The organism is Sphingobium sp. AntQ-1, assembly GCF_028538045.1.
GTDB lineage: Bacteria > Pseudomonadota > Alphaproteobacteria > Sphingomonadales > Sphingomonadaceae > Sphingobium > Sphingobium cupriresistens.
Map to the genome: position 1 here is coordinate 2435419 of NZ_CP117158.1, position 56741 is coordinate 2492159.

53 protein-coding genes, 1 tRNA gene and 1 pseudogene (2 of these 55 only partly in view) are annotated in these 56741 nt (G+C 64.2%); 30 read left to right on the forward strand and 25 right to left on the reverse strand.

Going from position 1 to position 56741, the window contains the following annotated elements:
* A protein-coding gene (locus sphantq_RS12205; protein WP_272798614.1) for a MarR family winged helix-turn-helix transcriptional regulator crosses the window boundary here: on the reverse strand, nucleotides 1-388 show its 5' portion. 26 nt of this gene lie to the left of the window's left edge; 388 of the gene's 414 nt are visible here — the first part of the coding sequence; it begins with the start codon at nucleotides 386-388; its stop codon lies off the left edge, out of view.
* Between the two features lie 134 nt (nucleotides 389-522).
* Between sphantq_RS12205 and sphantq_RS12210 the strand changes: the two genes are divergently transcribed.
* Genes sphantq_RS12210 through sphantq_RS12220 form a run of 3 tightly spaced genes read left to right on the forward strand, consistent with a single transcriptional unit; the run spans nucleotide 523 to nucleotide 5193 of the window.
* Nucleotides 523-3009, forward strand: a complete 2487-nt coding sequence (locus sphantq_RS12210; protein WP_272798615.1) for a TonB-dependent receptor — start codon at nucleotides 523-525, stop codon at nucleotides 3007-3009.
* Nucleotides 3009-4187, forward strand: coding sequence for a YdcF family protein (locus sphantq_RS12215; RefSeq protein WP_272800225.1), 1179 nt, complete (start codon nucleotides 3009-3011; stop codon nucleotides 4185-4187). The genes sphantq_RS12210 and sphantq_RS12215 overlap by 1 nt, the downstream gene beginning before the upstream one ends.
* A 16-nt stretch (nucleotides 4188-4203) precedes the next feature.
* Complete coding sequence (locus tag sphantq_RS12220; RefSeq protein ID WP_244884326.1) at nucleotides 4204-5193, forward strand: nuclease; 990 nt, start codon at nucleotides 4204-4206, stop codon at nucleotides 5191-5193.
* Nucleotides 5194-5330: 137 nt separating this feature from the next.
* Here the strand turns inward: sphantq_RS12220 and sphantq_RS12225 are convergent.
* The 4 genes and pseudogenes from sphantq_RS12225 to sphantq_RS12240 form a co-directional block, all read right to left on the reverse strand.
* Nucleotides 5331-6584, reverse strand: a pseudogene (locus sphantq_RS12225) (MFS transporter); the annotation flags it as partial.
* Between the two features lie 229 nt (nucleotides 6585-6813).
* Nucleotides 6814-10059: an efflux RND transporter permease subunit gene (locus sphantq_RS12230; protein ID WP_272798616.1), complete on the reverse strand. Its 3246-nt coding sequence runs from the start codon at nucleotides 10057-10059 to the stop codon at nucleotides 6814-6816.
* Nucleotides 10060-10062: 3 nt separating this feature from the next.
* Nucleotides 10063-11235: an efflux RND transporter periplasmic adaptor subunit gene (locus sphantq_RS12235; protein WP_272798617.1), complete on the reverse strand. Its 1173-nt coding sequence runs from the start codon at nucleotides 11233-11235 to the stop codon at nucleotides 10063-10065.
* 3 nt (nucleotides 11236-11238) lie between these two features.
* Complete coding sequence (locus sphantq_RS12240; RefSeq protein WP_272798618.1) at nucleotides 11239-12504, reverse strand: TolC family protein; 1266 nt, start codon at nucleotides 12502-12504, stop codon at nucleotides 11239-11241.
* On the opposite strand from sphantq_RS12240, the gene sphantq_RS12245 reads away from it, so the two are divergent.
* The 3 genes from sphantq_RS12245 to sphantq_RS12255 all read left to right on the forward strand — a co-directional run bounded on the left by sphantq_RS12245 (nucleotide 12491) and on the right by sphantq_RS12255 (nucleotide 14467).
* A complete protein-coding gene (locus sphantq_RS12245) occupies nucleotides 12491-12715 on the forward strand; it encodes a hypothetical protein (protein ID WP_148648304.1) in 225 nt (74 codons plus the stop codon). The genes sphantq_RS12240 and sphantq_RS12245 overlap by 14 nt on opposite strands.
* Nucleotides 12716-12799: 84 nt before the next feature.
* On the forward strand, nucleotides 12800-13057 hold the full coding sequence (locus sphantq_RS12250) for a hypothetical protein (protein ID WP_272798619.1): 258 nt from the start codon (nucleotides 12800-12802) through the stop codon (nucleotides 13055-13057).
* Between the two features lie 519 nt (nucleotides 13058-13576).
* Nucleotides 13577-14467, forward strand: coding sequence for a helix-turn-helix domain-containing protein (locus sphantq_RS12255; protein WP_272798620.1), 891 nt, complete (start codon nucleotides 13577-13579; stop codon nucleotides 14465-14467).
* Nucleotides 14468-14470: 3 nt separating this feature from the next.
* Here sphantq_RS12255 and sphantq_RS12260 read toward each other — a convergent pair whose 3' ends face one another.
* Nucleotides 14471-14833: a nuclear transport factor 2 family protein gene (locus tag sphantq_RS12260; protein ID WP_066599883.1), complete on the reverse strand. Its 363-nt coding sequence runs from the start codon at nucleotides 14831-14833 to the stop codon at nucleotides 14471-14473.
* Between the two features lie 270 nt (nucleotides 14834-15103).
* On the opposite strand from sphantq_RS12260, the gene sphantq_RS12265 reads away from it, so the two are divergent.
* The 3 genes from sphantq_RS12265 (at nucleotide 15104) to sphantq_RS12275 (ending at nucleotide 18615) form a co-directional block, all read left to right on the forward strand.
* Nucleotides 15104-15538, forward strand: a complete 435-nt coding sequence (locus tag sphantq_RS12265; protein WP_066599886.1) for a limonene-1,2-epoxide hydrolase family protein — start codon at nucleotides 15104-15106, stop codon at nucleotides 15536-15538.
* A gap of 85 nt (nucleotides 15539-15623) precedes the next feature.
* Nucleotides 15624-16043, forward strand: coding sequence for a limonene-1,2-epoxide hydrolase family protein (locus sphantq_RS12270; RefSeq protein ID WP_272798621.1), 420 nt, complete (start codon nucleotides 15624-15626; stop codon nucleotides 16041-16043).
* 160 nt (nucleotides 16044-16203) lie between these two features.
* A complete protein-coding gene (locus sphantq_RS12275) occupies nucleotides 16204-18615 on the forward strand; it encodes a TonB-dependent receptor (RefSeq protein WP_272798622.1) in 2412 nt (803 codons plus the stop codon).
* A 70-nt stretch (nucleotides 18616-18685) separates the two neighbouring features.
* On the opposite strand, the gene sphantq_RS12280 is transcribed toward sphantq_RS12275, so the two are convergent.
* Nucleotides 18686-19072: a nuclear transport factor 2 family protein gene (locus tag sphantq_RS12280; protein ID WP_066599889.1), complete on the reverse strand. Its 387-nt coding sequence runs from the start codon at nucleotides 19070-19072 to the stop codon at nucleotides 18686-18688.
* Nucleotides 19073-19131: 59 nt separating this feature from the next.
* Here sphantq_RS12280 and sphantq_RS12285 point away from each other — a divergent pair, with 59 nt between their 5' ends.
* Nucleotides 19132-21339, forward strand: coding sequence for a molybdopterin-dependent oxidoreductase (locus tag sphantq_RS12285; RefSeq protein ID WP_272798623.1), 2208 nt, complete (start codon nucleotides 19132-19134; stop codon nucleotides 21337-21339).
* A 20-nt stretch (nucleotides 21340-21359) separates the two neighbouring features.
* On the opposite strand, the gene sphantq_RS12290 is transcribed toward sphantq_RS12285, so the two are convergent.
* Complete coding sequence (locus sphantq_RS12290; RefSeq protein WP_272798624.1) at nucleotides 21360-22757, reverse strand: phosphotransferase; 1398 nt, start codon at nucleotides 22755-22757, stop codon at nucleotides 21360-21362.
* Between the two features lie 273 nt (nucleotides 22758-23030).
* Here sphantq_RS12290 and sphantq_RS12295 point away from each other — a divergent pair, with 273 nt between their 5' ends.
* Nucleotides 23031-24278, forward strand: coding sequence for an MFS transporter (locus sphantq_RS12295; protein WP_272798625.1), 1248 nt, complete (start codon nucleotides 23031-23033; stop codon nucleotides 24276-24278).
* Between the two features lie 610 nt (nucleotides 24279-24888).
* On the opposite strand, the gene sphantq_RS12300 is transcribed toward sphantq_RS12295, so the two are convergent.
* Nucleotides 24889-24979: transfer RNA gene (locus sphantq_RS12300), tRNA-Ser, on the reverse strand.
* A 105-nt stretch (nucleotides 24980-25084) separates the two neighbouring features.
* On the opposite strand from sphantq_RS12300, the gene sphantq_RS12305 reads away from it, so the two are divergent.
* From sphantq_RS12305 to sphantq_RS12335, 7 genes are all read left to right on the forward strand, one after another.
* A complete protein-coding gene (locus sphantq_RS12305; RefSeq protein ID WP_272798626.1) occupies nucleotides 25085-25987 on the forward strand; it encodes a peptidylprolyl isomerase in 903 nt (300 codons plus the stop codon).
* 88 nt (nucleotides 25988-26075) lie between these two features.
* Complete coding sequence (ald, locus tag sphantq_RS12310) at nucleotides 26076-27191, forward strand: alanine dehydrogenase (protein WP_129926705.1); 1116 nt, start codon at nucleotides 26076-26078, stop codon at nucleotides 27189-27191.
* 244 nt (nucleotides 27192-27435) lie between these two features.
* Nucleotides 27436-28266 carry a sulfite exporter TauE/SafE family protein gene (locus tag sphantq_RS12315; protein WP_066599901.1) on the forward strand — a complete coding sequence of 277 codons (831 nt, stop codon included), beginning with the start codon at nucleotides 27436-27438 and terminating at the stop codon, nucleotides 28264-28266.
* A 98-nt stretch (nucleotides 28267-28364) separates the two neighbouring features.
* Nucleotides 28365-29084, forward strand: a complete 720-nt coding sequence (locus tag sphantq_RS12320; RefSeq protein WP_066604864.1) for a response regulator transcription factor — start codon at nucleotides 28365-28367, stop codon at nucleotides 29082-29084.
* Nucleotides 29077-30429, forward strand: a complete 1353-nt coding sequence (locus tag sphantq_RS12325) for a sensor histidine kinase (protein ID WP_129926706.1) — start codon at nucleotides 29077-29079, stop codon at nucleotides 30427-30429. The genes sphantq_RS12320 and sphantq_RS12325 overlap by 8 nt, the downstream gene beginning before the upstream one ends.
* Complete coding sequence (locus tag sphantq_RS12330) at nucleotides 30422-30982, forward strand: hypothetical protein (RefSeq protein WP_066599906.1); 561 nt, start codon at nucleotides 30422-30424, stop codon at nucleotides 30980-30982. The genes sphantq_RS12325 and sphantq_RS12330 overlap by 8 nt, the downstream gene beginning before the upstream one ends.
* A 170-nt stretch (nucleotides 30983-31152) precedes the next feature.
* Nucleotides 31153-31518, forward strand: a complete 366-nt coding sequence (locus sphantq_RS12335; protein WP_066599909.1) for a hypothetical protein — start codon at nucleotides 31153-31155, stop codon at nucleotides 31516-31518.
* A 32-nt stretch (nucleotides 31519-31550) separates the two neighbouring features.
* Here the strand turns inward: sphantq_RS12335 and sphantq_RS12340 are convergent, their stop codons facing one another.
* Entirely contained in the window at nucleotides 31551-32753 is a 1203-nt protein-coding gene (locus tag sphantq_RS12340; RefSeq protein WP_443021478.1) for a phospholipase D-like domain-containing protein, read from the reverse strand.
* A 126-nt stretch (nucleotides 32754-32879) separates the two neighbouring features.
* On the opposite strand from sphantq_RS12340, the gene rpoZ reads away from it, so the two are divergent.
* A complete protein-coding gene (gene rpoZ / locus sphantq_RS12345) occupies nucleotides 32880-33224 on the forward strand; it encodes a DNA-directed RNA polymerase subunit omega (protein WP_007708529.1) in 345 nt (114 codons plus the stop codon).
* Nucleotides 33225-33341: 117 nt separating this feature from the next.
* Here the strand turns inward: rpoZ and sphantq_RS12350 are convergent, their stop codons facing one another.
* On the reverse strand, nucleotides 33342-33692 hold the full coding sequence (locus tag sphantq_RS12350; RefSeq protein WP_066599913.1) for a glycine zipper 2TM domain-containing protein: 351 nt from the start codon (nucleotides 33690-33692) through the stop codon (nucleotides 33342-33344).
* Nucleotides 33693-33805: 113 nt separating this feature from the next.
* Entirely contained in the window at nucleotides 33806-34519 is a 714-nt protein-coding gene (gene ung / locus sphantq_RS12355) for a uracil-DNA glycosylase (protein WP_066599916.1), read from the reverse strand.
* 96 nt (nucleotides 34520-34615) lie between these two features.
* Here ung and bla point away from each other — a divergent pair, with 96 nt between their 5' ends.
* From bla to sphantq_RS12370, 3 genes are read left to right on the forward strand one after another with little or no spacing between them, the layout of a single operon-like run.
* Entirely contained in the window at nucleotides 34616-35671 is a 1056-nt protein-coding gene (gene bla / locus sphantq_RS12360; RefSeq protein WP_272798628.1) for a class A beta-lactamase, read from the forward strand.
* A 52-nt stretch (nucleotides 35672-35723) separates the two neighbouring features.
* Entirely contained in the window at nucleotides 35724-36095 is a 372-nt protein-coding gene (locus tag sphantq_RS12365) for a DUF962 domain-containing protein (protein WP_066599919.1), read from the forward strand.
* Nucleotides 36096-36139: 44 nt separating this feature from the next.
* Complete coding sequence (locus sphantq_RS12370) at nucleotides 36140-37207, forward strand: GNAT family N-acetyltransferase (protein WP_272798629.1); 1068 nt, start codon at nucleotides 36140-36142, stop codon at nucleotides 37205-37207.
* Here the strand turns inward: sphantq_RS12370 and sphantq_RS12375 are convergent.
* Nucleotides 37185-38054, reverse strand: coding sequence for a cupin-like domain-containing protein (locus tag sphantq_RS12375; protein WP_272798630.1), 870 nt, complete (start codon nucleotides 38052-38054; stop codon nucleotides 37185-37187). The genes sphantq_RS12370 and sphantq_RS12375 overlap by 23 nt on opposite strands.
* Nucleotides 38051-39187: a GNAT family N-acetyltransferase gene (locus sphantq_RS12380; RefSeq protein WP_272798631.1), complete on the reverse strand. Its 1137-nt coding sequence runs from the start codon at nucleotides 39185-39187 to the stop codon at nucleotides 38051-38053. Before sphantq_RS12380 ends, sphantq_RS12375 begins: the two co-directional genes overlap by 4 nt.
* A 161-nt stretch (nucleotides 39188-39348) precedes the next feature.
* On the opposite strand from sphantq_RS12380, the gene sphantq_RS12385 reads away from it, so the two are divergent.
* The 4 genes from sphantq_RS12385 to sphantq_RS12400 all read left to right on the forward strand — a co-directional run bounded on the left by sphantq_RS12385 (nucleotide 39349) and on the right by sphantq_RS12400 (nucleotide 43068).
* Entirely contained in the window at nucleotides 39349-40350 is a 1002-nt protein-coding gene (locus sphantq_RS12385; RefSeq protein ID WP_066599929.1) for an NAD-dependent epimerase/dehydratase family protein, read from the forward strand.
* A gap of 349 nt (nucleotides 40351-40699) precedes the next feature.
* Nucleotides 40700-41659: a KpsF/GutQ family sugar-phosphate isomerase gene (locus sphantq_RS12390; protein WP_066599935.1), complete on the forward strand. Its 960-nt coding sequence runs from the start codon at nucleotides 40700-40702 to the stop codon at nucleotides 41657-41659.
* Nucleotides 41656-42465 (forward strand): 3-deoxy-manno-octulosonate cytidylyltransferase, encoded by an 810-nt coding sequence (locus sphantq_RS12395; protein WP_082678950.1) that lies wholly within the window; start codon nucleotides 41656-41658, stop codon nucleotides 42463-42465. The genes sphantq_RS12390 and sphantq_RS12395 overlap by 4 nt, the downstream gene beginning before the upstream one ends.
* Before the next feature lie 12 nt (nucleotides 42466-42477).
* Nucleotides 42478-43068 (forward strand): histidine phosphatase family protein, encoded by a 591-nt coding sequence (locus sphantq_RS12400; protein WP_272798632.1) that lies wholly within the window; start codon nucleotides 42478-42480, stop codon nucleotides 43066-43068.
* 2 nt (nucleotides 43069-43070) lie between these two features.
* Here the strand turns inward: sphantq_RS12400 and dmeF are convergent, their stop codons facing one another.
* Nucleotides 43071-44060 (reverse strand): CDF family Co(II)/Ni(II) efflux transporter DmeF, encoded by a 990-nt coding sequence (gene dmeF, locus sphantq_RS12405; protein WP_272798633.1) that lies wholly within the window; start codon nucleotides 44058-44060, stop codon nucleotides 43071-43073.
* Complete coding sequence (locus sphantq_RS12410) at nucleotides 44057-44329, reverse strand: metal/formaldehyde-sensitive transcriptional repressor (RefSeq protein ID WP_272798634.1); 273 nt, start codon at nucleotides 44327-44329, stop codon at nucleotides 44057-44059. The genes dmeF and sphantq_RS12410 overlap by 4 nt, the downstream gene beginning before the upstream one ends.
* 76 nt (nucleotides 44330-44405) lie before the next feature.
* On the opposite strand from sphantq_RS12410, the gene crtY reads away from it, so the two are divergent.
* From crtY to sphantq_RS12430, 4 genes are all read left to right on the forward strand, one after another.
* The gene (gene crtY, locus sphantq_RS12415; protein WP_272800226.1) at nucleotides 44406-45554 is read left to right on the forward strand and encodes a lycopene beta-cyclase CrtY; all 1149 of its coding nucleotides are present in this window, start codon (nucleotides 44406-44408) and stop codon (nucleotides 45552-45554) included.
* Entirely contained in the window at nucleotides 45554-47038 is a 1485-nt protein-coding gene (locus sphantq_RS12420; RefSeq protein WP_066604867.1) for a phytoene desaturase, read from the forward strand. Before crtY ends, sphantq_RS12420 begins: the two co-directional genes overlap by 1 nt.
* A 25-nt stretch (nucleotides 47039-47063) precedes the next feature.
* Nucleotides 47064-47645 carry a TIGR00730 family Rossman fold protein gene (locus sphantq_RS12425; protein ID WP_066604873.1) on the forward strand — a complete coding sequence of 194 codons (582 nt, stop codon included), beginning with the start codon at nucleotides 47064-47066 and terminating at the stop codon, nucleotides 47643-47645.
* A 132-nt stretch (nucleotides 47646-47777) separates the two neighbouring features.
* Nucleotides 47778-48728, forward strand: a complete 951-nt coding sequence (locus sphantq_RS12430) for a phytoene/squalene synthase family protein (RefSeq protein ID WP_066599949.1) — start codon at nucleotides 47778-47780, stop codon at nucleotides 48726-48728.
* A 137-nt stretch (nucleotides 48729-48865) separates the two neighbouring features.
* On the opposite strand, the gene sphantq_RS12435 is transcribed toward sphantq_RS12430, so the two are convergent.
* The 9 genes from sphantq_RS12435 to sphantq_RS12475 form a co-directional block, all read right to left on the reverse strand.
* A complete protein-coding gene (locus tag sphantq_RS12435; protein WP_066599953.1) occupies nucleotides 48866-50212 on the reverse strand; it encodes an ammonium transporter in 1347 nt (448 codons plus the stop codon).
* A 13-nt stretch (nucleotides 50213-50225) separates the two neighbouring features.
* Nucleotides 50226-50564, reverse strand: a complete 339-nt coding sequence (locus sphantq_RS12440; RefSeq protein WP_004209785.1) for a P-II family nitrogen regulator — start codon at nucleotides 50562-50564, stop codon at nucleotides 50226-50228.
* Nucleotides 50565-50719: 155 nt separating this feature from the next.
* Nucleotides 50720-51295, reverse strand: a complete 576-nt coding sequence (locus sphantq_RS12445) for a DUF924 family protein (RefSeq protein WP_272798635.1) — start codon at nucleotides 51293-51295, stop codon at nucleotides 50720-50722.
* A 91-nt stretch (nucleotides 51296-51386) separates the two neighbouring features.
* Nucleotides 51387-52829, reverse strand: a complete 1443-nt coding sequence (gene tldD, locus sphantq_RS12450) for a metalloprotease TldD (RefSeq protein ID WP_272798636.1) — start codon at nucleotides 52827-52829, stop codon at nucleotides 51387-51389.
* Nucleotides 52830-52873: 44 nt separating this feature from the next.
* Entirely contained in the window at nucleotides 52874-53101 is a 228-nt protein-coding gene (locus tag sphantq_RS12455; protein ID WP_066599960.1) for a zinc-finger domain-containing protein, read from the reverse strand.
* A 46-nt stretch (nucleotides 53102-53147) separates the two neighbouring features.
* Nucleotides 53148-53411, reverse strand: coding sequence for a hypothetical protein (locus sphantq_RS12460; protein WP_272798637.1), 264 nt, complete (start codon nucleotides 53409-53411; stop codon nucleotides 53148-53150).
* 279 nt (nucleotides 53412-53690) lie between these two features.
* Nucleotides 53691-54011 (reverse strand): helix-turn-helix transcriptional regulator, encoded by a 321-nt coding sequence (locus tag sphantq_RS12465; RefSeq protein ID WP_336314426.1) that lies wholly within the window; start codon nucleotides 54009-54011, stop codon nucleotides 53691-53693.
* A 328-nt stretch (nucleotides 54012-54339) separates the two neighbouring features.
* Nucleotides 54340-56268: a hypothetical protein gene (locus sphantq_RS12470; RefSeq protein WP_272798638.1), complete on the reverse strand. Its 1929-nt coding sequence runs from the start codon at nucleotides 56266-56268 to the stop codon at nucleotides 54340-54342.
* Nucleotides 56258-56741 carry the end of an ATP-binding protein gene (locus sphantq_RS12475; protein WP_272798639.1) on the reverse strand. Its footprint extends 635 nt past the window's final position, so only the last 484 of its 1119 coding nucleotides appear in the window; the start codon falls outside the window, past its right edge; its stop codon occupies nucleotides 56258-56260. The genes sphantq_RS12470 and sphantq_RS12475 overlap by 11 nt, the downstream gene beginning before the upstream one ends.

Genomic DNA, 56741 nt, shown 5'->3' on the forward strand with positions numbered 1-56741 from the left:
CGGGGGTCGTCCACCCCAACACGCGGCGCACTTTCTGGGCGAAGGCGACGGGTTCGATCGGTTCGATCGCCTCATGATGGGTCGTGATCGTCCGCCCGGCGAAGTCCACCAGCGCAATGTCGAGAATGCCCTTATGTGCGGTCGCGCCGACCGCATATCCCCCCTTTGGCGAGAGGCGCAGCGGCACGGCCGGTCGCCCCCTGCCATGCGTTTCGCCGTCGGGCATTTCCTCGACCAGGCCCAATGCCAGCAGGTCGCGCGACAGGCGCGTCAGCGCCGTGCCGCTGATTTCCAATGTTCCCGCCAGCGCCGAACGGGACAGAGGACCAGACTTGCGCAGCCATTGGATGATGCGCCGCTGATCCTTGTCGAGTGTCGGGAAATGCATCGGATTGGCCCTTTGGCATGGGTCCGAAACGGGAATGCGGTCGCGCTAACGGCTTTTATTTATTTTCACAACAATAATTAAAAACGTCACACTGATCGATCAGGGGGCGCTCGACCAACTCAGAGGGGCTTTCCATGATCAAGACCATATTCGCGACCGGCGCCGCCGTTGCGGCGCTTTGTTCCGCCGGCGCCACCCCCGTCATCGCCCAGGATGCAGCGCCCGTCGCGCCGGTGCCCGCAGCGGGCGAGGGGGCCAGCGACATCATCGTCACTGGTTCCACCCGCGCCCAGCGCCGCTTCGACGTGTCCTATGCGATCAACACCATCTCGAACGAGGATATCGAGAAGATCGCGCCGGTGAACTTCGCCGACCTTATCGGCCAACTGCCCGGTTTCCAGACCGAGATCACCGGCGGCGAAGTGCAGAATATCTATCGCATCCGCGGCCTGCCCAATGACGGCGGCTTTGTGAGCTTCCAGCAGGACGGCCTGCCGTTGTTCCACGAAAATGATGGCGTCTTCTTCCGTGGCGATGCGATCCTGAAGCAGGATCTGATGACGGACCATGTCGAAGTCGTGCGCGGCGGCCCGGCGCCGGTCTATGCCAGCTATTCGGGCGCGATCATCAACGCTATCACCGTGACCGGTAACGACGTGGCCCGCGGCAAGGCGCAACTCACTTTGGGCGACACCGGCCTCTACCGCCTGGATGCCTATCAGGCCGGACCGTTGGGCAAAAATACCTATTATGCGATCGGCGGCTTCATCCGCCAGCATGACGGTTATCGCGACAATGGCTTCCCCAACGACAAGGGCGGCCAGATCCGGGCGAACATCAAACATGACCTGGACAATGGCTCGATCAAGCTGAGCCTGAACTATGTCAACGATCACAATGTCTTCTATCTGCCGATCCCGACCGCGGACCCGCGCGATCCCAGCGTTTCGCTGAACCGCTATATCGACTTTTTCGACGGCACGATGAACTCGCCTGCGCTGCGCAACGTGAACCTCAAATATCGTGATGGCGCGGGGGTGATCCAGAGCGGCACCAGCGACCTGTCCGACGGCCGCCATATGCAGATGATCAACATCGGCGCGCAATATGACGCGGATTTCGACGGCTGGCTGGTATCCGCCAAGGCCGGCTACACTCAGGGCAAACTTGACTTCACCGCCTTTTATTCGACCACCAACCCGGCCGATGCCGACACATTCGCCAGCGGCTACCTCGCCCGCGCCACCACGGCTTTCGGCGCGGTCGATCATTTCGGCTATGTGCTGGCCGGCGCCACCACCGCCTATGACCCCGACGCCGCGTCTGGGCTGGTCATGCAGGGCCAGTATCGCGACATCCATTCGAAATATTATTCGGGTCAGGCCAATTTCTCGGTCGCGAAGAAATTCGACACCGGCATCGGCAGCCACGACATCAAGCTTGGCCTCTATGCCAGCCTCTATGGCGAGAGCAGCCGCACGACCTATCAGAATTATCTGATCGAAGTGGCCGGTCAGCCCCGCACGCTGGACCTGGTCGCCTATAGCGCGGCCGGCGCCGAACTGGGCCGCGTCACCGACAATGGCGTGCTCAACTATGCCGCTACGCTAAGCCAGGGCGACAGCGATGCGAAGATGGTCGCTATCTACGCCAACGATACCTGGGAAATCGTGTCGGGCCTGCGGATCGACGCCGGCATCCGCCACGAACGCTACAGCTACAAGGGCTGGGCCGCGCTGACCGAAGCCGCTAATCTGGGCGACGCCACGACCCTGGCGGACGACACGACCCGCGCCTTTACCGGCGCGATCGTCAGCGCCAAGCGCAAGCCCACCGTCACCAACTGGACGATCGGCGCGAATTACGATTTCAGCCGCCATGTCGGCGTCTATGGCCGTGCCTCGCATCTGGAAACGCCGCCTAACGTGCAGACGGTGATGAGCATCAACCCGACCATCATCACCACCGTCGCCGACCAGTTCGAAGCGGGGCTGAAGCTCGCATCGGGACGCTCCTATCTCTACGTCACTGGCTTCTATACCAATTTCGATCCCTTGAATGCGTCCTTTCTGGCCTTTGACCCGACCACGGGCCGCAACGATGTGAACATACCCTTCATCGGCGAAGCGCAAGTCAAGGGCGTCGAGTTCGACGCCAGCCTGGCCGTGACGCCCTGGTTCACGCTCAACGGCGCGCTGACCATTAGCGATCCCAAATATAAGAATTTCCAGAGCGCGACCGGCGCCGACCCGGAACAGGCCGAAGGCAATCAGATCGTCCGTCAGCCCAAGGTCTATGGCAATATCCGCCCCAGCTTCGACTTCAAGTCGGGTGAGACGGACATCTCGGTCTATGGGCGCTACACCTATATGGGCAAGCGTTTCGTCGATCTGTACAATAATACGGCGCTGCCGGCCTATGGCACGGTCGGCGCGGGGATCACGGCGCGCCACGGCGGCTGGCAGATACAGGTCGTGGGCGACAATCTGTTCAACGCCCATGGCTTGACCGAGGGCAACACCCGTACCGACTCGCTGAGCGGCCAGGGCAGCGCGGAGGCTATTTACGGCCGCCCGATCTTTGGTCGCAACTTCCGCTTCGTCATCAGCAAGTCCTGGTGATGACGGGCCGCGCGGTACGCATGGCGACCCTGTTCGTCACGGCGGCGACTGTTGCGTTGACGCCCGCCCCGGCTTGCGCCGGGGCGGTGCGCGACAGCGTGACCGAAAGCCTGTCGCAACGGCTCTTCCCGCTGCTCGACGCATTGGCGCGCGATCCAGCGGCGCTCCGCGCGCTGAAGGGAAGCGTCGGCATCCCCGCCCTGCTCGAAGTCCGGCAGGCACGCCGGGCGGACTGTGGCCAGGACCCGCTCTGTCGGGCGCAAGCCTTGATCTGGACCGCCGTAGAGGCCGACCATATCGCCCGCGCCGCGGCGACGCTTCCGGGTCTTCCTGCGTTCGATGACGGTCGGTCGGCCCAGGCGCGACGCGAGTTGGAAGGTGTCAATGTCGTTGTTCGCACCTATGGGCTTGGCCAGGTGCCGCCTTATCCTCAGATCGACGGGGCGGGCATGATCGATCCGCAGGAGCGGCAGGCGCGGTTGCAGGCCGCAGACTGGCTGTCCGCCACCCCGCGCGCGCAATCGGCGCAGGCGCTCGATCCTGGCATCGACTATGCGCTGGCCCTGCTGGACGTCAGCGACCGTATCGACGCGATCGGTTTCGAACCGCTGACCGGCGGCGCCAATGCGGCCGCGATGGCGCGGGCGCGGACGATCGACTGGCGTCGCCATCGTTATTCGGCGCTGATCGTCACCGGCGTTGGCCCGGAGGTTGTGGACATGGCGCTCAGTCCGTTCGGCAAATATCATCTGCGCCTGGCCGCCAGCCGGTTTGCGCAGGGCGAGGCGCCCTTCCTCATCGTCACTGGCGGCCGCGCCCATCCGCGTGCGACGCGCTTCGCGGAGGCGGAGCGGATGCGCGACGCGCTGATCGAACGCTATGGCGTGCCGGCCGATGCGATCCTGATCGAACCCTATGCCCGCCACACGACGACCAATTTGCGCAATGCCAGCCGCCTGCTGATGGCGATGGGCGCTCCGCTGGACCAGGATGCATTGATTGTCTGCAACCCCGGTCAGAGCGCCGCGATCGAAAGCGTGCAGTTCGTCAAGCGCAACCAGGACGAATTGGGCTATCAGCCGGGCCAGATCGGTCGCCGCCTGTCCCCCACCGAATTGCTGTTCCGCCCGTCCCGCGCATCTGCGCGGATCGATCCGCGCGACCCGCTCGATCCCTGAACCCGGAGCTACGCCGATGCATATTCCAGCCTTCATCCTCGCCGCCGTCAGCGCATGGGCGCTACTTCCCGGCAGCGCCCATGCCTGGGGCGGGACCGCCCATGCGGTGATCGACCGCGCCGCGATCGAGGCGATACCCGATGACGGCCCCATCTTCCTGCGCAGGCATGTGGACTATATCGCGGCCTCCGCCTCGCTGCCGGACAGTTGGCGCGGGGATTCGGAGAATTTCTCGAAGATGGAGGAAGACCCCAACCATGGCTGGTTCCGGGAACAGTTCCGTTTCGTGAAGCCGATCCCGCGGTCGCGGTACGAATTTATTCTCGCGCTCTACAAGCAATATGAGGCGATCAAGAATAGCGATCCGCAAACTGCCGCGCGGACCAACGTCCGCTGGACCGGCACGCTGCCTTATGCGGCGATCGAAGCCTATGACCGGCTGGTCGTGTGTATGCGTTATGTCCGCAAGGCGCAGGCGGAAGGGGGGGACGCATCGACGCCCGAAGCCCATTGCGCCTTCCAGGCCATTCGCCTGGGCCATTATATCGGCGACGGTGCGCAGCCCCTGCACGATTCGGTCAATTCCGACGGCTGGCGTGGCGCCAACCCCCACGGGTACACGACCGATCGCAGCATCCATGGCCGCTTCGAAAGCCGGTTCGTCGATGGCATGGCGCTGACGGTCGCGGATATCGCCCCCCGCATCGGCGCGCCGGCGCATCGCAGCGGCGACATGTTCGACGCGGTGCTGGCCTTTCTGGACCAGTCCGGCGAGAGAATGGAGCGCATCTATCAGTTGGAGCAGCGCGACGGCTTTGCCGATTATGCCGACAAGGATGTGCGCGGGATGATCTATGAGCGGACGGCGGCGGGCGCGGCGATGCTGCGCGACATGCTGTGCCGGGCCTGGACGGAAAGCGCGATCGCCCCGTCCAAAGCGACGCCGTCGCCACTGGACTTCGCCAATCCCCGGTTCAATCCAGAAACCGGATCAGCGCCCGACTGATCCACTTGGGGCCGCCCCGCCCTTCTGTTTCTGTGCGCCAGCGCGGCGATCAGGCGGGCATGGGTGGCGTGGCCGGCGTTGAAACGGCGCATCAGCAGGATGGCGCCAAGGGAGCCGAGGATGGATATGCCTAGCCCCAGGCCCAACATTCCCGCCCGGACGGGGACCGTCTGTTCTGTGTCGGGCACATAGCCGAGCCAGCCCAAGGTCCAGCCGATCAGTGCGGTGGAGGCGGCGCCGCTCGCCTTTACGACAACGAGATAGAAGGCGAACAGACCCGTCTCGAACCGCCGGCCGTGCCGCCAGGCCACGAAGTCCACCGCATTGGCCAGCAGGCCCCAAGGAAGCATGAAAACGCTGGCGAGACCGAAGCCGATCACCATCGCACAGGCCATAAGCGCTTCGGGCCAGGGCAGGCACAAGCCAAAGAGCAACAGCCCCGTCGCGCTGACGGCATGACCCGCGGCGAGCAGGGACGTCTTGCTGAAGCGGTTCGTCATCGCGGTCCAGCCGAGCACACCCAGAAACTGGCCCATGGTCAGCGCCAGCATCAGCGTGCGGACCAGGTCGGGACGATGCACGACATAGGTGCCGATATAGAGCAGCATCCGGCCGAAAGTGGGCGCGGCGAAGCCGGTGATGACCGCCAGCACGGCCAAACCGACGATCATGGGATCGCGCAGCGGAATTACGATGCCGTCGCGATCTGGCGGCGCCGTCGTGCCGCCGCCGGACGTCGTCGCGCTCGCCGTCATGGTCAGCACGAAAAGAACAGCTGCCACCAGGCCGGTGATGGCGAGGCGATCGAAGCCATGGCTGGCGCCCGCCTGCTGGACCAGCGGCGTTAGGACGATGGCGATCGTAAGGGCGCTCGTCGTGCTGAAGAGGAGCCGGTATCCCGAAACCCGCCCGCGCGCACGGCTGTCGCTCGTCATGCGCGCCATCAACGCATTGTGCGGCACGTCGATCACGGCATAGGCGCCGCGAAACACCAGCAACGCGCCGGCAAATACCCATATTTGCCGCACGCCCATCGCTGGCAGGGCGTAAAGCAAAGCGAACGCCGCGCCGCAGGGCAGGGCGGCCGCCGCGATCATCCAGCGATAGCCTTTGCCGGAGCGGCGCAGGCGGATGACCAACTGTGCCGCCAGCAGGTCGAAGACGAGGTCCCCGGCCAGCGCGACGAGCATCAGGGAACCGGCCGTCACCGGCGACAGGTTCAGCAGGTCGGTCAGAAGAAAGAGGATGGTGAGGTCGGCGCCTGAAAACAGGAGCGCCTTGCCGAAATTGCCGGACGCATAGGCCAGCAACCGACCTTCGCCGGCGTGGTTCAACCGCTGTGCATGTCGGCGATGCGTTGTCCACTTACTGGTGCCGGGAACGGTCAGCATGTCGTGCCGGGCATTAGGGCGGCATTCTTACATTTTCGCGACGCCCGGCGATGCTCATTCACCGTCGATATCCGCTGGACCCGTTTTGCAATCTGCCCTTGCGATGCCCTCGCGATGACGTCTTCGTCGCATGGCTCGATGACATTATGTTAGACTTGGACAAGGGTAGCGGAATTTGGCGCATATCGTCTTGAAAGGGGAGGGCGCGATGGGCGTCCTCCCCTGTCGTTCAGCCTTGATGCTGTGGGCGCCCCGGTTCCGCGGTCAGTTGCCGGGGTTCGTCATCCCGATCCGCGTCGAGGGGAATGGCGCGCCGGCCCCATCGCGCATAGAGCGTCGGCAAAACGAACAGCGTCAGCAAGGTGGCCGAGATGAGGCCACCGATGACGACGGTGGCAAGGGGCTTTTGTACCTCCGCCCCCGCGCCGCTGCTCAGGGCCATCGGCACGAAGCCAAGGCTGGCGACGAGGGCGGTCATCACCACGGGTCTCAATCGCTGGACGGCGCCGACGCGCGCCGCTTCCGCCCGGTCCACGCCCTGTCGCATCAGCGCATGGATGGACGACACCATCACCAGGCCATTCAGGACCGCGATCCCGGACAGCGCGATGAAACCCACCGCTGCCGAGATCGAGAAATCCATGCCCCGCAGGAAGAGCGCAAGCACGCCGCCGACCAGCGCCAGCGGCACGCCGGTGAACACGATCGCCGCGTCCCTCGCCGATCCCAGCGCGCCGTAGAGAAGCATGAGGATGAGGATGACGCAGGCGGGGATCACCAGTCGCAGGCGTTCACGCGCAGACGCCAGATTTTCGAACTGGCCGCCCCATTCCAGATAGGCGCCCGCGGGCAGGCGCACCTCCTGCGCGATGGCGGCCCTGGCGTCTTCCACCACGCTGGCGATGTCGCGGCCACGCACATTGGCCTGCACCACGACCCGGCGCTTGCCATTTTCGCGGCTGATCTGGTTGGGACCATCCACGACCCGGATGTCCGCGACGCTGGCCAGGGGCACGAACTGCCCATCGGGCGTGGGCAACTGTAGCTGCCGCAAGGCATTGAAGTCGGCGCGCTGCGCTTCCGACAGGCGGATCACGACCGGGAAGCGGCGATCGCCCTCGAAGATCATTCCCGCTTCCCTGCCGGCCAGGGTGGCGGAGACCATGGCGTGGACATCCTGCGCCGTTACGCCGAGCCGCGCCATCGCGTCGCGATCAACCCGGATGTCGAGCATCGGCAGGCCTGTGGTCTGCTCGACCTTGACGTCTGCGGCGCCCTGCGTCCGGCGCAGGATGGCGGCGATCTTCTCGGCCGTGGCGTTCATGGTGTTGAAATCGTCGCCGAACACCTTGATCGCGACATCGCCGCGGACGCCGGCGATCAGTTCGTTGAACCGCATCTGTATCGGCTGGGTGATTTCATAGGCGTTGCCGGGAAATCTGCCGAGTTCCCGTTCCAGCCGCTCGACAAGTTGGGCCTTGGTAAGGCTCTGATCCGGCCATTCGCTGCGCGGCTTGAGGATCACGAACATGTCGGTGGCGTTGGGCGGCATCGGGTCGGACGCCAGTTCTGCGGTCCCGGTTTTGGAGAAGACGAACTTCACCTCCGGCTGCTTCGCCATCATCTTTTCTATGGGCGCCTGCATCGCCTGGCTCTGCTGCACCGAGGTTGCGGGAATGCGCAGCGCCTGGATCAGCAGGTCGCCTTCGTCGAGTTGCGGCAGGAACAGCTGGCCCAGCGACAGGAAGGCGGCGATCGCCAGCAGGAAGCCGCCCACACCCACCCCAATGGTGAGCGTCGGCCGACCCATGGCCTTGTCCAGCCCCGGCGCATAGCGCCGGCGCAGCCAGCCCATGATGCGGCCTTCCTTCTCGTCAATGCGATTGGACAGCCAGATGGCGATCGCCGCGGGCACGGCGGTCAGGGACAGGACGAACGCGAAGGCGAGCGCGATGATGACGGTCAGCGCCATCGGCACGAACGTCTTGCCTTCGACCCCGGTGAGGGTGAGCAGCGGGACATAGACCAGGATGATGATCGCCTGGCCATAGACCGAGGGACGGATCATCTCGCGCGCGGCCGCCGCCACGGTGGCAAGGCGTTCATCGACCGAAAGAAGGCGGCCTTCGCGATGCTGCCTGTCGGCCATGCGCCGCAGCGCATTTTCCACAATGATGACCGCGCCGTCCACGATCAGGCCGAAATCCAGCGCGCCCAGGCTCATCAGATTGGCCGACACGCCGAAGCGGAACATGCCAAAGCCCGTCAGCAACATGGTGACGGGGATCACCGCCGCTGCGATCAGGGCGGCGCGGAAGTTGCCGAGCAGGGCGAAGAGGACGATGATGACGAGCAGCGCGCCTTCGCCGAGATTCCTCGCGACCGTTTTGATGGTCGAATTGACCAGCGCCGTCCGATCGAGCACCGGCTGAACGATGACATCGGGCGGCAGCGACGCATTGATCTCCTGCAGCCTCTTTGCCACCGACATGGCGACGTCGCGGCTGTTTTCTCCGATCCGCATGATGGCGGTGCCGACGACGACTTCGGTGCCATTTTCGGATGCCGAACCCATGCGGATGGCCTGACCGGTCTTGACCGTCGCCACCTGATCCAGCGCGATCGGCACGCCTTCCCGCGTCGCCACGACGATGCGCGACAGTTCATCGGCATTGCGGACCAGGGCGTCGGAGCGGACCGCAAGCCCTTCGCCGTTGCGATCGACAAAGCCGCCGCCGATGCTGCTGTTGTTACGCTCCAGAGCCGTGCCCATATCTGTCAGGCTCAGGCCCAGCATGACCAGTCGCTGGACGTCGGGAACGACCTGAAACTGCTTCACATAGCCGCCGATGGAATCGATGCCGGCCAGCCCCTTGCCGTTCTTGAGCAGCGGACTGACGATCCAGTCCTGCGTCGTGCGCAGATAGGTCGCCTTGTCGACATCGTTGGTCAACCGCTCGCCTTCGGGCGTGATGTAGCTGCCGTCGGGCTGCATGCCAGGCTCGCCGGGCAAATGCGTGTCGTCCTTGCGATGTTCGAGCCGGACGGTCCACATATAGACTTCGCCTAGACCCGTGGCGATCGGCCCCATTTCCGGGTTCGCGCCTTTGGGCAGATTGTCCGCGATCCCGCTCATGCGTTCATCGACTTGCTGGCGGGCGAAATAGATGTCGGTGGATTCGTCGAAGATGGCGGTAATCTGCGCGAAGCCGTTGCGGCTGAGCGATCGGGTATTTTGCAGGCCGGGAATGCCCGCCAACGCTGTTTCGATCGGAAAGGCGACCTGCTTTTCCACCAGTTCGGGCGAGAGGGCAGGCGCGCGCACGTTGATCTGGACCTGGTTGTTGGTGATGTCCGGCACGGCGTCGATGGGGAGGCGGTGCAGGGCGACGCCGCCGATGACGGCGGCGATGGCGGTCAGCAGCAGGACGAGCCAGCGCTTGCGAACCGCCCAGTCGACGATGGGGGCGATCATGGATCAATGATCCTCATGCGTGGCTTCGCTCTTGCCGAGTTCGGCCTTGAGCGTGAAGCTGTTGGTGGTGGCGATTCGTTCGGTGCCTTTGAGGCCGCTGCGCACGATCACGCTGTTGCCGCTATTGTCGCCGAGTGTGACCGGGACAGCCTGGAAACCGCTGTCGATCCGCACGAATATGACCGACCTGTTGTCGATGGTCTGGACTGCGGTGGTCGGCACGCGGATCGCGCTATCCCCGCCGCTGTCGGTCAGGGCGACCGATGCCGTCACCGATTCCCCGACACGCCATTGACCCATGCGATTGTCCAGCGTCGCGATGACCGGCACCAATCGGGTTTGCGCATCCAGTATGGGCGAAACGAAGCTGATCTGCGCCTTAGCCTCGCGACCGGCGGCCTTGACGATCACCCGGTTGCCCGGCTTCACCCGGCCCGCATCGGCAGGCTGGAGGTGAAGTGCGATCGAGACGCTGGACAGATTGGCGATTCGATAGAGTTCGGTATCGGCCGTCACCGTCTGTCCCAGAACGGCGTTGCGCGAAATGACTTGCCCTGAAACCGGCGCGGCGATGCCGAGCCGGTTGAGGCTGCCGCCGCCGCCGCCCGCCGCGGACACCTGGCTCCGGGCTTGCCGATAGGCGATGCCCGCCTCGATCGCGGCGGTGCGGGCGGCGATGAGATCCTGTTCGGGCGACACGCGCTGGGCGAACAGGCGCTGTTCGCGGGCCAGGTTGGAATTGGCCAGCGCCAGTCTGGCGCGGGTCGCCTCCACGTCGCCCTTGAGCTGCGCGGCTTCGCGGCTCTCGACGATGGCCAGGGTCTGGCCGCGACCGACCGATTGCCCCAGATTGCGGCTCAGCGACACCACCCGTCCGCCGATTGCCGCGGAGACGACCTGCGTTCCCTGCGGGTCGCCTTCGATGGTGGCGGGCAGTTCCAGCGTGCCCGAACCACCGGTTGTCGGTCGACCCAGCAGAATGCCGGCAGACGCGATCTGATCGTCCGACAGGATGATCCTGCCTTCTTCTTCGGTGTGGGTGGTTTCGCCGCCGGCCCCATGTTCCATGGGCGCAGCGGCATTGCCTGCTTCGTTTCCGGCGCTGCCGCCGCATCCGGCGAGCAGAATGGCAAGGGTGAAGGCAAGAAGAACCGTTTTTGCATGTGTGATGGTCATGTATCAATTTCCCTGTACGGGCGCGGGAGCGATCAGGCGCTCCAACCGTGCCCTGGCGTTCTGGTAGGATGCGAGCGCGTCGATCGCGGCGAGACGGGTCTGTGAAAGGGTCCGTTCGGCATCGAGAAGATCGAGTTGGCCGAACTTTCCTTCGCGATAGCCGATGCGCGCGATACGGGCGGCCTCCTGCGCGGCGGCGAGCGCCGGACCGCGCGCGTTGCGAGCGGCTGTTGCCGCATTATCGGCTTCTGCCTGTGCATCTGTAATCGCCTGCTCGACGTCGAGCGAGGTCATGCGGCGTTGCGCTTCGGCCCGGACGCGCTGCGCGCTGGCCTGGGCGACCGCCGCCTGTCCCGCGTTGAACAACGGTATCGGGATGGAGAGGGACAGGACGGCCGCGGTGTCATTGGTCGCGGACAGGCGACGGACGGCCGGACCGACCGTGACATCGGGTATACGCTGCGACCGGGCAAGCTGCACGCCTGCATCGGCGATGGCAAGATCGGCATCGGCCGCCGCCAGAGCCAGGGTATCGGCGCTGGTCGTCCTCGTCGGTCCTAAGGATGGGGGCGGCAGATGATCGAGCGCCGATCCGTCCAGCGCGCCGGCAATCGGTTGTCCGACGCGACGCTCAAGATTGGCGCGCAGGGCTTGCGCCAGGCGCTGCGCTTTTTGCACCTCCGCATCGGCATTGCGTGTGGCGACGTCGGCCCTCTGTTCCTCAAGCGGGGAGGCGCGGCCTGCCTGAACACGTATCCGGGCGGCGTTCAGGGCATCATGGGCGATGCGAAGCTGGTCGCGCGCCGTGACCAAGCGGCGTTCCGCGGCGATGGCATCGACATAAAGTGTCGTGACCTGAAGGCGGATGTCGGCCTGTGTGATGGCCGCCACGAGCGCTGCGCGATGGAACTGGGCGTCAGCGATCGCGATCCGGGCGGAGCGCTTGCCGCCCAGTTCGATAGGGATGTTGATGCCCACCGTCGTCTCGGCCTGACGAACACCGCCATAGGGGCCTGACCCGACAACATTTTCGACCTGCGACTGTATTTCCGGGTTTGGGCGCAGGCCGGCTACGGTGCGCGCCGCTTGCGCCGCGTCGATGCCGGCCTGCGCCGCGTTGGCGGCCGGGGCGCTGCCGCCGGCGATGGTGACGGCCTGGTCGAGGGTGAGGGCTGGGCCGACGGGCTGCCCCGTCGCAATATTATCCTGCGCCTGCGCGACGGCGACGCAAGGGGTGGCGGCCAGAGCGGCCGCAATGATCCTGTGCATAAAGCAAATCCCGATTTATACGCATCAAGCTGCGCATCCGCCTGAAGCGGGGCACAGCGATTTGATCGTCAATCAGGCGATGGGCGGCCGCAGATCGGGGCCGGGCGCCCAGCGGCCGAAGGCCCTGCACGGCGCGGCGGTTTTGGGCGCAGCCTGGGTATCGAAAAAAATGGGTGCGGTTGTCCGGGGCAGCAGCGACGCCGCACTGTGACAGCCGCCATGATGGTGCGGAACCGCCTTGTCGGCCTCGCCTGGCGAAGGATCGCCATCGCCATGGACATAACCGGAGCATTCGATGGCGGAGGCGGAGCTTGTTTCATTGGCATGGACCATCGACGCCGCCGTAAGCGAGGCGACGATCGTCCACAAAAGAAGGAAAGTCCGACGAACCATGGCGCTCGCGATAACGGACTTTCCACGATCCGTCATCGTGAAATCTCCGCAAAGTCCGATCGGATGGCGCCGGCGCGCCGTCCTGAACCCTGCCGCCTCATTGCGAACCAGTTATGGCGATCCCGCCGACGCCGCGCTGGATCGTGAGCCGTGCCTGTGAAGGGCTGCCTGTCATATCCTTCAAAGCTGCCGCTGGAACCGAACGATGTCATGTCCGACTATGCGACATTTGATTGTACCGACAGCGATGGGGCATCCGGCGCGCTGATTGCAGACACGGCAGGCTGATTACAGGCTGTTTTCCGGGCTCGCTTGTCTCCTGCCGAACCCGGCCTGCCATGTCGGGCGCGACGGTTGGCTATCTACCGCATAGGCTCGCGGTGTCCGGTTATCATGTATAGCAAGCAAAGCGGCATCGCCAACATCACTTAGGTTGAACCGGCGGACAGCTGAATTTGGCGATGGGCATATTCCGGCCGAAGGCAATATTGCGCGGCGGCCTGGCCTGACTTGCTGCTCGTCAATCCGGCTTCGCTGGCGCTCTTGCATCGAAACGGATTTCACTGTTGCAGAGCGCAACCTGTCGAAAGACGGGCAGCAAGCGCGATAATTGTCGTTATGGCGTGTGCGAAGGCCGACAGCCCAACAGGGCGCGGCTGCACGAACGGGAGAGCGTGTGATGAACGGCTTGCAGAGCTATTTGCTTCAATCCTCTTCACCCTTCGCGGATCGGGTGGAAGGGCTATCCAGTACCGCGACCTTTGACGTGAAGATTCACAATACCAACTGGCTGGAACCGGGGGAAGGACTATTCCAATCGTCCCAATGTTTCGTCCAGATGTTCTGTAACGCAACGCGCCTCGTCACTGGCGCGCGCGCGCCGCGCGGGCATCAGGCCCGTTACGTCAACCTTGGCGGCATCGCCTTTTTCGCCAAGGAAGAACCCATGCTGGTGCGGTGGGAACGCGGGGCGCAGCGCAGCATATCCTGCGGCTTTGACATCGACCAGATCGCATCGCGCGCGACCGTGGAATGGAACTGGCCGGGTTTCGACTGGGCGTCGGCCCTCGTTATCCGCAACGACCATATCGCTGCAATGTTGCGGCGGGTCGCGGCGGAAACGGTCATGCCCGGTTTCGCCAGCAGCTTGCAGATTGAAACGCTGTTGCTTGGCGTCGCGTTCGAATTGCGCCGCCAGTTCAGCGGTGAATCCGCGCCCGAAGCGATCGCTGCGGGCAAACTCAGCCGCGCCCAACTCGAAACCCTGCGCGCCATCGCGGTCGACACGCCGGGCGAAGCGCCGACCATCGCCGATCTTGCCGAGGCGATCGGCATGGGCGGACGCAAGCTGGCGATCCGCTATCGCGCGACCACCGGGCAGACGTTGCGCAGTTTCCTGGCGGAAAGTCGGCTGGAACGCGCCCGGTTGCTGTTGCCCGATCAGCGTCTGCTGATAAAGCAGGTGGCCTTCGACTGCGGTTTCAAAAGTTCCGCCGCCTTCGCCGCCGCCTTTCATCGCAGCACCGGCCAGACACCGCAGGCGTTTCGCGGCGCGCTGCTGCCTAATTGAGCATCATTCGGCGAAATAGCGGGCGTGGAATGACCCGTCCTGATAAAAATGATAGGTTTCCCCGCTATAGCGGATGGCCGGTCGACCGCCCATATCGGCCTTGTTGGCCATCATCGCCATGGCTTCGGAACCATTGACGATCAGATGCAGGATTTCGATCTGCACGATGGCGGCGTAATCGTCCCACATTTTGAGCAGCGCGTCCCATCCTTCCTGCACGCCGGTGCCCACGGGGTTTTCGAAACGAAATCCGCCCGGCGCCATGTCCTTGTACAGCGCCATGAAGCCATCCTTGTCGCCTGCGTTCCAAAGCTGGATGGATTCGACGATAAAGCCGCGAATATGGTCAGGGGTAGGTAGCGTCATGGATGTGGCTCCGTTTGCGATGGTCGGCCCATCTTGTCGCGCCGGGCAGCGCTGGAGGAAAGCTGTCGCACCATCGCCCAAATGCGAACATTGTCGGTGAACCGATCATCGGGCCGACCGTCCGCCGATCGCGCGGGCAGATGCCTGCCTGTCCGTCCATCGTGCGCATCTGGGATATACACTCTGCCTTCCGGCAACGTCGCGATGCCATGACGGAGCCGTGCGCCCGATGCTAATCCTGCGTCGAAAGACAATAAGCGGAGAGATGTCATGGGGACGAGAGAAGAATCCATCGCGCTGGAATTTATCGGCTATTTCCGAGATAACTGGCCCGATGATCTGGATGCCCCGCTGCGGCTCGTGTCCGACGACTGCTATTATCAGAGCATCGTGCCTACCACCGACCCGATCCGCGGCAAAGCCGCGATCAAGGCGAAATGGGAACGGATCAGGGCCGCCTATGGCGACCAGCGCCACGATATGAAGGGCGTCGCGTCCAGCGATACGCTGGTCTTCACCGAACGGACAGACTGGTCGCACACCAACGGAAAATGGGTGTCCATCCCGCTCGTCGCCGTGTTCGAAATCGGTCCGCAGGGAAAGATCGTCGCATGGCGCGAATATCTCGACGGCGGCAATGTCGCGCGCCAGATCGGCATGGCGGTCGAAGATCTGGAACAATCCTTGCGATCCGAACCGGCCTGATCCGGCCCGGCGCACAATCTGCGGGCATGTCCCGCGACGCAGTTCAGTGAAATGGAGACAGGCGTTGACCCGACAGGAAGAAATCGTGTTGAATTTCATTGGTGGCTACCGCGACAGTTGGCCGACCGATCTTGCCGCCGCGCTCATGCCGCTGGCCGACGACGCTTATTATCAGATCGTCGTACCCACGATCGCCCCGGTGGTAGGGCGCGACAGAATATTGGCCGAACATCGGCTGATGCAGCAGAAATGCACCGAACAACGCCATGACATGAAATGCTGGGGTTCGAACGGCAACACCGTCTTTACCGAACGTGTGGACTGGTCGCGCCGCAACGGCAAATGGTCGCCTGTCCCGCTGGTCGCCGTGTTCGACCTGAACGATGCGGGGCAGATCGTCGCCTGGCGCGAATATCTCGATCTTATCCACATTTCGCAATCGCACGGCATGACCGCGGACGCGCTGGTCGCGTCGCTCGATCTGGAAAGCCAGCCGGGGGCTTAGCGCGCGGCGCCGTCGCGGGCGGGGCAAGTCAGCGACCTAATCTGCAAGTGAGCGACGCTCTCTCGCATAGGGGCGCCCCCGGCCATCCGCTAATCCAGCAAGGACAGTCAAGAGGTCGACCACAAGAGAGCGACCCAGGATCAGGCAGAGGGATGTCGATATGGTAAATTGCAAGATGTGGCACGCCGTTTCGGTGATCGCGATGACGGTGTCGTCCGCGGCCCACGCGCAAGGCACGCCGCCAGCGGCTGAACAATCCGCCATCGGCATGGACGACATGACCCGCGACATCGTCGTCACTGCGCGGCGCAAGGCGGAATCGGCCCAGACCGTGCCGGTGTCGATCACGGCGGTCGGCGGCGAGGATATACAGAAGCTGGGGCTTCAGACCACCGCCGACCTTCAACGGCTGGTTCCCGGCGTCATCCTGAACGGCGCGGGTTCGATGTCGAACACCACCTACACCATTCGTGGCCAGGGCAAGGCAGTGACCGGACCCGGCCTGCCCTCGGTCATCACCTATCTCAACGAAGTTCCGCTGCCCCCGATCGGCAGCTTCACGCCGACCTTCGATCTGGACAATGTCCAGGTGCTCAAAGGGCCGCAGGGCACATTGTTCGGGCGCAACACCACGGGCGGCGCCGTCCTCGTCTATACCCGCACCCCTTCCTATGATTTTGAAGGCTATGCCCAGATCGACGTCGGCAATTACAACAAACATTCCGTTCAGGGCGCCGTCAACATCCCGATCATCGCCGACAAGCTGGCCATCCGCATCGCCGGCGATCGTGGCCGTAACAAGGGGTTCACGCCCAATATCAGCACTGGCAAGCGGCAGGACAATCTGCACATGGACACGTTGCGGGCGTCGATCCTGTTCGAACCGACGGACACCATCAAAAATGTGCTGATCGTCGATTACACCCGGATCGAAACCAATGCGCAGGGCTATTTTCCGGTCGTGGTGCTGCGCCCGGATCTTCAACCGCTGGTGGATTCGCTGCGCGCGCTGGGTCGGCGGACCGCCGCGAGCACGGTCGACCCCTTCGACAATGAAACCTTTTGGGGCCTGTCGAACACGACCTCGGTCGACATCGGCGCAGTGACGATCAAGAATATCTTTGGCTACCGCTATACCAATGTCGACAATCTGCAAAATGCGATCGGACTGCCCGCCGCGCCCTTGCCCAATCTGGGTCCGGGTCTGGCCGCGCTGGGGCTGGTGCCGGGTCAGCCCGGAACGCTCATCACCACCCGCAACCACAGCGTATCCGAACAATATACCAACGAATTGCAAATCAGCGGCTCCTTGTTCAACGACCGGCTTTCCTGGCTTGCGGGCGGCTTCTACCTCAAGGCGCAGCCAGCCGGGGTCAATTATCTGGTGCTCGATCTTTTCCGGCCGACGCCGCCCACCCCGACGACGCAGGCCATCGTCAATGGCGCGCTGGGCGGGGTATGGCCGGTAGGGTCGCTGTCCGACACCCTCTATGGCGACCAAAGCCACGCGCTCTTTGCCAATCTATCCTACGCACTCGACGATATGGGGTTGCACGGCGTGACGCTCAACGGCGGCTTTCGCTATACTTGGGACAAACAGTCTATCTGTAGCAACAGCCGGGTTTCCGTCGCGCTGGCGACCGGGGAAACCATAGCCCAGCCCTATTCGGGCCTAGCCGCTTGCCGGGCCGATACCGGCAGCCGCTTCGGGCGCGCCAGTTTCGAAGGCTCCGCCCGATCAAAGGCGCCCACCTGGACGCTGGGTGTCGATTACAAGGCCAGCGACGACATCTTCCTCTACTTCACCAATCGGCGCGGCTATCGCGCCGGAGGATTGAATGCGCCCGTCCTTGCCCCGGTCCTCAGCGCCTTTCAGACTTTCGATCCGCAGACGGTCACAGACTATGAAGTCGGCGTCCACAGCAAGTTTCGCAGCGGTTCTTGGACCGGCCATTTCAATATCGCCGCCTTCATCAGTCATTTCGACAAGTTGCAGCTTCAAGCGACCGGCATAACCGCCGGGTCGGGTCTTCCCGGCCTGGATTCCACCAATGCGCCCGCCGGGTCCGCGCTACAGATCAATGCCGGAACGGCGACGTCGAAGGGTTTTGAGTTTGACGGACATATCTCGCCGACGCCCGGCCTGCGGCTAAGCTTTGCCGGCGCGCACCTGCGGCAGAAATTCGACCGGCTCGAAGCGCCCGCCATCCTCGCGCCCTTCTTTCACTCGCCGGGCGGTTTTACCGGGGCGCCCAAATGGAGTTACCAGTTCGCCGCCGATTATGAATTTGACCTTGGCGATTTCGGGCGGATGGCCCTGCATGGCGACTATTATCATATCGATCAATATCTACAGGGTCCGGTGCGCCTGCCGAGTTATAGTCTCATCAGCCTCAATGCGCAGGTCAGTAACCTGCAAGGCCTGCCGATTACCGTCACTGCCTATGTCGATAACCTGACAAACCGCCAATATATCCAGAATATCATCATCAGCGCGACCAGCTTCGGCATCAATTCGGGCAGCTATGCACCGCCGCGCACCTATGGCGTGCGGGTCCGCTACGACTTTTAGGGTCATGGCCGGGCCGCGGGTTCTTCATCGGCGGGCGGGACGTGACGCTACGCCCGCCGATACCGCTCGTTCAGCCGTAAAATCGGGCGGCCACCGCCGTGTCGAGATATTCCTTGCCCTGCGCGATCCTGCCCTGCGCATCGATCGCCAGGACATAGACATAGCTGTTGCAATATTCCCCCTCGGCGAAGCTGAAACGCCCTTCCGCTTCGATCGCGACCCGATCGTCCTGCGCGGTGGTGCGCAATATGGTCATCGCGCGCGCGCCCGATCGCCCGATCGTTCCTGCCAGACCCCGCATCAGCGCGCTACGGTCCAACATGCCCCATCCCTGCACCCACCAGGTCGCATCTGGGGCGAGCAGCGCATCGATTGCATCCAGATCGCCCGCAACGATCGCGTCGAGGAAATCTTGGCCGGTCCGGGCCGGATCGGGCTGTGGCGAAGCAATGGTCATGGCGCCATTGAGCCGTCGCCGGCCTGGCCTGTCAAACATATAGTGAAAGGACAGATGGCGTGACCAAGACAGAGGAAATCCGCCCCCACCAGCGCACCTGCCCGCTGTGCGAGGGCATGTGCGGCATCGATGTCAGCGTCGACGGGGACCAGGTGACGATGGTCCGCCCGAACAAGGCGAATGTCTGGAGTCGGGGCCATATCTGTCCAAAGGGGACGACGCTGGGCGACCTGCATCATGATCCCGATCGGCTGCGCACGCCGATGATCCGCGAAGGCACCCAATGGCGCGCGGCGTCGTGGGAAGAAGCGTTCGCCCATGCCGATCGGCTGGCGCGCGGCGTGCGCGAAAAATATGGGCAATCGGCCTTCGCCAGCTTTGGCGGCAATATGTCGGGCAAGGGATTCGCCAGTGGCCGCTACATGATGCTGCTCTACCGGTTGGCGCGCTTCGCCCAAAGCTATTCCTCGTCCAGCGTGGATCAGCTTCCCAAGAATGTCAGTTCCTTCCTGCTGTACGGCAATATGTGGCGCATACCGATCCCGGACATCGACCGAACCGACCTGTTCGTCATTCTGGGCGCCAATCCCGCCGAATCGAAGGGCAGCATTTTCTCGCACCGCGATGTCATGGGTGGCATTCGCGACTTGCGCGCGCGCGGGGGCAGGGTCGTGGTGCTTGACCCGGTGCGCACCCGAACCGCGGCGGCGGCGGACCAGTGGGTGCCGCTGCGCCCCGGCAGCGACGCGGCCCTGTTGCTGGGCATCGTCCATGTCCTGTTCGCCGAAAATCGCGTGCGCCTGGGCCATCTCTCGCCGCTGCTGTCAGGGGTCGAAACGCTCCGCGACGTTGCCGCCGCCTTTCCGCCCGAACGTGTCGCGGACTTTTGCGGTGTCGATGCGTCGGTCATCCGCCGCCTCGCGCTGGACATAGCAGACGCGCGGGCTGCCGCCATTTATGGGCGGATCGGCACCTGCACGCAAAGTTTCGGCACGCTGGCATCCTGGCTGGTCGACGCCATCGCCATTCTGACCGGAAATCTGGATGCGCCCGGCGGATCGATGTGGTCGACGCAGGTCGCCCCGCACCTTGACCTTGCACCGCCCTATGCCAGCACCGGCGCGGTTGCCGGCAATCCGTCCAGGGTGCGGGGCGTCCCGGCAATATTGGGTCAATATCCCGCATCCTGCCTTGCCGAAGAGATCGACACGCCCGGCGAAGGCCAGATTCATGCGCTGATGACGCTGGGCGCGAACCCCGTCCTCTCGGTGCCCGGCTCCGCCCGGCTGGACGCGGCGCTGGAACAGTTGGACTGTATGGTCAGCATCGACATCTATCTCAACGAAACCACTCGCCACGCCCATGTCATCTTCCCCAGTCCGTCCCTGCTGGAACAGCCGCACTGGGACATATGGGCCTGGCCATGGGCGCTGACCAGCGGCGGACATTATTCTCCGGCGCTGTTCGGTGAAGGGCATCGGCCCCCCGAATGGCAAGTCATGGCCCGCATCGGCGCGATCATGGGCGGGGTGGACATTCCCGACCTCAACGCCCTGGACGATGAATTTTTCGGCATGATGTGCGATCAGGCCGGGGTTGATCGCCAGGTCGCCTTTGCCGCGTTGCCGACTAACGGTCCCGAACGCATTCTGGACCTGTGCATTCGTTCGGGTCCGTTCGGCGATCGTTTCGGCGCGCATCCGACGGGCCTCTCGCTCGCCGATTTCAAGACGGCCCCCGACGGGATATTGCTTGGCCCTGCCGTGCCGCTGGGCGAACGGGCGATCACGACGCCGACTGGCAGGATCGAACTGGCGCATCCGCATTTCCTGACCGACATCCCCCGGTTGGAAGCGGCACTGGACGAACCCGTGCCCGCCCTCGTGCTGGTCAGCCGACGCCAGTTGCGATCGCTTAACAGTTGGATGCACAATCTCAACACGCTGGTAAAGGGCAAGGAACGCTGCACGCTCCAGATTCACGGCGATGATGCGCGCGCTCTTGGCCTGGCCCATGGCGACAGTTGCGAAGTGACCAGCCAGGGCGGCATCGTCACCGCGCCGGTGGAAGTGACCGACGACATCATGCCCGGCGTGGTCAGCCTGCCCCACGGTTGGGGCCATGATCGCGAAGGCGCACGCCTCGACATTGCCCGGTTGCATGTCGGCACCAACATCAATGAACTCAGCCCGGCCGAAATGATCGACGCCGCGTCGGGCAACGCCGTGTTGAACGGCATCCCCGTCGCGATCCGTCGCCTGCCCTGATTCGTCCTGCGCCTTTCCCGTCAGCGCGGCGGGATGGGTTGCAGGTCGAAGTCGATATAGCGGTAATTCTCGCCGCAATCGCGCAGCAGGAAATTCTGCCGCTTGAGCCAGCGATGGAAATGCCGCGTCAACGCCGAGTCCATTTCGGGTCCGACCTGCGCGACAAAGGCGTCGAGCGCCGCCATCGCCGCATCGTCATCGTCGAACCGCTGCCCCAACAATGCCTCGACATCGTCCATGTCCGCTGCCGCCACCTGCGCGCCATAAGTCGCCCAGCGCCGCAGATAGCGCGCCAGCGCGGCGGCGGAATCGCGCTGATAGTCCGCGGCGGCGCTCCCGCCCGGCAGCGCCTCCACCTGCGCGACCAATTTGCGCGCCGCTTCGTCGAACCCGATCTGGCGGGGAACGGGCAGGTCCGGGTCGGTCAGCGCTACGCCGTCATGCGCGGCGATCGCACTGATCGAAAAGCGGGTGGCGGACACCGCAAACTGCATATAGGCGACATAATCCTGTTCGGGCGAGGACTGGAAGGCGAGCGGCCACAGCAGAAATCCGTTGACCCCGCAAAATCCGGCCGTGTGATATTCGATCAGCCGCTTGCTGATCCTGTCCCCGGTCAGCCGCTCATAATGATCGATCAACGCCGAAATATCGCCCAATGGCTCCGCCGTGTCGCGGATGCGCAACCCCGCAAGCTCGGCCGCAGGATCGCCAAAGCTCGACACCTCGAAATCGATCAGACCCGTCACGCGATCGTCTTCGAACAGAAATTGTCCCGCGTCCGGGTTGATGAAGGCGGCCTTCGTCCGGTCGCGCGGCACGTTGCGATGCAGCCAGTCGGCGATGAAGCGCATCAGGGGGAAAGGGCGACCGATCGTCTTGTGGAAAATGTCGATGGCCGGCTGGTACAGCGCCAGCGCGATGTCCTGCGCCGACGTGGGAACCGGCAATCCCACCTTCGCAAAGGCGGCGAGCGGAACCTGGTGCAGCCGCGCGATCAACGCGATATACGCCTCGCGCACCTGTCGGCGCACATCTTCGTCGGCGATGGTCGCGCTGTTGATCCTGCCGGGAATATGCTCCAGCACCAGCGACAACGGATCGTCGATCACGCCCAACAGGCGCGGCGCGGGAATGGCGTTGGCTTCGAACGCCAGGTGGATTTCGCCCTCCTGGATCATGTCGACTGGCGACACATAGCTATCGCCACGCGGCCCGCGAATATAAAGTGGGGTGACCACGCCGTCCCGGATCACCTGCGCATCCCAGCCGGGGCGCCAGCGCGGATGCCGCACGAACCCAGTCACCACGCCCATATTCTGCGTCAGCCAGTCGAACACCTTGCGGTCGAACGGGTCCAGATTCGCCGGGTCGATCGCCGACACAGGCGGCGGGGTGTCGATGATGGCATCGGTCATATCGTTATCCTCTCTTTCCCGAAAGCTATCATCTCTGTCGCCGCTGTCGCCATCGCAGGCGCTTTGGCGACAGGATCGGCATCTGGGCGATGGCGATCGCGCTTCCGCTCCCCACCGGCCGCTGCGCACTATTGCGGCACAGACGATAAGGATCGAGAGGGCTTTTCCATTCCGCAATCCCCGCCCAGTCCGAACGGGCCGCCACTTTCGGCCCTGACCCTTGCTGCCCTGGCCGCGCCCAGCATCTCCCTGTCGGCCCTCAGTCTGCCGCTGGTGGTCTATCTGCCCAGCTATTATTCGGGCAGCCTGCATCTCGATCTGGGTGTCGTTGGCGCGGTGTTCATGATCGTGCGGATCATCGACATCGTCCTGGACCCGCTGCTTGGCGGATGGATGGACCGCACCCGCACCCGTTTCGGGCGCTATCGGCCATGGGTCGCGGCGGGCGCCCCCATGATAATGGTCGGCATGGTGATGCTGTTCACTGCATCGCCCGGTGTCGGGCCGGGCTATCTGGCGATATGGCTGCTCGTCGCCTATGCTGGCTGGTCGGTGCTGGGCCTGGCCCAACTGGCCCTGGCGGCAGGGGCTTCGCCCGATTATCAGGAACGCTCCCGCATCTACGCCTGGTGGCAGTTCGCCTTCATGCTGGGGATGGTCGCGGCCATGCTGATCCCCAAGATACTCGCCTTTGCCGGGCGGCCGGGCCAAACCGATGCGATGCACATGATGGCATGGTTCGTTGTGGGGGTGACGCCGCTGATGACGGGCTTTACCCTCGCCATCGTACCTGAACGCCACCGTGCGGCAGACTCGCATCATGGCGGCATTTCCACCTATTTTCGCCTGGCCAGGCGCGGGGATGTCAGGATCGTGCTGTTGGGCGAACTGCTGCTGGGCCTTGGCGCGGGCGCCACGACCACCTTGGCGGTCTTTTTCTTCGCCCTTGCCAAGGGCATCGCTCCGGCCGATGTCGGCCTCATCCTGATCGGCCAGTTCGCCGTGGCGCTCCTTGTCACGCCGGTCTGGACCATATTGGCGGGCCGGTTGGGCAAGCATCGCGCGCTTGCTCTGGCGGCAACGGGGTCGGGCCTTGCGCAAATCCCGCTATACTTGATGCCCGGCGGCAATCTGCTCGTGGCGATCGGCGTCTTTTCGCTCGTCGGCCTGTTTTATGGCGCCATCGCCATGCTGCCGCGCGCGATGATCGCCGATTGCGCCGATGCCAACCGGCTCGATAGCGCAGAGGATTGTACCGGCCTCCTGTTCGCCCTGTTGATCGGCGTCTGGAAGGTCGGTCAGGCGCTGTCGGTCGGCCTGCTGTTCATGATTCTGGACTGGATCGATTTCAAGCCCGCACTGGATGCCAGCAACTCGGTCCAGGCGCTCGACCGGCTTCAATGGCTCTATTGCTTCATACCGTTGCTGCTCTCCGGCCTGGCCGCGCTGCTGCTGCTACGTTATCCGCTCACCAGCGCGCGCCATGCCGAAATATTACAAAAACTACAATTAAAACAATGATATAAAAGATTTTTTAAACACTTCTACCGTAACCGCGCCGAACCGACCGATGCAAAAATCGCACAGCATCGTCTGTTTCGCTGTCCATGTCGCGCCCGTCGAGGACAATCGAATGGGAGTTCGACTATCTGCCAAAGCACTGTTCGAACAGCTTAATTGATTGCTCCTGCAGATTGTGACCGGCGCGCGTCGATCGACCGGCGCAGGCTGTCGACCAGAACCAGTGTCGAACTACCCAGCTTCGCCACCTCAACCCTCGATCTGCGATCAGCATAGACAATGTGCTGCGGCGGATGCCGATGCAACGGCAGGCGTTGGGAATGCGTAGGCTTATGGGTCCAACCTTGCTGCCTGGGGCTGCTCTACGTCCAACTTTTGAAAGGCTGTGCATTGGCCATGCGATGCGCTTTGGCGCTGGTGGTGACGAAGCAGACCCCAGGGGAGAAACAGCCAGCCCGCCACCGTCGTCGATTATCGGTGACGCGAAAGATGGGCGCTACATGACCTTTCTACGCCAATGGCCTACGATACCTAAATCTATAAATATCCCAGCAAATGCTGGGATTCAGCGTTCGCCAAAGCGTGCCTGTGACCGTTGGAATACAGTAAATGGCGGAGCGGCAGGGATTCGAACCCTGGATACGCTTTTGGCGTATACTCACTTTCCAGGCGAGCGCCTTCGACCACTCGGCCACCGCTCCGCATTGCACTGGAAGTGCGGCTCCCTATCGTGCGATGTGCGGCTAGGCAAGGGCTATGGTCAGGGGATGCTTTACTTTATCCCGCGGTCGCTGTTTGATCGCGGCATGAACCGCCTTCTCGCGCTCGCGCTGTCCGCCGCTGTCCTTCCCGCCTGCCTCGCTGCCCAGGCTCTCGCCACCGATCCGCCCGCTACGCCCGCCGACGTAGTGGCGCAAGCGCCGGCGGGCGCATGGCGGCCGATACCAGCGGACGAACTGCTGGTGATGACCATAGAGGGCGGCAAGCGCGTAGTCATCCAGCTCGCGCCCGGCTTTTCGCCACGCCATGTCGCCAATATCGCGACGCTGGCGAAGGCGCATTGGTGGGACGGCACCAGCATCAACCGGGTGCAGGACAATTATGTCGCGCAATGGGGCGACGCGACGGAGAAGAAGCCGATGCCGCCCGGCCTGTCCGCCACCAGCCCGGACGATTATGCCCTGCCGCTGGCGACGCGGCGGCTTGCGGTCACGCCCTTGCCCTATGCCGATCCCTATGCCTCCTCGACCGGCTTCGTGGGCGGCTGGCCGGTGGCGATGGACGGAACGTCGGCCTGGCTGCCCCATTGCTATGGCTATGTCGGCGTCGGCCGGAACCTATCACCGGACGCGGGAACGGGCGCGGAACTCTATGCCGTGATCGGCCAGGCGCCGCGCCAGCTCGATCGCAACATCGCAGTCGTGGGCCGCGTGATCGAAGGCATGGCGCATCTGTCCAGCCTGCCGCGCGGATCGGGCGAACTGGGCTTCTATACGCCGACCGAACATCAGGCGCCGATCCTGACCGTCCGTCTCGCCAGCGAACTGCCGGCCGCCGAGCGCCCGCGCTTCGAGGCGATGGACACGCTGTCGCCCAGCTTCGCCAATTATTTGCGCCTGCGCGCCAACCGAAAGGATGATTTCTATGATCGCCCCGCTGGCGGCGTCGACCTGTGCAATGCGCCGGTGCCGGTCAGGGCCGCGCCCTAACATCGGGGGAACCTTCGTCATCCCGCCTGCGCTATGATGGCGGCAGAGCGGCGCGACGGCAACGCGCCCCCTTTTTTGGAGAGGCACGATGATCGTCGGCACCGTCAAGGAAATTAAGAACCATGAATATCGCGTCGGCCTGACTCCCGAAAGCGTGCATGAACTGACCGCGCACGGCCATCGCGTACTGGTCGAAAGCGGCGCGGGCGAGGGTATCGGCGCGAGCGACGCGCTGTACGAGACAGCGGGGGCGGAGATCGTCGCGGCGGCCGTCGACGTCTTCGCTACCGCCGAAATGATCGTGAAGGTGAAGGAGCCGCAGCCGCAGGAGCGCGCCCTGCTGCGGCCGGGCCAGATCCTCTATACCTATCTCCACCTTGCGCCCGACCCGGAGCAGACCCACGACCTGATCGCGTCGGGCGCAACCTGCATCGCCTATGAAACCGTGACCGACGTCCATGGCGGCCTGCCGTTGCTCAAGCCGATGAGCCAGGTCGCCGGTCGCATGGCGATCCAGGCGGGGGCGACCGCGCTGGAAAAGGCGCATGGCGGGCGCGGGGTGCTGCTGGGCGGGGTGCCCGGCGTGCTGCCGGCCAAGGTCGCGGTGATCGGTGGCGGCGTGGTCGGCTTCAACGCGGCGCAGATGGCGGCGGGCCTCGGCGCCGACGTCACTATCCTGGATCGCAGTCCGGAGGTGCTGGAAAAGCTCGGCATGTATTTCGAGGCGCGAGCCAAGACCCGCTTTTCCAACCGCGCGAACCTGGCCGAATGCGTGGCCGACGCGGATCTGGTGATCGGCGCCGTGCTGATCCCCGGCGCCGCCGCGCCCAAGCTGGTCAGCGCCGCGATGCTGAAAACCATGAAGAAGGGCGCGGTGCTGGTCGATGTCGCGATCGATCAGGGCGGCTGTTTCGAAACCAGCCACGCCACCACCCATGCCGACCCCACCTATATCGTCGATGGCGTCGTCCATTATTGCGTCGCCAACATGCCCGGCGCGGTGGCGCGGACCAGCACCTATGCGCTCAACAATGTGACGCTGCCCCACGCGCTGCGCATCGCCGAACTGGGGTGGCGGGACGCATTGCGCGACGACCCCCACCTGCGCGCGGGCCTCAACATCTGGGATGGAAAGGTGACTTATCAGGCCGTCGCACAGGATCTGGGCCTGCGCTATACGCCCGCGGAGGAGGCGTTGGCCTGATGATACCATGTCCTTTTGTTTCCCCATCGTCTTGCACTTTAGGCCATGGCCTTGCGGGTTCGCGCACCTCGTTCGTCTAGCGGGACAGGGGGACATGACCACATGCCCCCCATGCAGCTTGATTTCGCCGAAGAGAGGCATGGTTTAACGTCATGGTCGATTTCCCCAATTTCGCCGCCTTGATCCGCAGAGGCGAACGCAGCAACATGCGCGCTCGTCGTAATGGGCAGGAGGGCGCGCTATAATGCAGGGCGATGTCATGACCTGGCTCATTCCGCTCGTCGCGATGCTGGCCGCCGGCCTGCTCGCGGGCTTCGCCGCGGGCATTTTCGGCATTGGCGGCGGCTTCGTCGTGGTGCCGGCCCTGCTCGTCGTCCTTCCACTGCTCGGCGGCACGCATGACGCCATCGCCCATGTCGCGATCGGCACGTCGGCGGCGACCATCATCGTCACCTCCATCCGTTCGCTGTTGGCCCATTCCAAGCGCGGCGCGGTGGAGTTCGAAGTGCTCAAGACCTGGGCGCCCTGGATTGTCCTGGGCTGCGGCGCGGGCGTGATGCTCGCCAGCCATGTCGATGGCCGCACGCTCAAGATGATCTTCGGCGGCGGCGTGATCCTGATGTCGCTGAACTTCCTGCTGCCCAAGGTCAGCGGCAAGGTCGTCAGCGACACCATGCCGTCGGGCATATTGCGCATGGGCATCGCCGGCGGGCTCGGCACATTTTCCTCGCTGCTGGGCATTGGCGGCGGCACCATCGCCATCATGGTGATGACGCTGTGCGGCCGCACCATCCACCGGGCGATTGCGACGGCGTCGGGCATCGGCACGCTGATCGCCATCCCGACAACCATCGGTTTCGCGATCATCGGTCTGAAGGAAGGCGGCCTGCCCTGGGGTTCGCTGGGTTACATCAACATCCCCGCCACGTTGGCGATCGCCTCCATGTCGATGCTGACCGCGCCGCTCGGCGTGGCCGCGGCCCACAGCCTGCCCGCCGGCCCGCTCAAAAAGATCTTCGGCGCCTATCTGCTCGTGATCGGCTGCCTCATGCTGCGCGCCGGGCTCAAAATATAAACGCCAAAGCCGGGGCTTTGCGCGAAAGGCCGCCAGTGATGGGCTAACAGCCTTTGTCACTGGCGGCCTTTCGCGTTATCTGCGAGCCGGGGGACATGATGGCGCAGGCAGACGCGATTTCGATATTGCTGGTGGAAGATGACGAGGCCGCGCGCGCCAACATCGCCACGATCCTGACCGATGCAGGCATGGTGGTGGAACAGGCGATCGACGGCGCCACCGGCCTTAACCGCGCGGGCGGCGGCAGCCACGACGTCATCATCCTCGACCGGATGCTGCCCCATTTGTCGGGCATTGACATCGTCACCCGGCTGCGGGTGGCGGGCGTTGGCGCGCCGGTGTTGATGCTGTCGGCGCTCGGCCGCAGCGAACATCGGGTCGAGGGTCTGGAAAGCGGCGTCGATGATTATCTGGCCAAGCCGTTCGAACCCGACGAACTGGTCGCCCGCGTTCGCGCGCTGTGGCGCCGGGCCAGCCGGCGCAGCCATGAGCCGGTGCTGCTGTTTGGCGACCTGGAATGCCATGTGAAGGCGCGCACGGCCTTTCGCCAGGGCAAGCATCTGCCGCTCTCGCCCAAGGAATTCGAACTGTTCCGCTATCTGATGGAACATGCCGGCGAAGTGGTGACGCGCGAAATGCTGCTGCGCCAGGTATGGAAATTGAGCTTCGATCCTCAGACCAATGTCGTGGACGTCAATGTCGGACGCCTGCGCCGCAAGCTGGAGGACGGGTTCGACGGTCCTGTGCTGGAAACGGTGTGGGGCACCGGCTATCGGCTGATCGCCGCGGCGGGGCCGACAGGGGCGGGAAGTGCCTAGACCCGGCCTGTTCCGTTCGGTTTTCGGGCGGGTCACGCTGTCGGCGCTTTTGGTCAGTCTTCTGTCAACCTTGGCGCTGTTTCTGGTGGTGCAAAAGATCGTCGACGATGACGGTCGGGCGATGCTGGCGCGAGAGGTCGACACCGACCTGGCGGGCCTCGCCGATATCTATGTCAGCAGCGACGAGGCGGAACTCAGGGCGCGGATCGCCGATCGTCTCGCCATGAACCGTGAGGATGGCGAACGTAGCTGGTATCTGCTGACCGATGGGGCCGGCCGCCGCCTGGCCGGCAATCTCGATCGCTGGCCGGCCATCGCATCGGAAGTGTCGGAGGCGCGTTATGTCGTCCTGCCCGACGGTGACCGCATGTTCGCGCGGGCGACCCAGCTCGGCGCCGGCGCTCGCCTGCTGGTAGGGCGCAGCAATTATCGCGGCCAGGCGCTGCTCGCGCGGCTCGCAATGGCGTTCGCCATCGCCGGGGCGGGCATCGCGCTGCTCAGTCTGGCCGCCGGCCATTTCGCCGCCCGTCGCCTGCGAGCGCGAGTGGAGGTGGTGAACGCCGCCTTTGCCGCCGTCCGCGCCGGGCGTATCGCCGCCCGCGCGCCGGGACCGGGCAATAATGACGAACTGGCCGAACTGGCCGCCAATACCAACGCCATGCTCGACCAGGTCGAACGGCTGGTCGAGGCGCAGCGCGCCGTGTCGGACCAGACCGCGCATGAGATTCGCACCCCGCTGATGCATCTCGACACCCGCATCCTCAAGGCGATGGAGGGGACGCAGGACGAGGCGCTACTGCGCACGCTGGATCAGTCGCGCGCCGAAATCCGCGGCGTCGTGCGCCTGCTCGATTCGCTGCTCGACATTGCCGGCACCCAGGCGATGCGCGGCGATCTGCGCGGCCTGGCCGAAGTCGACTTGAGCGACATCGCCGAAAGCCTGGCCGATCTCTACGGCGCCAGTGCTGAAGATCTGGGCATCGGTTTCCATGCGCGGATCGCGCCGGGCGTGCGGGCGCGCGCCGACCCGATGCAGATGACGCGGCTCATGTCCAACCTGCTCGACAACGCCTTCAAATATGTGCCCAGTGGCGGCTCGATCGTGTTGGAACTGGCTCCCGGTCCGCATATCGTGGTGCAGGATGACGGCCCCGGCATCCCGCCCGCCGACCGGGAACGGGTGTTTGAACGCTATGTCCGGCTTGACGGCGCGCGGGGCGGGGGGCATGGCCTTGGCCTTTCGCTCGCCAGGGCGATCGCAGAGCGGCACGAATTGTCGCTGCATGTGGAGGAGGCCGCGCCCGGTGCGCGGTTCGTGCTCCAGCCGGAGGACCGCGATGATTAGGCTGCTCTTGTCGGGATTGCTGCTTGTCGCCGGGCCGGCCGCGCCGGCGGCCGACATGCTGCCCGCCGATCCGGTGTTGCGGACGTTGATGGAAGGCGAGGTCGCGCAGGGCGATGGCGATCACGCCGCATTGCTCGACACGGCGCAAATCCTCAAGGCGCTCGGCGCGACCCCGGCCGAAGGGCAGGATGATCTCGCGGCGCTATGGACGCAGGAGGCGCAGGATCATGGCGTCACCCGCTCGGCGCTTGGTTTTCGCGGCCGCGCGCTGGGGCCGGCCTATCGGCGCGGATCGCTCGGCGCGGGGGACAGCGTGACCGTGCGGCAGCTATTCTTCGCCGGACAGCGCGCCCAGATTTCGGTCGCCCCGGCTCGCGGCGCGGCCAATCTGTCGATGCGGGTGCAGGGCGCGGATGGAAATACGCTCTGCGCCAAGCCAATTGGGGGCGTTCAGGTGGACTGCGCCTGGCTGCCGCTCTTTACCGATCGCTATGACATCGTGATCGAAAATGGCGGGTCTGTACCGGCCGCCTTCTATCTGGTGGTGCGATAATCTATTAACTATTTGTTTTCAAAGCGATAAGTCGAAATGGTCGGATGTTTGCGCAACGATCCGTCGCCCCTTTTTCTCGCTTCGTCCATTCTGCACATTCGTTCAGGCGAAAAAGACCTGGGTCGGCGCGTTGTGCAGTGCATGGTTCGATCAAAAGAGGAGAAGAACCCATGATGTATGCGAAGCTTCTCGCCGCCACCGCTCTGCTGGCTATGGCGCCCGCCGCCGTCCAGGCGCAGGAAGGCCCGGTCAGCTATGAAGAACAATTGGCCCAGGTCGAAACCCAATTGGTCTATCAGGGGCCGATTGCTGGCGTCGAAAATGATTATTGGTTCAACTATCAGACCGATTTGGCCGAAGCGCGCAAGGAACTCACCGGCGATTTGCGCGGTTCGTCCGATGCGGAGGATAATCGCGACGCCTGGGAGGAATATCGCGCCGAACTGGCCGATGCCCGCGGCGATTATGCCAAGGAAATGGCCGAAAAGGGCTATCCTGTCGGCGAGGTCCGCGTGCTGACCGACAACGGTCGCTGAAATCTGTTGCGGGGCGGGCGGCGCCTGCCCCCTTAATCTGCGTCCGGGTCGCGGAAATTCAGCCGCCGCGTCACCGTATAATCCAGCACGCCGACCAGCAGATAGCTGATCCATTGTTTGAGCAGGGTCAGGCCGCTGCGGCCGGACCGATGCGCCTCCAGGCTTATCGCCCGGCTTCGCGTCGCCTCGCGCAGGATGAACTGGCGCACCTCTTGGGCAAATCCGGCATCCTCCACCCGCAGCATCACCTCCAGGTTGATGAACAGGCTGCGCATGTCGAAATTGGCCGACCCCACATAGACGCCATCGTCGATGACGATCAGCTTCATGTGCAATTTGCACGGCTGATATTCGTAAATCTCCACCCCGCGCCGCAGCAACGGTCCATAGAGCAATCGCGCGGCGGCCACGGTCGCGCCATTGTCCGACCTGGCCGGCAGGATGATACGCGCGCCCTTGCGCCGCGCGGCGCGGGCTATGCGCTTGAGCATTCCGCGCCCCGGCGAGAAATAGGCGGCGATCATGTCGACCCGCCCCGCCTTCTCCAGATCATGTTTCACTACCTGCGCCCAAGGGCTGAGGCGCCGGGTCGGCCCGCCGATCAGCCAGCGGAACGGATCGGCGGCATGGTGATGCAGCGTGGGATGCCATTGGCGCACCATGCGCCGCAGAGTGCGAAAACGATGCCTCTTCGTCAAACTCCAACGCCATAGCTGACCGTACCAGCGCGTCATCGCCTCCACCTGATCACCGACGATCAGCAGGCCGATGTCGCGCCAGCAATCCTCGGTGGGAATCCCGAAATAACCGTCCTCGACATTGAAGCCGCCGATCATCAGACGCTCGTCGTCGGCGATCGCCATCTTCTGATGGTTGCGGATCAGATAGCGGGTCGAGCGGCTCGTCCCGAACCGCGCGAACTGCGCGCCTGCTTCGATCAGTGGCGCAAAGAATGCGTCGGGCGTGGCGGCCGATCCGAACCCGTCGATCATCAGCGTCACCGCCACCCCGCGCGCCCGCGCCGCGATCAGCGCATCGCGCACCAGCGTCCCGCTGCCATCGGCCGCAAAGATATAATAATAGAGTTTCAGGCTGTGATGCGCCCCGTCGATCAGCGCGATCAGCGCCTGGCGCAGCGCCGGGCCGTCCGCGATCAGGCGCAGATGATTGCCGTGCAGGTCCAGGCGGATGTCGTCCGTGGTGGCGCAGTCGGGGGCGGGTTTGATGGTCGCCATATGCCCTTCATGCCCATTTTGTCCGTCTCTCGCCATGGCTTTATGGCCTTTTCATTGACTCTTGCGGGGACGGCTGCTAAGCGGCCAATTCACGACTTTCCTTCCGTTATTTGCAGGAGGCCCTGTTTGGCCCGCGTTACCGTCGAAGATTGCGTCGACAAGGTTACCAACCGTTTTGACCTCGTCCTTCTCGCCGCCCAGCGCGCGCGGGAGATTTCCGGCGGCGCTGAGTTGACGCTCGACCGCGACCGGGACAAGAATCCGGTCGTCGCCCTGCGCGAGATCGCCGAGGAAACCGTCTTGCCCGCCGATCTGCACGATTCGGTCGTCGCGTCGCTGCAAAAGGTGCAGATTGACGATGACGATACGCCGGACGAAATCGGCTCGATCGCCCAGTCGGCGGAGGCTCTGCGCCTGACCGCCGCCGCGCCGCCGCGCAACCAGAATATCGGCGGCGATTACGACGGCTGACCGCTGGACAAGTTTGGAGAGGAACGAAGGCCCGGCCTGCGCAAGCAGGACCGGGCCTCGCTTTTCCTGGACATAAGAGAAAGGCGCGGGGGACATGTCCCACGCGCCTTCTTTATTTTAGCAGCTACCGTTGCGGTCGATCGCCCGGCCGGCCAGCGCGCCAGCGCCAGCGCCGATGATCGTTCCAGGCGCACGGTCGCCGCGCGTATCGACGGCCCGGCCCAACAGGGCCCCGGCTACGCCGCCCAGCAGCAGGCCGGTGGTCCCGCCCGACTTGCGGCAGCGGTAACGGTTGTCGTCACGATAGCTGCGGCGTTGCGCATAACGGTCGCCGCGATGATGATCGCTGCGATATTCGCGATGATGGCCGCGACGATCATGGTCGCGCGCATAGGATGTCGCAGGGACGATTGCGGTCAGCGACGCGGCGGCAAGGGCGGTGGCCAGAATGGCTTTACGAAAGATCATGTGCGTTCTCCTCAAACCCTGAAATCTCTAACTGTGATGGGGGTATCGCATGAGGCGCTTGTTTCGTTCCTGAACCGACCTGTTATGCATCGTTCAGCTATGGCGCTGATACGTTAAAGCGACAGCCCTTGCTGACCGACGGCCAGCGCCGGCAACGCCCAATCGATCGCGCCGCGGCCCTTGGCTTCCAGAAAGGCATTGGCCCTGGAAAAGGGCCGCGATCCCAGAAAACCGTTATGCGCGGACAAAGGGGAGGGGTGGGCGGACTTGATCACCAGATGGCGGCTCTGATCGACGAAGCCCGCCTTGCGCTGGGCATAGGCGCCCCACAGCAGGAACACGACCGGCTCCTCCTTTTGTGCGACGATCCGCACCACCGCGTCGGTGAACAGTTCCCAGCCCTTGCCCTGATGCGACGCCGCCCGGCCCATCTCGACCGTCAACACGCTGTTGAGCAGCAGCACGCCCTGCCTCGCCCAATGCTCCAGAAAGCCATGGCTGGCCCGCGCGATGCCCAGATCCGCCTGCATCTCCTTATAGATATTGACCAGCGACGGCGGTGTGCGCACGCCCGGCTGTACCGAAAAGCACAGGCCATGCGCCTGCCCCTCGCCGTGATAGGGGTCTTGCCCCAATATCACGGCCTTCACCTGGTCGAGCGGGGTCAGGTCCAGCGCGCGGAAATATTCGCTGCCCTTGGGGAAGATTCGTTTCCCGGCCGCTTTCTCCGCCCGCAGGAAATTTTTCAGCCCCTGCATATGCGGGGCTTCGAATTGATCGGCCAGCGGCGCGCGCCAGCTTTCGTGCAGCTTGATGGTGTCGCTCATGCCGCCTGATGGCGCGGGGCGCAAAGCCCTGTCAACCTGCCCGATTCGGGGCAAAGCCTCTTGCCTCCCGCGCGCCGATCCGCGACAGGCGAAACCATGTCGCTTGCTCGTCCCGTCAGCCTGTTCGCCGCCTTCGGCCTGTTTCTTGCCCCGTTGCCCGGCGCCGACGCCTTCGGCCCGCCGCCCAAGCCGCTGGTCCAGCAAAGCGCCGAAGCGAAATTACTGGGCGAGTTCGCCCGTTTCGCCGCCCTGTCGGACGGATCGGTCGGGATCGGGGTGCGCGATCTCCAGACCGGCGAGACGCAGGCGCTGAACGGCGACACGCTGTTCCCGATGGCCAGCGCCTACAAGATCGCGGTGGCCGGCCGCATCTTCGCGCTGGTCGATGCGGGGCAGGCGCGCCTGGACGAACAGCTTGCGCTCGATCCTGCCTTGGCGAGCGAGGGCGGCATCGCCTGGATGTTCTCCCGCCCCGGCGCGACCCTGTCGATCGACCGGTTGCTGGAACTGATGCTGCAAAAGAGCGACAATAATGCGACCGACGTGCTGGTCGCGCGTGCGGGCGGGCCGCAGGCGATCACCGGCTTCGTGAATAAGCTGGGCGTCACCGGGCTGCGTGTGGACAGCGACACCGCGCATCTCCTCTATCGCGCCATGGGCATTCATCCGCTGGCGGGCAGCTTCCGCCAGAATGCCGACGCGGCCCGACGCGCCGATCCGCAACTGGTCACGCGCGATATCCGCGATCTGCCTAATTTGGCCTTCGCTGCAGAATTGCAGGACACCTCCACGCCCGCGGCGATGCTCGACCTGATCGCCGCCTATGAATCGGGCCGCGCGCTGTCGGCCGCCAGCACCCAGCGGCTGTTCACCATCATGGCGAATTGCGAAACGGGCAAGAAGCGAATCGTGGGCATGTTGCCGCCGGGCACGGCGGTCGCGCACAAGACGGGATCATTGAACGGCACCGGCAACGATGTCGGTGTCGTGCGCTTGCCCGACGGGCGCCGCTTCGCGATTGCGGTCTTCGTGATGAAGGATAGCAAAGGCCATGTCGCGCGCGACCGCATCATCGCGGAAGCGGCGCGCGCGGCCTATGACTATTTCCTCTATGCTCCCGACAGGGCGCACGGTCTGGCGCATAAGACTTAACAGCCATCGGCTGTTTCGTTACGCTTGCGGTCAAAGAGAGGATGCAACACATATGGCCGTGACACGCATGAAGCGCTTCCGCGACTTTTGGCCCTATTATCTGCAGGAACATGCGCGTCGGGGCACCCGCGCGCTCCATTATGCCGGCACCAGCCTGGTCGTGGCGCTGGTCGCTGCGGCGCCCTTTGCCGGGCGCTGGTGGATGGCCGCAGCCTTGCCGCTGGTGGGCTATGGTTTCGCCTGGGCCGGTCACAGCCTGATCGAACGCAATCGCCCCGCGACCTTCCGCTATCCGCTCTGGTCGCTGCGCGCCGATTTCGTCATGTGGTATCGCTTCCTCACCGGCCATATGGGCCGTGATCTGGCGCGCGCCGGTGTACGGCCCGACGGCACAGTCGATCCGGCCAGACGCATGTCCGTCTGACCGATCCGCTTGACCCGCCCCGGCGCTCTGCCACAAGGGGCGCGATGACATTGTCCGCGACCTTCTCGCAGCCCGACCGGGCGACCCTGGCTGAGCGCTGGCAGGCGCTGGAGGCGCGATCCGACGGCAGCTTCTTCCTGGGCTGGACCTGGGTCGGGGCATGGCTCGACAGCTATGGCGTCCGGCCCGACCTGCTGGCCGTCACCGATGCAACGGGACAGGATGTGGCGCTGGCGCTGGCCGGCCATGCGATGCGGCCGCGCCTGCTGGGCGACGTCGCGACGCTCAGCCTCAACCAGTCGGGCGATCCCCAGGCCGACCGGCCCTATGTCGAATATAATGGCCTGCTGGTCGAAACGGGCCGGGAGGCGGAAGCGACCGCCGCCGCACTTGCGGCCCTCACGCGCCGCCGCGACTGGAGGGCGCTGACGCTCAGCGGGGTCGCGCCCGATTCGCCGCTGCTCGGCCTGGCCGCGCGCCGTCGCAGCCGGATCGATGTCTCGCCCGTCTATCAGGTCGATCTGGGCGCGGTGCGCGCCGCTGACGGCGACTATCTGTCGCTGCTCAGCGCCAATACGCGCAGCCAGATTCGCCGCGCGATGAAGGATCATGGCGGCCCACTCCCCGACGTTGCTATCGGCGGGCTTGATGACGTCATCCCCTGGCTGGAGGAGATGGCCGCGCTCAACGGCGGCCGCCATGCCGACAACGCCTGGGACGATGCCGGCTTCCGCAGCTTCGTCGGCACGATCTGCGCGCGCGGACTGCCGTCGGGCGCGGTGGAACTGCTGCGTTTTTCCGATGCCGGTGGCGTGGTCGGGTTGCTGGTCAATTTCGCCCATCGCGGCGTGGCGATGAACTATCAGTCCGCCTTCGCCGCGTCGCGCACCGCGAAGGACAAGCCCGGCCTGCTCTGCCATGCGGCGGCGGTCGGCCATTATGCCGCACGCGGCCTCTCACGCTATTCGCTGCTGGCGGGCAAGGATCGCTACAAGCAGAGCCTCGCCACCTGCGAGGACTCGCTTGAATGGTGGGTGCTGGAACGGTTCAGCCCGCGCCTGGAAGCCGAAGCGCTGCTGCGCCGGATACTTAAGCGCCCAGCTTCCGCATGATGCGATAGACCAGGCGGCGCACGCCCTGCGCTTCGGGCCGTGCGCTGACCGTGCCGACCGGCAGGCCGCGTTTGCGCAGCAATGCGTTGAAACTGTGCAGCTCGCCTTCGGCCACGCTGCGTTCCGATCGCCATGTCACTGACAGGCTGACCGATACGGTCGGGCCATTCTCCACGAAATGCGGCGCCTTCACCGGCACGTGGATCGCATCGCCCGGCTCCAGCCGGACGGCCGTGCCATGCGCCTTGAACCCGTCCTGCCACACCAGGTTGCGATGGCCGCCGCCATGGAAATCCTCGCTCTTCTGCGCCGGCACCAGATGCTGGTCGCGCGCCGGGAAGACGGTCATCGTCTTCACGCCCATGATCTGGAGCAGGATATTATGCTCCGGGTCCATATGGAATGGCGTGACGCTGCCGGGCGAAGACAGGAAGATGAAGGCTTCGCGATGCAGCATCGGCCCGGTCTTGTCCGACACGATCGGTTCCAGTTCCGCCAGCGCCGCGTCCAGCAGCGCGGCATAGGCCGGGTCGCGCTCGACATTCTTCAGTACCGCCCAGCTACCATTGGTATCGATCGTGCGGATCGTCTCGCCCAGCGTCAGCCCGTTGGACGGGGTATCCTCCGGGCGCACGCCCAGCGGTAACTTGCCCAGATTGTATTCGACCGATGTGCCCAGCATCCGCTCGGCCAGAGTCGCCAGCGCGTCGAGCGTCAACAGGCCGTGGCCGACCAGCCCATGATGCAGCTTGATCGACTGGTCGGGATAAGCGGCGGCGAAGGCGGCGCGGGCCTCGTCGGGGAAGATGGCGTCGGCGGCCGGCGCGATCGGGCTATGGGCGGTCATGCCTGTCCTTTCAATTTTCTGGCGATCGCCTCCACCCCGTTGGCGAGCGCGAAGGCGGCGCTGCGCTGCATCCGGGCGATGCCCGCGCCATGCAGGGCGATGCGATATTGCACGATGGTCCGTCGTTCCGCCCACAGGCTGTCGATCATCGGATGATCGGGGGCGGCGCAACTGTCCATCCAGCCGATCGCCGGATCGGCCTGCACCGCGTTCAGATTGGCGATCTCGATCAGCACGCCCGGCGAAAAGCGTCCCAGCGTCTCGTCGAACGCGATCTTGAAGGAGAAAGCGCCCTCGCCATGGCGGAAATTGACCAGCATCGCGATCGCCCGGTCGTCCAGGTCGATGCGCAGCATGTGCAGGCGACCTGCGTCGAAGGCGGCGGCGCAGGCGGCGCGGAAGAAAGCGGCGTCGGCCGGCTTGCACGCCAGCGCCGTGCCTTCCTGCCCCTTCCAGCCCGACGCCTCCAGCGCCAGGAAATCGCCGCACCAGCGCGCCAGCTCGGCGCCGTCGGTCAACTGGCGCGTCTCGACCGCCCCCATTTCCGCCAACCGTTTTTGCAGGCGGCGCAATTCCTTGCGCTTTTTGGACCGTATCTGCGTTTCCCAATAGGCGTCGCCGGTCAGGTCCGACCGCAACATCGCCCGGTCGTAGCGATGAATCTCCAGCCGGCCGCGCCGCTGCTCCACGCATAAGGCCTCCAGCGCCGCGGCATTGGCCCCGGCGGCGTCCACGGCTTCGAGATGCAGGAAGCCGCGCGCCCAGGGCGCCGCCTCCAGTTGCGCCAGGAAGCTGCGCCACGCGGCGACTTCATGCCCCCGGCGGATCATCGGCGCGCCGAAGAAGCAGTGATCGTGCATCCAGTTCGCCACGCAGCCGATCGGCAGGCGCCCATGGCGCGGCTTGCAGACGACCGGCAGCAGGCCTATCGCCATGTCACCATCGCGCGCCTCGATCAGATGGACGTTTCCGTCGCCCGCCAGATGGTCGATCGCGGCCGTCAGCATGTCGGGCGCGTAGAAGGCGTTGACCTCTGCTGCGTCCAGCGCCAACGCTAGCCAGCGTTCGCGCTGACCTTGCCCGGTCAGGTCGGGGACCGGAGCCGGGGGCTTGGGATGGGATGCCATGTCCATGGCCTTCGCTTAGGCGATAAAGATTATAGGGCGGTAAAGATCGGCGAAAGTCTGCGCATAGCGGGACCGCGTGCAGCTTATGAGGGCTTTACAAGCCATGGTGGATTGTCTGAGACGGGGGAAGGGGCCGCGCATCCGCACCCAGGCCGAGAGGGAAATGCATGACCATCCTCGTTACCGGAGCTGCCGGATTCATCGGCATGCACGTCGCCGACCGGCTGCTGGCGCAGGGCCATGCGGTGGTCGGCATCGACAACATGAACGATTATTATCCTGTGTCGCTTAAGCGCGATCGGATCGCCCGGTTGCAGGCGGCTCATGATAGGCTCTTCACCTTCCACGAACTGGATTTCGCCGACCTCGACGCGCTGCACGCCGCGCTGGCCGATCAGGTGATCGAGGCGATCGTGCATCTGGGCGCGCAGGCCGGGGTGCGCTATTCGCTGATCAATCCCCATGCCTATGTCCGCTCCAACCTGGCTGGCCATGTCAACATGCTGGAACTGGCGCGAGAGCGGCGGGTCCGGCATTTGGTCTACGCTTCCTCCTCGTCGGTCTATGGCGGCAACGACACGCTGCCTTTCCGGGTGGAGGATCGCGCGGATCATCCCGTCTCGCTCTATGCCGCTACGAAGCGCGCCGATGAGCTGATGAGCGAAACCTATGCCCATCTCTTCCGCATCCCCATGACGGGCCTGCGTTTCTTCACCGTCTATGGCCCCTGGGGTCGTCCTGACATGGCGATGTGGATCTTCACCGCGAAAATCCTGGCGGGCGAACCGATCCCGGTGTTCAACCATGGCCGGATGCAGCGCGACTTTACCTATATCGACGACATCGTCAGCGGCATCATCGGCTGCCTCGATCATCCACCCGCCGACGATGGCGCGCCCAAGGCCGGGGGAAGTCGCGCGCCGCACCGGCTCTATAATATCGGCAATAACCGGCCCGAAGAACTGATGCATCTGATCGCCGTGCTGGAAGATGCGCTGGGGCGAAAGGCGCAGATCGACTTCCAGCCGATGCAGCCGGGCGACGTTCACGCAACCTATGCCGACATCAGCGCTATCTGCCATGATATTGGTTTCGCTCCCACAACGGGAATCGAGTCGGGCGTGCCGCGATTCGTGCAATGGTATCGTGACTATCATGACACCCAATGAAGGCAGCACGTCGCGCGCATAGCAAATAGGAAATGGTTCCACGGTTCGTCGCTGTATATAGTCGTTTTGCCTTGCTCCTGTCAGGTTTGACTGTTTTCAACTGCCGCTAATTTCTTTCGCACTTGCAAAATAGATTGCCATAAGTGCCTGAAACAGCGTAAGCCATGCTCCCATGCTGGTTGCAAAATCAGCTAGGGGTCGCGGAACGAGGGAAAGACGACGCATCGAATACGATGGTTCGTCGCCGTTGATCCGGCCGGATGATCTGGTCGTGAAAAACGGATAAAAGGGCAAACGCGTGTCGACACCAGCTTCGAAAATCGTCCCGTTCGGCTCCGGCGGCCGTATCGTGGAGACTGCCTGCCGCAGTCTTTCGATTGCAGCCTCCGGGCTCAATGCGCTGGAGGCCAAATTCGCCGAACGGGAATTTGCCGCAACCTTCCTGCGCGTGATCGGCGTCATCATGAAAGTGCGCGGCCGCGTGATCGTCACCGGCATCGGCAAGAGCGGTATCGTTGCGCGCAAGATGACCGCGACGCTCACCTCCACCGGCACCCCGGCCATCTTCCTCCACCCTGCGGATGCGGGGCATGGCGATCTGGGCATGATCACCCCGGATGACGTCGTTCTGATGTTGTCCCATTCGGGCGAATCGACCGAACTCGGCCCGATTATCCATTATTGCAAGCGCTTCGCCATTCCACTGGTGGCCATCACCGCGCAGGCGCAGAGCACCGTCGCCATGGCGGCCGATATGTGCGTGCTGATGCCCGAAGTGGAGGAAGCCTGCCCCAATTCCCTAGCCCCCACGACCTCGACCACGGTGCAGATGGCGCTGGGTGATGCGCTGGCGATCTCTCTGATGGAAATGCGCGGCTTTTCCGCCGATGATTTCCATAAATTCCATCCCAATGGCCGGCTTGGCGCGCAACTGGTCAAGGTGCGCGAGCTTATGGCCGCCGGTGACGACGTGCCAATGGTGCGGGAAGATGCCTCGCTTCTCGACGCGACCATCGAAATGACGCGCGCGCGCCTCGGCGGTACGGCGATCGTCGATCGCAATGGCCGGTTGATCGGCGCCTTCACCGATGGCGATCTGCGCCGTACCGTGACAGGCAAGCAGAATCTGACGGAGGCCGTGGGCCGGTCGATGACGTTGACGCCGCTTGCCGTCGGTCCCGACGAATTGGCGTCCGAAGCGATGCATCTGATGCATGAGCATAATATCATGCTGCTTTTCGTCTGCGAAAATGGCCGGTTGATCGGCGCGGTCCATATGCACGATCTGCTTCACGCCGGGGTCGCCTGAGCCTTCTCGTCGTCATTCCCGCGCGGGCGGGGTCTTCCCGTCTGCCGCGCAAGCCGCTTCGCCTGATCGCCGGGCGGACGTTGCTGCACCGAACGATCGCCATGGCGCGGGCGGCGATCGGCGTCCGTGCGGACGTTGCCCTGACCGTCGCGACCGATGATGATGCGATCGCGGATCATGCCCGCGCCGCCGGCTGCGACGCGGTGATGACGGACAGCGCCATCGCCACCGGATCGGGCCGCGCGCTTGCGGCGGCGCAGGCGCAACCCTCGCCGCCACGCTTCATCGTCAATCTCCAGGGCGATTCGCCCTTCCAGCCCGAAGGAGCGCTCGGCGCGGTGATCGCCGCGCTACAGGGCGGCGCGCCGGTCGCCACGCCGGTCATCGCGCTCGACTGGCCCGCGCTCGACGCGCTGCGCGAACATAAGACGCGCTCGCCCTTCAGCGGCACCACCTGCGCCCGCGCGCCTGATGGTCGCGCCCTGTGGTTTTCCAAGACGATCATCCCCGCGATCCGCAATGAGGATAAGCTGCGCGAAACCGACCCCTGGTCCCCCGTCTGGCGCCATGTCGGCCTCTACGGCTATACGCTCGACGCGCTGGAGCGGTTTGAAGCCTGCCCGCCCACGGTGCTGGAAAATCTGGAGGGGTTGGAGCAATTGCGCCTGCTCGAACTGGGTATCCCGGTCATGACGGTCGCCGTCGATCCACCGCGCTTCGACAGCAGCGGCATCGATACAGAGGCCGACATCAGCCGGGTCGAGGCGCTGATCGCCGTCTATGGCGACCCGACCCCGCCGCTTTGATCGCCCGCTATCATGCGCCGCATCTTCATCATCCGTCACGGCGACACCTTTGCGAGCAGCGCTGACGCCTGCCGGGTGGGCGCCCGCACCGATATTCCGCTGGTGGAGAGCGGCCATGCGCAGGCGGGGCGGTTGGGCCAATGGTTCGCGCACCAGGCGCAGCCGATCGATCGCCTCTTGTCCAGCCCACTCCTGCGCGCGCGTGAAACGGCCGCTGCTATCGCCGCCGCGACGGGCGATGCCGCGGATGGTGTGCGCGACTGGCTGGGGGAGATCGACCATGGTCCGGACGAAGGGCGGCCAGAGGCGGCGGTGCTGGCCCGGATCGGCGCGCAGGCGCTGGCCGATTGGGACGAGCGGGGTATTGCGCCCGATGGCTGGATCGTGGACGCCGATGCCCGCATCGCCGCCTGGCGCGCCTTCTTCGCGGAGGGCGGCGCGGGCGTGGACCTGCTCGTCACGAGCAATGGCGCGGCGCGCTTTGCTCTGATCGCGGCGGGTCTGCCGCTCGGCGCGCTGAAGTTGCGGACCGGGGCTTTTGGCGAACTGACCGTCGATCAGGATGGTGGGGTCAGCCTGATTCGTTGGGACGAGCGTCCTTAATTTTACCCGCACTCCACCGTGACATGCTCCATGCGCGGGAGCGCGCGCACCCGCGCCCTTACCTTGGGCGCGTCGGCGCCGGGGGCCAGGCTGATGATCGCGGCATGGGCATGGGGACCGATGCGCCAGACATGCAGATCGCGGATCGTCGCGCCTTCCGCCTCCGCCTGCGCGCGCACCCGCGCCATCAGCGCCGGCTCGGCCGTATCGAGCAGGATCGCGGCGGTGTCCTTCATCAGGCCCCAGGCCCAGCGCGCGATCACGACCGCGCCCAGCAGGCCGACCGCCGGGTCCATCCACCACCAGCCCAGATAGCGCCCGGCCAGCAACGCCCCAATCGCCAGCACCGACGTCAGCGCGTCGGTCAGCACGTGCACGTAGGCGGCGCGCAGATTATTGTCGGCATGGCCATGTTTGTGGTCGTGGCCATGGTCGTGATTGTCATGGCTATGGTCGTGGCCCAGCAACAATGCGCTGATGATATTGATGGCCAGCCCGACCACCGCCACCAGCGTCGCCTCGCCAAAGGCCACGTCGATCGGCTGGAACAGGCGCATACCTGATTCGATCGCGATGAACAGGGCGGTGACGCCCAGCAGCAGCGCGGAGGCGAAGCCCGACAGGTCGCCGACCTTGCCGGTCCCGAACGTATAGCGCGGATTGCGCGCATGGCGCTTGGCATAGCCATAGGCGGCCGCCGCCACCGCCAGCGCCCCGGCATGGGTCGCCATGTGGAATCCGTCCGCCAGCAGCGCCATCGATCCGGTCCACCAGCCCGCGGCGATCTCCACCACCATCGTCGCAGCGGTCAGCCAGACGACCCACAAGGTTCGCTTGGCATTCTGGTCATGCCCGGCCGACAGATAGATATGGTCGAAATAATGGCTTTCCTCGCCGTTATTGTCCTGAAAAGTGACGGGTTGGTCGGCAGGGCTGTGGGCGCCATGGCCGTGGTCCCCATGAGCATGGTGATGGTCGTCGTGCATCGTCATTTCCCGTAACGGCGGATCAGCGCCAGCATTTCCTCGGTCGCGGCCTGGCGCGCCTCGTCGGACAGGCCCGGCCGGGCGACATGCTCGCGCATATGCTGCTCGATCAGTTCCTCCATCAGGCTACCCACCGCACCGCGCACCGACGCGACCAGCTGCAACGTCTCCGAACAGCCGGCATCGCCGGACAACTGCCGCTCCACGGCGGCGACCTGTCCCGCGATCCGGCGTATCCGCGCCAGCAATTTATCCCGATCCGCAATAATGTGCATAGGATACCCCCCTATACTATATTTGCGCCGAAACCAAGGGTGGATCGGGATGCGCCGCTCCCCTATCAATGCCGCCATGACAAGCGATCTGGACTGCGACCTGGCGATCATCGGCGGCGGCCTTGCCGGTGGGTTGATCGCGCTCGCCTTCGCCGCGCTGCGGCCCGATGTGCGGCTGCTGCTGGTCGAACAGGGGGATCGGCCCGGCGGCAATCATCTCTGGTCCTTCTTCGATGGCGACGTTGCGCCCGCCGATCGCTGGCTCGTCGACCCGCTTGTCGCCCATCGCTGGCCACAGGGCCATGCCGTGCGTTTCCCCGACTACGGTCGCAATCTCGCGACGCCCTATAACAGCGTTAATACTGTCCAACTCGCTGTCGCACTTGAACGCATATTGGGTGATCGGCTGCTGACCGGCGCGACGGCGACCGCGGTCGAACCCCATGCCATCCGCCTGGCCGATGGCCGGGAAATCACCGCGGGGGCGGTTATCGACGCCCGCGGCGCAGGGGATTTGTCGGCCTTGCGCTGCGGCTGGCAGAAATTCGTCGGCCATGCGCTGCGCTGCGACGCTCCCCATGGCATCGACCGCCCGGTCATCATGGACGCGACGGTCGATCAGGTCGATGGCTACCGCTTCGTCTATCTGCTGCCTTGGGACGACCGCACGCTCTTTATCGAGGATACTTATTATAGCGACACGCCGGATCTGGACGTGCCCACGCTCGATGCCCGCATCGCCGCCTATGCGCAGGCCAGGGGCTGGCGCGGCGAGCTGGTCCATCGCGAACAGGGCGTCCTGCCGGTCGTTTATGGTGGCGACTTTGATCGCTATTGGCCAATGGGCGATCCGGTTGCCCGCGCCGGGGTGCGCGCCGGCCTGTTCCAGCCGATGACCGGCTATTCGCTGCCCGATGCGGTGCGATTCGCGCTGTGGCTGGTGGATCAGCCGCTCGATAATCTGCCCGCGGCCACCCGCAGCTATGCCGCGGCCCATTGGCGACGCGGCGGCTATTATCGGCTGCTTGGCAAGATGCTGTTCGGCGCCGCCCGGCCGGATCAGCGCTGGCGCATCTTCGCCCGCTTCTATCGGCTGCGCCCGGACCTGATCCAGCGTTTCTACGCCGGCCGTTCGTCGCTGGCTGACCGTATGCGCATCTTGTGCGGACGCCCGCCTGTACCCATAAGGGACGCCATGCGAACATTATGGAACCCGCCCGCCTGATGACCAACAGGACAGCGATCGTTATCGGCGCAGGCTTTGGCGGCCTGGCGCTCGCCATCCGCCTGCAATCGGCAGGCATCGACACCACCCTGGTCGAAGGACGCGATCGTCCCGGCGGGCGCGCCTATATGTGGGAAAAGGACGGCTTCACCTTCGACGCCGGTCCCACTGTCATCACCGACCCTGATTGCCTGGCCGAACTGTGGCGGCTGTCGGGGCACGACATGGCGCAGGACGTCACTCTGATGCCCGTGTCGCCCTTCTACCGGCTCAACTGGCGCGACGGCACCAATTTCGATTACAGCAATGACGAAGCCGCGCTCCGCGCCGAAATCGCCAAGCTCGATCCAGGCGATGTCGCGGGCTATGATCGCTTCTGCGACTATGCCGCCGGCGTTTTCGAGGAGGGCTATCGCAAGCTCGGCTCGGTCGCCTTCCTCGACTTCGCCTCGATGATCAAAGCCGCGCCCAGCCTCGCCAAATATCAGGCCTGGCGATCGGTTTATTCGATCGTCTCCAGCCATGTGAAGAACGAAAAGCTGCGTGAGGCTTTGTCATTTCACACCCTGTTGGTCGGCGGCAATCCGATGAAGACCAGCGCCATCTATGCGCTGATCCACAAGCTGGAAAAGGATGGCGGCGTCTGGTTCGCAAAAGGCGGCACGAACCGGCTGGTCCATGGCATGGCGACCCATTTCGAACGGTTGGGCGGCACGCTGCGGCTGGGCGATGCCGTCACCCGGATAGAAACCTATGGCGACAAGGCGACGGCGGTCCACACCGCATCGGGATGGCGCGGGGAGGCGGACGCCATCGCCACCAATGCCGACCTGATGCACAGCTATCGCGACCTGCTCGGCCATCATCCCCGCGGGCAGAAACAGGGCGAGAAACTGAGCCAGAAGCGCTGGTCGCCCAGTCTGTTCGTCCTTCATTTCGGCATCAAGGGCAGCTGGCCCGGCATCCCGCATCATATGATCCTGTTCGGCCCGCGCTATGAAGGGCTGCTGACCGACATCTACGATCATGGCGTGCTGCCGCAGGATTTCTCGCTCTACCTGCATCATCCGACGGTCACCGATCCGTCGATGGCGCCGGAGGGGCACTCGACCTTCTATGCGCTCGCGCCCGTGCCGCATATGGGCAAGCTGCCGATCGACTGGGATCAGTTCGGCCATGCTTATGCGGAGCGGATATTGGACGAAATCCAGCATCGGCTGATTCCCGACATCCGCTCGCGCATCGTCACCCGCTTTCATTATGCGCCCAGCGATTTCGGTCGCGACCTGAACGCGCATATGGGCAGCGCCTTCAGCCTGGAGCCTTTGCTGACCCAAAGCGCCTGGTTCCGCGCGCATAATCGCGACGATGTCATTCCCAATCTCTATCTGGTAGGGGCCGGCACCCATCCCGGCGCGGGCATCCCCGGCGTGGTGGGCAGCGCGAAGGCGACCGCGGCGCTGATGCTGGATGATTTGAAATAGGGGCTTAGGCCCACGGACGGATATGATGAAGAGACTGGCAGTCTATTGCGGATCGGCGACCCCCGCCGACCTGACCTATATCGATGCGGCGCGTCATGTCGGACGGACGCTGGCGGAGCGGGGCATTGGAGTCGTCTATGGCGGCGGGCGGCTCGGCCTGATGGGCGCGGTGGCGGATGCGGCGCTGGAAGCGGGCGGCGAGGTGATCGGCGTGATCCCCGAAGCCCTGGTCGGCGCGGAGGTCGCGCATCGCGGTTGCACGGAATTGCATGTCGTCCAGACGATGCACCAGCGCAAGCAGCTCTTCACGGACCTGTCGGACGGCTTCGTGACGCTGCCCGGCGGCGTCGGCACGATGGACGAATTGTGGGAAGCGATCAGCTGGGCGCAACTGGGTTATCACAGCAAGCCGGTGGGCTTGCTCAACGTCGCGGGCTTCTACGATCAGTTGATCGGCTTCAACCGGCAGATGGTGGAGGCCGGCTTTATCCGCGCCCAACATGCCGGGATCATGATTCATGCCGACGGCATCGAGGCGCTGGTCGACGCCATGTCGGCCTATCAGCCGCATGAAACGATCTTCGCGATGAAGGCAGACAGGCTCTGACGATATAGAACGCATCCGTTTGCTTCGAGCGAAGTCGAGAAGCGGTTGGTGCGTTCGGTGTGCTTCTCGACTAGGCTCGAAACGAACGGACGTTGGGTGACTTTCCCTGCAAGGCAGGGCATGTCTCGCCGCATGTCCTCTTCAGTCCCCGACCGTCCCGCCCTTGTCGCCCACGCCCGCGACAGCATCGCGCGCGGCTCCAAATCCTTCGCCCTGGCATCGAAGCTGTTCGACCGGAAAACCCGTGAGCGGGCCTGGTTGCTCTACGCCTGGTGCCGCAAGTGCGATGATATCGCCGATGGGCAGGATCATGGCGGCGTGATGACCAGCGTGTCGAATGCGCAAGCCCGTCTGTCGATGATGCGCGTGCTGACGGACAAGGCGCTACGCGGCGAACCGACCGGCGACCCGGCGTTCGACGGCTTCGGCGTGGTCATGCGCGAATGCGCCATCCCCGAACGCTACGCCCACGACCTGATCGAAGGATTCGCCCTCGACGCGCGCGACTGGCGGCCGCGCAGCGAAGCCGACATGCTGCTTTATTGCTATCATGTCGCGGGCGCGGTCGGTTGCATGATGGCGGTGCTGATGGGGGTGGACCCTAACGACCGCGCGACGCTCGACCGCGCCTGCGACCTGGGCCTCGCCTTTCAACTGGCCAATATCGCCCGCGACATCAGCGAGGATGAGGCGGCGGATCGTTGCTACCTGCCGCAATTATGGCTCGCCGAAATGGACATTCCGCCGGGCGAACATATGAAGCCCTGGGTCCGGCCCCGGCTGGCGATCCTGTCGCGCCGCTTGGCGACCATGGCCGCTGCCTATGAGGACAGCGCCCGTCACGGCACCGGCGCATTGCCGCCGCGCGCTGCCTGGGCGGTGCTGGCGGCCGCCGGCATCTATGGCGACATCGCCCGCGAAGTCGCGCGCCGCGGCGAGCAGGCCTGGGACCACCGCGTTGTCACCCCCAAGCGTGAGAAGCTGGGCTGGGTGGCGCGGGCGGCGGTGCAGGTGGTCCGCCGTGCAAGTCGCTGGCCAGCCGCTGTGCCGCGCCCTGCGAGCCTCTGGACCCGCTCGGCCTGACGAAAAAAGGGCCGATGCTTATGCACCGGCGCGTCCAAAAAAAGGCCGATGCTTACGCACCGGCCCAAGGCATGTTCGCAGGAGGAACAAGGTGAGGCGGGCGGCCCTTGCCCGACAGGCGGGCCGCCCTGCCAATCTCAATAGTTGTAGGCGCGTTCGCCATGTTCGCCGAGGTCCAGGCCTTCCAGTTCGACTTCCTGGCTGACCCGCAGGCCAGTGACGGCCTTGGCGATGAAGATGGCGATGGCGGTGCCGATGCCTGCCCAGATGATGGTCACGACGACCGCTTCGATCTGAACCAGCAGTTTTGCGCCGATTGCATAGTCTTCCGCGCCGGGGCCACCAAAGGCGGGCGAGTAGACGATGGCGGTGCCGATGGCGCCGATCATGCCGCCGACGCCGTGGATGCCAAAGGCGTCCAGCGAGTCGTCGTAGCCCAGCTTGGGCTTGACGACGGTGACGGCGTAGAAGCAGATGATCGAAGCGACGGCGCCCAGGATGATCGCGCCGAACGGACCGGAGTTGCCGGCGGCCGGAGTGACGGCAACGAGACCGGCGATGATGCCCGAACAGAAACCCAGGGCCGAACCCTTGTGGCCGTTCAGCTTTTCAGCCAGCATCCAGAACAGACCGCCCGAAGCCGTGGCGACGAAGGTGTTGATCATGGCCAGCGCTGCCGAACCATTGGCTTCCAGCGCCGAACCGGCGTTGAAGCCGAACCAGCCGACCCACAGCAGGCCGGTGCCGACGCCTGTCAGGGTCAAGCTGTGCGGCGCCATCGGCTCCTTGGGGAAGCCGATTCGCTTGCCCAGGATGATGCAGGCCACCAGCGCGGAGACGCCCGCATTGATATGGACCACGGTGCCGCCCGCAAAGTCGAGCGCGCCCGCCTTGAAGAAATAGCCCGAAGCCGCCCAGACCATGTGCGCGATCGGGAAATAGACGATCGTCAGCCAGACCGCGGCGAACACCATCACGGCCGAGAATTTGATGCGTTCGACCACCGAACCCAGCACCAGCGCGACGGTAATCGCGGCAAAGGTCATCTGGAAGCAGATGAAGACATATTCGGGGATTTCGACGCCTGCGGTGAAGGTCGCGGCCTGCGAAGCGGGCGTGACGCCCTTCAGGAATGCCTTGTCGAAGGTCGAGACGAAGTTGGAAAGACCGCTGGTGTAGTCGGGGCCGAAGGCCATCGAATAGCCGTAGATCACCCAGATGAGCATGGCGAGGCAAGCAGCCGCGCCGATCTGCGTCATCACCGACAGCATGTTCTTGCTGCGCACCAGGCCGCCGTAGAACAGGGCGAGGCCGGGCAGGATCATGGCCAGGACCAGGACGGTGGAGGTCATCATCCAGGCGACGTCGCCCTTGTCGACCGTGGCGGCGGGGGCCGCCGCATCCTGCGCCCAGGCAGGCAGCGCGGCGAACAGCGATAGGCCGGTTGCCCCCGCTATCCCGCAAAGTTTCTTGGAAAAGGTCATTATTTCCCCCTTCTTACAGCGCGGTTTCGCCGGTCTCGCCGGTGCGGATGCGCACGGCCTGACCGACATCGAGGACGAAGATCTTGCCATCGCCAATGGCGCCCGAATTGGCGGCCGCCTGGGTCGCTTCGACCACGCGCGGGGCAAGGTCGTCGTCGCAGACCACCTCGATCTTGATCTTCGGGACCATATTCGTCGAATATTCGGCGCCGCGGTAGATTTCGGTCTGCCCCTTTTGGCGGCCGAAGCCCTTCACTTCGCTAACCGTCATTCCTGCGATGCCGAGCGAGGAGAGTGCCTCGCGGACATCGTCAAGCTTGAACGGCTTGATGATAGCCATGACAAGTTTCATGTCGCCCCCTGTTACTGGTGTGCGGGGACTACTCAGCAAGAGGCGTGCCAAAATGCTAATGGCGGGTTAATGCGGGCTTTGACCGCGACGGGTCATGGTGCAGCGCCGAAAAAATGGGCAGCAACCATCCGCTGCCTAAAAAATGGGCAGATCGTCTACCAGCGTGCGCCTTCGGCCGCTGCGTCCGCTTCTATGGGCAGCGTTTCGCGACCCAAAGCGGCATTGCGATGCGGGAAACGACCGAATCGGGCGATGGTTGCATGGTGCTGGCGCGCGAAATCGAGCGACCGTTCGTCGCCCGCGCCTTCGAACAGGGCCAGGGACAACTCCTGATCCTCGATCGCCTCGCTATGCTGGAAGGGCATGTAGAAGAAAAGCCTTCCAGCGCCGCCGATCTGAATATCATAGCCTTGGGCGATGGCACCGCGCGCCACGTCCCGCGCCAGCGCGTCGGTGGCGAAGGCCTGGGCGGTGCCTCGAAATATGTTGCGCGGCATCTGGTCGAACAGCAGCACCGCCGCCAGCGCATCGTCGGCCCGATCGAGGAATGTGTCGGCCGGCAGCGCCTGCTTGTCTTGCCACAATGGGCGATATTGCTGGTCGCATTGCCGGTCGAGCGCCGGATCATGGCGCCACCAGCCAGCCTCGCCCACCTGATTGAACCAGAAATCGAGCAGCGCCGCGGCCCAATCGGCCGTCACCGCATCATGTCTGTCGGTCAGCATATTCATACAAGTTCAATGACGGACAACCGCTCCGGTTCCCGCCACTCATGGCTGTAAAAGGCTCCGGTCGCCTCATCAGCGGCTGGAGTCCCGCTAGTCAGGTCGCCGTGCCGCCAACCGTCAGGCCTTCCATGAGCAGCGTCGGTTGTCCCACGCCTGCCGGCACGCTTTGCCCGCCCTTGCCGCACATGCCGATGCCTTCGTCCAGCGCCCAGTCGTTGCCGATGCCGACCACCTTGGTCAGCGCGGTCGGGCCATCGCCGATCAGGGTCGCGCCCTTGATCGGGTCGGTCAGCCGGCCATTCTCCACTTTATAGGCTTCGGTGCAGGAGAAGACGAACTTGCCCGACACGATGTCGACCTGCCCGCCGCCGAAGCTTTTGGCGAAAATGCCGGACTTCATGCGACTGAGCAGTTCGGCCGGATCGTCCTGCCCGCCTTTGATGAAGGTGTTGGTCATGCGCGGCATCGGCGCATGGGCGTAGCTTTCGCGGCGGCCGTTGCCGGTGGGCGCGACGCCCATCAACCGGGCGTTGAGCCGGTCCTGCATATAGCCTTTCAGGATGCCGTCCTCGATCAGGATATTTTCCTGCGTCGGCGTGCCTTCATCATCGATGGAGAGCGATCCGCGGCGATTGAGGATGCTGCCGTCATCGACCACGGTGACGCCGGGCGCAGCGACACGCTGGCCGACCCGGCCTGAAAAGGCGCTGGTGCCCTTGCGGTTGAAATCGCCTTCCAGGCCGTGACCGATCGCTTCATGCACCAGCACGCCGGGCCAGCCGGGGCCGAGCAACACGGTCATTTCGCCCGCTGGCGCGGCGATCGATCGCATATTGACCTGCGCCTGGGCCAGCGCTTCGTCGATGGCCCGGTTCCAAACGGCGCGGTCCATCACCTCGTCATAGAGATAGCGCCCGCCCACTCCGAACACGCCAGTTTCGCGGCGGCCATTTTCCTCCAGGATGATGGAGACGTTCAGGCGGACGAGCGGACGGATATCGGTCGCGGTGAAGCCGTCGGCGCGGACGATCTCGACCACCGACCAACTGCCGGCCAGGCTGACCGACACCTGCGCCACCCGCGGATCGCGGGCGCGCGCGGCGGCGTCGACCTCGGCGCACAGCTTCACCTTTTCGGCGAAGGGGACGATCTCCAGTGGATTTGCGTCGGTATAGAGGTGGCGATTGGTGCGCTGGGGCGGCGGCGCAGCCGGACTGCTGGCCGGGTCGAGCAGGGTGAGGGTCTGGGCCGCCTTGCGGATCGCCGCTTCGCTAATGTCATTGGCGTGGGCGAAGCCGGTCATCTCGCCCGACACCCCGCGCAGACCAAAGCCCGCGTCCGTCGAATAGTCGGCGGTCTTGAGCCGACCATCGTCAAAGCCGAAGCTCTCGCTCGCCCGATATTGCAGATAGAGTTCGCCGTCGTCGCAGGCCTTCAGCGCCTCCGCTGTCAGGCGGCGCGCACCATCGGGATCGAGCAGGCCGGGACGATAGAGCAAGCCGCGGGCGTCAGTGAACAGGGGAGCAAGATCGGTCATGCCACTCGATATAGGGGCGGCGCTCCCCAAGCCCAACGAAAATTTTAGAGGCTGGCGCCCGACGCGATGTCCGGCTTGCCCGCGATCTCGCCATTGTCGGCGGGGCCGCCAATTAGCACGAAGCGCCGATCGCAATAACCGCAATCGACATAGCCATGGTCGTCGATTTCCAGGAAAACGCGCGGATGGCCGAGCGCGGCGGGGATGTCGCCGCTACCGTCGCATGACACGCGGGATTTGGAGACTCGGAGGATTTCGGGCGGTTGGATCATGGGATGCGGGACTAGCAGCGGCTGCGCTGCGCCGCAATATCCACTGTCACATCAATGGCGGGCGATGGCGGGTGCAGGCTGTTCGGTCGCCAGCCTTGGCCGCATCGGCGACCGGATGCCAGCGAGTGCAATCGCTGGCCGCCATCACCGCCAGCGGCGACAGCATCAGCAAAACAGGCATGATCGGGCCGCCGAAGAAAGCTGCGAATGGCATATAGTAACGATGCCGTATCGATGCTTGCTGCACGATGAACATTACGGTTGCGAATTGAAGGCGGTCTATTGCCTTCGCTCGAAGTTTTTCCGCCACCCATTCCCGGCGAAGTCCCGAAGGCGCTGGCACAACCTTAGTTTGTCATTGGCCCGAATTTTCGCGGTTTTCGCGTTGAAGTTTCGAAGCCGCGCCCAATGACCAGCCAAGGTGCCAGTTCGCTTATTATAGTCGATCAGCGCTCATCTCGCAATGCCGCTTGAGTCGCCCTGCAAGCAGCGAGTAAAAATTGCGGTACTGCATCCGCTGTGCGCTCTATGAATCTCCGACTCTTTTCTCCCGAATGTTCCATGCAGAATCATCATCTCGCACACAGCCTTACTTCCGCGAAGGTGCGCGCAGTCGGCGCTTCACCTTCGCGGCAACCCTCTGGTGCTGCAGCAGCTCGTCCATGGACGCGGCGGCAGGCGCGGGGAAAAGTTTTGCCAATCCATCCTCGCACCGGAGCGCGATCGCAGCCTTCGCCAGATCCTCGATCGACGCTTGGCCGTTCTGCTCCATTCGGCGCCATGTCCGATATGACACTCCGGAACGCTCCGCTGCATCGGCTTGAGTCAACCCAAGTAGTACACGGCGCACCCGTATCTTCTGCCCGAGGTCGGTGATCATCTCAGGGATGGTGAGAATGGGTGTCCACATGTGGACGATATATATCGCAAGTAGGTACTAATCGTCCACATGAGGACATCAGGCGCCAGACTGATTATCGAACTCCGGGCCGGCACTCGATGGAGGATAGCATGTTGCAATAGGTCGCGCCGCCTCCACCAGTTGCGAACTGCCCGATGCGGCACGGCCCTAGGATTTTTCCGTCTGACGAAGATACACATTCTCGTGAAGGGTCGCCTCTGCTTTGAAAGCTCTTCGGCCGTCGGCCGCCGGACAACCATGCTCCACCCCTCGATCGAGGTCGCAGACCCAGCCGTCGCAACGCTGGATCAATTCCGCGCCGGATGGCAAGTCAGCTTCAAGCCAGACCGCAATTGACTGAAGGTTGGACTTGATCTTCCGCTAGGAAGCCCGGCAGGATGCCTCGGTCGACGAGTCGTGGGCGGCTCCATCCGATCTCGAGAGGACGGATGCCTTGGGACAGCAGGATGTCTTCGACTTCATCATGGCGGACGCCGAGATGCCAGGAAATCTCCTTGTCCCAAGCGACTGCCGCAGCGACCTGTACGACCGTGGCGAGCGGCGCGCCGAGACCTCGTCCGTTTGGGATGAAGTCAATGCCGAGCCTAGGTCCGATTTCTGGAAGTAGTGCGGGCTTGAGGTTGAGTATCTCGGCGGCGTCGGCCTGGGATACCTTGGCGAAAGGCTTCCCGCCGTACACGGGCACATCGTCGACGACACCGTCGAAGCGGGCAAGATCGGCCGCATGCAGGCGGATCGACGTCGACGTGGGCTTTTCCCCTGCCACCCAGAATTCGAGGTCTCCATCGTTGAGGGCCTGGAAGATCGAACCCCAGGGCTTGAGGCGTCCGCCGATGCGCTTGACAGCCACGGACAAGGATACTGCCGCGGGAGGGAGTGGAGCGCGGCTTTGCGCCCCGAGCAGATTGGCGTTGAGTGCGTCGAGGCTCGCCGATTGGATGGCATCCCATCCCTTTATCGCTAGGAAGGCGGGATGAATTTCCCGGGCCAGGAGACCGGGACGACAACATTGCTCGACCGCATAGCGAGGAATCTTCATGCGCGAGCTGCATGCGTTCAGTGGCATCGCGCCGCCGAAGACAGGCGCTATTGCGTCAATCACTTCGGCGTCGAATTGCCCCTTCTGGAACTGATCCGTCGTCGGCGACGGACGATATCCCTCGCCCATCCATCGCCTCAGCGCATCCATGTGGGGCGTGTCGAGGCGGAGGCGCTTCTGGGTGGACATGTACAGGTAATGCCTTCCCTTCGAGAAGGCATGTACCGGATGTTCCCGGAGGTCTGGAAAGCTCTCGATGACGAGACTTGTGAGGTCTTCGGACTCGAGGTTGGCCTGAACCAGGCGCCGGAGTCGATTGCGGAATGTCTTGAGCTGCGCGCGATCCTGCATCAGACTTTCTGATCGCTCTCGGACCCACGACTGGAATCCGTGCGGCCATGAACGGAGGAACGAGGTTCCGCTGGCGACGACCGGCGCCATGACATCGGCCGGTAATTGGAGAATGGCCCTGCGTGAGGTCGTGACGACGTGGCCGTCCTGGACCAGCCCTCCCGTCATCGTTGCAAGCCGGACTAGCGTGTCGCGGCGCGCTGCCTGGAGTGCCCGGGGCAGCGATGCGAATGCTGAAGTTACTTTCCGGGAGTCGGGCGATGATAGTTTCGCGAATAGCCGATAGTCGTCGACGAGCTTTTCGGAAAGAGGTGGCTCGGACGACGGTGCCACCTCGGTCTCGCAGAATTCGCAGATGCCTATGCCGCGCGCGTAGTGCCAACCCAGCTTCGATTGGCATGTCTGACACTGGTGGATGAGCTGCTCTCGGCTTTCGGGGCAATAGGGCAGAAGAAGGTTCATCCAGTCCAGCCGATGGAATCCGCGCTTGCGCAGGGTGAGCGGCGAGATCCTCCGCCGATTGAGTTCGAAGTGAACTCGCGGAATGGTGTGCAGACCGAAGTTCAATTCGAGGCTGCTGTCGACCGACTCGTCCATGACCCGTTCGCCGGCATTGGCAAACAGGGCTTCCGCCTGGCACCTCGCCACGAAGGCGAGGCGCTCGAGTTCGGCGCGTGTTGCGATTTGGCTGTAGCCGAGGTGGCGCATGTCCACCCCGGCTGCGTTGAGGACTGGGCGCGTTCCGCCGAGGACATGTTGCCTGACGCTGCGCGCTATGACGCCGGGGATGCTTTCATCCTGATCCATCTCTATCCCGAAGCGCAGACGCTGCCCCGTGAGCAGATCATTCTGCATCTTCGGTCTCATCGACTTCAGGAGCCTTTGTAACCGGCTGGAGGGAGAATGGGTCGTAGTCGATCCAGCCTAGGTCCATGACATAGTCGCGGATCGCGTTGCTGAGGTCATAGGCCTCCATCGTGACGGCACCGCGTTCCAGAGCCGCTGGCATGGCGACCTGTATGATCCGGGCGGCGCGGCCGATGTGACCGCCGGACGCGGCGATGAGACCCGTGAGGACGGCGTGTTCGGTGAGGCAGGTCGGCACGGGCGTGGCGCCCTGGGCGACGAGCTGGCGGTCATACTCCTTGCAGAAGTTCATAAACTGCTGGCGATCCGACGCCTTCTTCACGTTCAGCGGCGGGAGTTCGAGGGCCGTGCCGAGGCGGGCGGCGAACTGGCCGTTGATCTTGAAGAAGCTCTCCGAGGTCTCGTCGCCGATGAAGACGATCGGCACGACGCCGCGGTCGATGAACGACTGCAGCTTCTTG

Bases quoted from the DNA above. Each gene is read 5' to 3' on its own strand.
- sphantq_RS12210 (WP_272798615.1), top strand. From the start codon at position 523: ATGATCAAGACCATATTCGCGACCGGCGCCGCCGTTGCGGCGCTTTGT.
- sphantq_RS12215 (WP_272800225.1), top strand. From the start codon at position 3,009: ATGACGGGCCGCGCGGTACGCATGGCGACCCTGTTCGTCACGGCGGCG.
- sphantq_RS12220 (WP_244884326.1), top strand. From the start codon at position 4,204: ATGCATATTCCAGCCTTCATCCTCGCCGCCGTCAGCGCATGGGCGCTA.
- sphantq_RS12230 (WP_272798616.1), bottom strand. From the start codon at position 10,059: ATGATCGCCCCCATCGTCGACTGGGCGGTTCGCAAGCGCTGGCTCGTC.
- sphantq_RS12235 (WP_272798617.1), bottom strand. From the start codon at position 11,235: ATGACCATCACACATGCAAAAACGGTTCTTCTTGCCTTCACCCTTGCC.
- sphantq_RS12245 (WP_148648304.1), top strand. From the start codon at position 12,491: ATGATCCTGTGCATAAAGCAAATCCCGATTTATACGCATCAAGCTGCG.
- sphantq_RS12240 (WP_272798618.1), bottom strand. From the start codon at position 12,504: ATGCACAGGATCATTGCGGCCGCTCTGGCCGCCACCCCTTGCGTCGCC.
- sphantq_RS12250 (WP_272798619.1), top strand. From the start codon at position 12,800: ATGGCGGAGGCGGAGCTTGTTTCATTGGCATGGACCATCGACGCCGCC.
- sphantq_RS12255 (WP_272798620.1), top strand. From the start codon at position 13,577: ATGAACGGCTTGCAGAGCTATTTGCTTCAATCCTCTTCACCCTTCGCG.
- sphantq_RS12260 (WP_066599883.1), bottom strand. From the start codon at position 14,833: ATGACGCTACCTACCCCTGACCATATTCGCGGCTTTATCGTCGAATCC.
- sphantq_RS12265 (WP_066599886.1), top strand. From the start codon at position 15,104: ATGGGGACGAGAGAAGAATCCATCGCGCTGGAATTTATCGGCTATTTC.
- sphantq_RS12275 (WP_272798622.1), top strand. From the start codon at position 16,204: ATGGTAAATTGCAAGATGTGGCACGCCGTTTCGGTGATCGCGATGACG.
- sphantq_RS12280 (WP_066599889.1), bottom strand. From the start codon at position 19,072: ATGACCATTGCTTCGCCACAGCCCGATCCGGCCCGGACCGGCCAAGAT.
- sphantq_RS12290 (WP_272798624.1), bottom strand. From the start codon at position 22,757: ATGACCGATGCCATCATCGACACCCCGCCGCCTGTGTCGGCGATCGAC.
- sphantq_RS12305 (WP_272798626.1), top strand. From the start codon at position 25,085: ATGAACCGCCTTCTCGCGCTCGCGCTGTCCGCCGCTGTCCTTCCCGCC.
- ald (WP_129926705.1), top strand. From the start codon at position 26,076: ATGATCGTCGGCACCGTCAAGGAAATTAAGAACCATGAATATCGCGTC.
- sphantq_RS12315 (WP_066599901.1), top strand. From the start codon at position 27,436: ATGCAGGGCGATGTCATGACCTGGCTCATTCCGCTCGTCGCGATGCTG.
- sphantq_RS12320 (WP_066604864.1), top strand. From the start codon at position 28,365: ATGGCGCAGGCAGACGCGATTTCGATATTGCTGGTGGAAGATGACGAG.
- sphantq_RS12330 (WP_066599906.1), top strand. From the start codon at position 30,422: ATGATTAGGCTGCTCTTGTCGGGATTGCTGCTTGTCGCCGGGCCGGCC.
- sphantq_RS12335 (WP_066599909.1), top strand. From the start codon at position 31,153: ATGATGTATGCGAAGCTTCTCGCCGCCACCGCTCTGCTGGCTATGGCG.
- sphantq_RS12340 (WP_443021478.1), bottom strand. From the start codon at position 32,753: ATGGCGACCATCAAACCCGCCCCCGACTGCGCCACCACGGACGACATC.
- sphantq_RS12350 (WP_066599913.1), bottom strand. From the start codon at position 33,692: ATGATCTTTCGTAAAGCCATTCTGGCCACCGCCCTTGCCGCCGCGTCG.
- ung (WP_066599916.1), bottom strand. From the start codon at position 34,519: ATGAGCGACACCATCAAGCTGCACGAAAGCTGGCGCGCGCCGCTGGCC.
- bla (WP_272798628.1), top strand. From the start codon at position 34,616: ATGTCGCTTGCTCGTCCCGTCAGCCTGTTCGCCGCCTTCGGCCTGTTT.
- sphantq_RS12365 (WP_066599919.1), top strand. From the start codon at position 35,724: ATGGCCGTGACACGCATGAAGCGCTTCCGCGACTTTTGGCCCTATTAT.
- sphantq_RS12370 (WP_272798629.1), top strand. From the start codon at position 36,140: ATGACATTGTCCGCGACCTTCTCGCAGCCCGACCGGGCGACCCTGGCT.
- sphantq_RS12375 (WP_272798630.1), bottom strand. From the start codon at position 38,054: ATGACCGCCCATAGCCCGATCGCGCCGGCCGCCGACGCCATCTTCCCC.
- sphantq_RS12380 (WP_272798631.1), bottom strand. From the start codon at position 39,187: ATGGACATGGCATCCCATCCCAAGCCCCCGGCTCCGGTCCCCGACCTG.
- sphantq_RS12385 (WP_066599929.1), top strand. From the start codon at position 39,349: ATGACCATCCTCGTTACCGGAGCTGCCGGATTCATCGGCATGCACGTC.
- sphantq_RS12400 (WP_272798632.1), top strand. From the start codon at position 42,478: ATGCGCCGCATCTTCATCATCCGTCACGGCGACACCTTTGCGAGCAGC.
- dmeF (WP_272798633.1), bottom strand. From the start codon at position 44,060: ATGACGATGCACGACGACCATCACCATGCTCATGGGGACCACGGCCAT.
- sphantq_RS12410 (WP_272798634.1), bottom strand. From the start codon at position 44,329: ATGCACATTATTGCGGATCGGGATAAATTGCTGGCGCGGATACGCCGG.
- crtY (WP_272800226.1), top strand. From the start codon at position 44,406: ATGACAAGCGATCTGGACTGCGACCTGGCGATCATCGGCGGCGGCCTT.
- sphantq_RS12420 (WP_066604867.1), top strand. From the start codon at position 45,554: ATGACCAACAGGACAGCGATCGTTATCGGCGCAGGCTTTGGCGGCCTG.
- sphantq_RS12425 (WP_066604873.1), top strand. From the start codon at position 47,064: ATGAAGAGACTGGCAGTCTATTGCGGATCGGCGACCCCCGCCGACCTG.
- sphantq_RS12430 (WP_066599949.1), top strand. From the start codon at position 47,778: ATGTCCTCTTCAGTCCCCGACCGTCCCGCCCTTGTCGCCCACGCCCGC.
- sphantq_RS12435 (WP_066599953.1), bottom strand. From the start codon at position 50,212: ATGACCTTTTCCAAGAAACTTTGCGGGATAGCGGGGGCAACCGGCCTA.
- sphantq_RS12440 (WP_004209785.1), bottom strand. From the start codon at position 50,564: ATGAAACTTGTCATGGCTATCATCAAGCCGTTCAAGCTTGACGATGTC.
- sphantq_RS12445 (WP_272798635.1), bottom strand. From the start codon at position 51,295: ATGAATATGCTGACCGACAGACATGATGCGGTGACGGCCGATTGGGCC.
- tldD (WP_272798636.1), bottom strand. From the start codon at position 52,829: ATGACCGATCTTGCTCCCCTGTTCACTGACGCCCGCGGCTTGCTCTAT.
- sphantq_RS12455 (WP_066599960.1), bottom strand. From the start codon at position 53,101: ATGATCCAACCGCCCGAAATCCTCCGAGTCTCCAAATCCCGCGTGTCA.
- sphantq_RS12465 (WP_336314426.1), bottom strand. From the start codon at position 54,011: ATGTGGACACCCATTCTCACCATCCCTGAGATGATCACCGACCTCGGG.
- sphantq_RS12470 (WP_272798638.1), bottom strand. From the start codon at position 56,268: ATGCAGAATGATCTGCTCACGGGGCAGCGTCTGCGCTTCGGGATAGAG.